Genomic DNA, 55,228 nt, shown 5'->3' with positions numbered 1-55,228 from the left:
GGACCTGCGCGTGCTGCGCAAGCTCGTGGAGACGGCGCTGCAGATGGGCGAGGCGGCAGCGAGCGAACCCGAGGTCAAGGACGGCGGGCTGCTGGGTGCGCACGAGTCGGTGGTCAAGCTGCGCCAGCTGATCGAGCGCCTCGCGCGAAGCCAGGCGCCGGTGCACATCCACGGCGAATCCGGAACCGGCAAGGAACTGGTGGCGCGCCTGATCCACGACCAGTCGCCGCGCGCAGCAGCCCCGTTCGTGCCGGTCAATTGCGGAGCGATTCCGTCCGAACTGATGGAGAGTGAGTTCTTCGGGCATCTGAAAGGCTCGTTCACCGGCGCGATGCGTGACAAGGGCGGCTTGTTCCAGGCCGCGGAAGGAGGAACGCTGTTCCTCGACGAGATCGCGGATCTGCCGCTGCACATGCAGGTCAAGCTGCTGCGCGCGATCCAGGAGCGCGCGATCCGGCCGGTGGGCGCCGAGGCCGAGATCCACGTCAACGTGCGATTGATTTCGGCCACGCACAAGAATCTCGTCGATCTGGTCGCCAGGGGCGCGTTCCGCCAGGACCTCTATTACCGGGTCAATGTCATCGAGGTGCGTACGCCGCCGCTGCGCTCGCGCGGCGCGGACATCCCGATGCTCGCCGACCACATGCTGGTGCGCCTGTGCAAGGCCACCGGTGTCGCCAAGGTGCCCAAGCTCGATGAAGGCGCGCAGCGCCTGCTGCTGAGCTACGAATTTCCGGGCAACGTGCGCGAGCTGGAGAACATGCTCGAGCGTGCGCTGACGTTGTGCGACGGCGAGGTGATCTCGGCCGACGATCTGCAACTTCGAAACATCGCGCCGGTCTCTGACGCGCACGCTGCAGTTTCAGATCCGCACGCGGCCACGCCGGCGCCCTCCGCGGCGGTGAACACCGCTTCGGGTCTGGACGATCGCGTCGAGGAGCTGGAGCGGCAGGCGATCCGGGATGCGCTGGAAAAGACGCGCTACAACAAGACGAAGGCGGCGGCCCTGCTGGGGCTGACGTTCCGCCAGCTACGGTACAAGGTGAAGAAGCTCAACCTGGAGTAGGAATGGCGCCTGACGCCTTCAAATCGGTGCGTGGCGCCGGCCATATTTGTGCGGCCGTTCTGTTGGTGGTCCTCGCAGCCTGCGGGGAACCCGCCACGCAATCGGGCGCTCCGGTGGCGAGCCCTGCGACCCACGCTGCGACGGCGCAGCCCGCATCCGCCCGCCCGTTGCGGGAGCTGATGGACCAGACCTGGCAGCGCCGGCTGGCGCGCAGTCCGATCCTGGCGACCTACCTGGGGGACGCGCGGTACAACGACCGCTGGGACGATCTGAGCCCCAAGGCGATCGAGACGGACGAGGCGGAGGATCGGGCGGCGCTGACGCGGCTTGTCGCCATCGATCGCGCGCAGCTGTCGGCGGCCGAGCAGCTCGACTACGACCTGTTCAAGCGCGATCTGGAGGACCGGATCGAGGGCCAGGCCTTCAAGTCCGACCTGATGCCGATCAACCAGCTCGACGGCGTCCAGCTCATCGCGCAGATCATCGAATTCACGCCGTTCGAATCGATGAAGGATTACGAGAACTGGCTGTCGCGGCTGCAGAGCTTCGACACGCTGGTGGACCAGACGATCTCGCTGATGCGCGAGGGCATGACGCAGAAGCGCATGTGGCCGCGCATCGTCATGGAGCGCGTGCCGCCGCAGATCGCGCCGCAGTTGGTGACCAAGGCCGAGGACAGTCCGTTCTACGCGCCGTTCAAGACCTACCCGGCTTCGGTGGCGCAGGAGGTGCGCACGCAGCTCGACCTCGGCGCGCAGTCGGCGGTTCTCGAGACGGTCGTGCCGGCGCTGCGCAGGCTCAACGACTTTCTGGTCAAGGAATACATTCCGGCCTGCCCGGACCGGGACATGGGCCTCTCGGCGCAGCCGCAGGGCGCCGAGTTCTATGCCTGGCTGGTGCGACACCACACCGGCAGCGCGCTGACGCCGGACCAGATCCACGATTTGGGCCTGGCCGAGGTCGCACGCATCCAGGCGGAGATGACGGCGGTGATGCGCGCCGCCGGGCACACGGGCAGCGCGGCGCGATTCAAGGAGAAGCTGTCCTGGAATCCGCGCTACCAGTACCGCGATCGGGCGGTGCTGCTGGATGCCTATCGCGCGCTGGCCAAGCGGATCGATCCGGAGCTGCCCAAGCTGTTCGGCAAGCTGCCGCGCACGCCCTATGGGGTGCGCGCGGTGCCCGACCTGTCGGCCGCCGCGGCTCCCGCCGCGTACTACTACCCACCGTCGGCCGACGGGTCGCGGGCCGGCTATTTCTACGCCAACACCTGGAAGCCCGAAGCGCGGGCGGGCTGGGAGATGGAGGCGCTGACCGCGCACGAGTCGGTGCCCGGCCACCACCTGCAGATGGCGCTGGCCAACGAACTCGCCGACGTGCCGGATTACCGGAAGTACGGGCTCGAGCTGACCGCGTTCGTCGAAGGCTGGGGCCTGTACGCCGAATCGCTGGGCGGCGAACTGGGGCTCTACCAGGACGCGGGCTCGCGATTCGGGCGGCTCAATTTCGAGATGCGCCGTGCGGTGCGCCTGGTGGTCGACACCGGCCTGCATGCGAAGGGTTGGACCCGCAAGAAGGCGCGCGAGTACTTCGCGGCCAACGCTCAGATGTCGGACGAGGAGATCGCGGTCGAGGTGGATCGCTATATCGCGATGCCGGCGCAGGCCTTGGCCTACAAGATCGGCGAGCTCAAGATCCAGGAACTGCGCAAGCGCGCGCAGGACAAGCTCCGCAAGCGCTTCGACATCCGGGGGTTCCACGACACGGTGCTGGGCAGCGGGCCGCTGCCGCTGGACCTGCTCGAGCGCAACGTGGACGCCTGGATCGCGAGCCAGCCCGCGCCGTAGCCCGGACGAAGTCCGGGAGCTTTTTCGGTGCTTTGCGAGGCGGGATCCCGGACTTCGTCCGGGCTACGGTGATGAGTGAGCCGCGAGTTGATCGCGGCCCAGGCCCCGATCAGCTCGGGTTGTACACCAGGATGGAACGGCCCTGGCTGGCGATCATTCCGTCCTCTTCGAGCTTCTTGAGCACGCGCCCGGCCATCTCGCGGGAGCAGCCCACGATGCGCGCCAGCTCCTGGCGGCTGGTCTTGATCACGGTGCCTTTCGGGTTCAGCGTCGCGTCGGGCTTGCGGCACAGCTCGAGCAGTTCGTGCGCCAGCCGGCCGGCGACGTCGAGGAAGGCGAGGTCACGCAGGCGGCGGCTGGTGTCGCGCAGGCGCGCGGCGAGCTGTCCGGCGACCTCGAGCATGATGTCCGGCTGCTTGCGGACGAACTCGCGGAACGTGCTCAGCTCCATCTCGGCAACCAGGATCGGCGTACGCGAACGCACGATGGCGGTGCGGGTGCGCTGCTCGGGGAACAAGCACATCTCGCCGAAGAATTCGCCCGGATTCAGGTAGGCCAATACCATTTCACGTTCGCCTTCCTTGGTCAGCACGCTGACCGAACCTTCCACGATCAGGTACAGCGAGCGCGGTTCGTCGCCAGCATTCAGAATATTGTGCTTGGGGCCGAAGCTTCGCTTGCGCGAAAAATCGACGAACTCCTTTACGGCCGGCTTGTGAAACATCCCCACCCCCGTAGCCTGCAGCTTGTGCCTTGATTTCACTGAAACTAGCACAATTGTCCGGCGATCAAGAAAACCCTTCGGAACGAAAATCATGCAGGCGCGTATCAAGTGGGTCGAAAACGCAGCGTTCGTCGGCGAAACCGGTAGCAGCCACGCGGTGGTCATCGACGGGCCAGCCGAAATCGGCGGCCGCAACCTGGGTGCGCGGCCCATGGAACTGATGCTGCTCTCGGTGGGCTCCTGCTCGGCGGTGGACGTGATCCACATCCTGAAGAAAGCCCGGCAGCCGGTGAAGGACTGCTACGTCGAGGTCGAAGGGACGCGCGCCGACACGGAACCCAAGGTGTTCACCGACATCCATCTCAAGTTCGTCATCAGCGGGGACGGGCTGAGCGAGAACCAGGTCAAGCGGGCTGTGGACCTGTCGGCGGACAAGTACTGCTCGGCTTCGATCATGCTCAAAAGGGGCGGTGTGAACGTGACGCACTCGTTCGAGATCCGTCCGGTGGCGTGATCCCGCTGGGCATTGCGCACGAACGTCACGAACCTCGTCCATAATTCGGCGTTGAAACGCCCCGGACGCACGGGGCGTGCTGCGCTTTAGTCGACGCCGGAGACCCGATTGGCCAAACCCACCAGCAATCCCAAGCTCAAGCTGCTCGGGTTCAACAACCTGACGAAGTCGTTGTCGTTCAACATCTACGACATCTGCTACGCCCGCAGCGCGGAGCACACCCGCGAGTACATCGAGTACATCGACGAGGCGTACAACGCCGAGCGACTGACCGCGATCCTGACGGAGGTGGCCGACATCATCGGCGCCAACATCCTGAACGTCGCGCGCCAGGACTACGATCCGCAGGGTGCGAGCGTCACGATGCTGATCTCGGAAGGCCATCTCGATGGCCTGCCGACGCCGAGCGCGAAGAAGAAATCGGTGGTGTCGCACCTGGACAAGAGCCACATCACGGTCCACACCTATCCGGAAACCCATCCGGACTCGGGCATCAGCACCTTCCGCGCAGACATCGACGTGTCCACCTGCGGCAAGATTTCGCCGTTGAAAGCGCTGAACTACCTGATCAAGAGCTTCGAGAGCGACATCGTGGTGATGGACTACCGCGTGCGCGGCTTCACCCGCAACGTGCGCGGCATGAAGCACTTCATCGACCACCAGATCGACTCGATCCAGAACTTCATCTCGCGTGGCATCCGCGACCGCTACGACATGGTCGACGTGAACGTCTACCAGGAGAGCATTTTCCATACGAAGATGCGGCTCAAGGAACTGGACCTCGACACGTACCTGTTCGGTGAGGGCGTCTCCGAACTGCCTCCGCGCGAAGCCAAGCGCATCCGCGATCGCGTCAACCACGAGATCATGGAAGTCTTCTACGGGCGGAACATCCAGCGCTGAGGGCGGCGGCGGTGTGACCTGCTGCGCGATGGCCGGTCGCGCAGACGCAGGGGTTTTCCTATGATCGGGCTTGCCGTCGGGGAGGATGGATGAGCAAGTTCCTTCGTGTGCTTCAAAAAGCGGGGCTGGTCGAAGCCGATGCCGCTGTCGACGTGCCCGCCAGCCTCGAATCCGAAGTGCTGGCCGAAGTGCCCTTGGAGGGATCGGCACCCGAGCCTTCGGTGCCCTCTACGGCCGTGCTCTCGGAGTCCGAGAGCCGGATCGAGGAAAGCCGCTCCTTCGAGGTCCTCTACGCCGAGCGTGGCGTTCCTTCGTCGCCGTTCCCCGCCGAGAAGCTGCTCAAGCTGCTGGACGGCCTGCGGGCGATGGACCCGCCGGTGCGCAAGGCGGCCGTGCTGGCGATGGACGCCGCCGACGACAACTGGACCATCGACGACGCGGCGCTGGACGCCAGCCGCAAGATCAAGGCGCTGAACGACACCAAGGCGCTGCTGGTGCAGCAGGCGGCGAGCCAGGCGGCGCATGCGCAGGAGCGTCTGAAGGCGCGCGAGCAGCGGCAGGCCGACGCACTGGCCGCGATCCGCCAGCAGATCGGCGATCTCGAGGCCCTGATGCAGCGCGAAGTCGAGAAGGCGACCGCCGAGAAGGCGGCGCTGGGCGCCGAGGTGAAATCGGCGCAGGAGGCCTCGATGCGCGAGTCCGCCCGCCTCGACACCGAGATCGTGCGTCTTCAGGAAGTTCTCGACACCTTCGTTGCGCCGGCCGCAGCTCCGGCCGCGCCCCGTTCTTCTTAAATCCCGCCGTACCCCGAGGATTCGACCATGGCACGCCTGACTCCCCTCGCTAAAGGGCTCATCACGATCACGATCCTGGGCGGGGCCGCCGCGGCGGTCTGGCATCTCGGGTTGAAGGACATGCTGGCCGGCCAGCAGGGCGGGGCACCCATCGAGGAAAAGGCATCGAAGTGGCCCTCCTTCGGCGGCGGCAACTCCGATTCGGACAAGGCCAGCGAGTCGGCGACCGCGGCACCGGAGCGCAAGTCGGGCAAGGTGTCCGGGCCTCTGGGCTCCGAGGGCAATCCGCTGAAGGTGAGCATCGTCAGCTTCCACGGTTATGCGCCGGCGATCGTCGCCAACGGCAAATCGCTCAAGACCCAGTCGGGTTCGATCTACGACAAGGAAGGGCTCAATCTCGAACTGATCGTCCAGGACGACATCCCCACGCTGACGACGATCTTCGAATCCGGCACCGCGCACTGCGCGTGGCGCACCTCGGATTTCTGGGCGCAGGAACAGCCGAACCTGCGCAACGCCGGCCATGACGGCCGCGCCGTGATGATCGTCGACAACACGCAGGGCGGCGACGCGATCATCGCGCGCGATCCGTCGATCCAGCGCGTCGAGGATCTCGCCGGCAAGAGCGTGGCGCTGCTGCAGTACACGCCCAGCGACGGCATGACGATCGACGCTGTCGACAATTCCTCGCTGACCGCGCGCAAGAAGGCGACGGTCAAGTACGTCTACATCAACGCCGAGGAAGGCACGGCTGGCGTACGCGCTGCGCTGGAGAGCGGCAACGTCGACGCGGCCGCGCTGTGGGATCCGGATCTCGCGCTGGCGCTGAAGAAGATTCCGGGTGCGCACGTCGTCTACTCGACCAAGACTGCCACCAACCTGATCTATGACGTGATGGTCTGCGACCAGCGCGCACTGTCCAAGACCGAGAACGTGCCGGCATTCCAGGCTTTCGTCGGTGGCTGGATGAAGGGCGTCGAAGCCTCGCGGGCCAACCCGGACGATGCGGTCGATGCACTGGTCAAGACCGAGGAGTTCTTCTCGCTGCTGGCCAAGGACGAAGGAAAGCCGTTCGTGAAATCGCTGTTCTCGAACGTGGTGTGGACGGGCCTGGACGACAACGCCCGCATCCTGGGCCTGGCTGGCGCCACCAATCACTACGAGCGCGTGTACCGCCGCTTCGACGGCATCTACCGTGCCGCGGGCGCGCTGGCGAATCCCGCTTCGCCGGTGATCAACCCGCAGGACTCGTTCGACTACCGCTTCATCAAGAGCCTGCTCTCGCAGAACCAGGCCGCGCAGAAGGCGGCCGAGAAGCCGGAGTTCACGTTCACCGAGACCCAGCGTGAAGCGGCCGCGCAGACCGCGCCGCAGGTGACCAAGCCGGTCACCGTCGGCTTCCCGACCGGTGCGGCGTCGCTGAACAAGCGCGCCGAGAAGACCATCGACGAAGAGATGGTGCCCTTCATCGAGAACAACGGGTCGGCTTATTTCGAGGTCTCCGGCAACACCGATTCGACCGGCGCACACGACAACAACATGCGCCTGTCGCAGGCGCGCGCGCAGGCCGTCGTCGACTACCTGGTCAAGCAGTGGGACTTCCCGGCCGAGCGCTTCAAGGTCGTGGGCCACGGGCCGGATCGCCCGATCTGCGACGAGCGCAATCCGGGTGGCGAGAACCTGACGCTCGAGGATTGCCGCGCGACGAACCGCACGACGCGCGTCGCCGTGTTCACGCGCTGAAGACCTGGCTCCGATGTCGGACGATCGCAGTCTCTGGAATCCGTACACGCCGCTGAGCCCTGGCCTGCGCCGCGGGCTCGGAATCGGCAGCGTGCTGCTGGTCCTGGGCATCTGGGCCGTGGCGGCCGCGCTCGCGCTGGTCGGGCCCAACAAGCTGCCGGCGCCGTGGAAAGTGGCCGAGGCTTTCGTCTATTTGGCCTGGGATGCCGAGAATCAGCGCAGCCTGCTGCTGACCGCGACGATGTGGTCGGTCGGCCGCATCCTGTCGGCGTTCGTGCTGACCCTGCTGATCGGCATTCCGATCGGCGTGATCATGGGGGCCAGTCCGCGCATCAACGCCGTGCTGTCGCCGCTGATCGATCCGTTCCGGTCGGCGCCGGTGGTCGCGCTGCTGCCGATCATGGTGATGTGGTTCGGCATCGGCGAGTCGATGAAGGTCGTGTTCCTGTTCATCGGCGCGGTGGTGTACCTGATTCCGATGGTGCGCGACGCGATGCAGGCGGTGCCGCAATCGCACTGGATCGCCGCGCGCGATCTCGGCGCCACGCCCTGGGAATCGGTGCGCCTCGCGGTGCTGCCGATGGCGATGCCGCGCATCGCCGACGGCGTGATCGTCGCGACCTCCGTGATGTGGACCTATATCACCGTGGCCGAATACGTGAATGCGCGCGAAGGCCTGGGCCAGCTCATCCAGAACGCGCGGCGCTTCTCGGCGATGGACCAGGTGTTCGCCGGCATCATCGTGATCATCGCGCTGGCGCTGATCACCTATCAGCTGATGCAGATGATCAAGCGCAAGCTGTTCCCCTGGGAGACGCAGCAGTGATCGCGCGTACGACCCTCTTCACCGGACGCGATCACGCATGAGCATCTCGGTCGAGATCAAGGACATCGTCCAGGAATATCCGAAGCCGGACGGCAAGGGCGTCACGCGCGTCTGCGACAAGATCAGCCTGGCGTTCGACGAGCCCGGGATCAACATGCTGCTCGGGCCGTCGGGCTGCGGAAAATCCACGATTCTTCGAATGATGGGTGGCGTGCGCCCGATCGGTGTACCGACGCCCACGTCCGGCACGGTGCTGATCGACGGCAAGCCCTGCGACGGCGCGCACGACGATGCGGCGATGGTGTTCCAGCGCTACTCGAACCGGCCGGACCTGACGGTACGCGAGAACGTGGCCTTCCCCTTCCGCATGAAGCTGTGGAAGAAGAAGGTCCCCAAGGCCGAGTCGGAAAAGCGCATCACTGACATCCTTGCGGCCGTAGGACTGGCGGACAAGCATGACCTGCTGCCGGCACAGCTCTCGGGCGGTCAGAACCAGCGCGTGGCGCTGGCGCGCGCGCTGGTTCTGCGTCCGCGGATCCTGCTGATGGACGAGCCGTTCTCCGCGCTCGATGCGCAGATCCGCCAGGAGATGCAGGCCCTGCTGGTGAAGCTCTACGAGATGCAGCCCTGCCTGATTGTGTTCGTCACGCACGACGTGACCGAGGCGCTGACGCTGGGCGACCGCGTGATCACGCTGTCGACGCAGCCTGCGCGTGTAGCGGACGACTTTCGCATCACCGAGCCGCGTCCGCGTTCGGCCATCTGGGCCCGCTCGACCGAGGCGGTGAAGATGGAAGAGCGCATCCTCAACATCCTGCACGCGGCAAACCCGGGTCGCGGCGAGCTGACCGTCACGGTGTGATGTCGGACGAGCCCAAAACCTGGCATCGCGGTCTGGACGAGGACAAGCCCTCGTACGTCGGCGAGATGCTCAAGACGCAGACCAACGTCACGGCGGGCCTCGCGGCGCTCGCGACGGCTGCCGTCGCGGCGATTCCACTGGGGCTGGCGGGCGCTGCGATTCCGCTGGTGCTGTTCGGTGCGGGCGAAGCCATCGCATCGATGTTCGTGCCCTCGTCGCAGACCTTCCGCAATCTGATCGACCGTCGCATCCGCGCGAAGAAGCGCGCTGCCTTCGTCGAGCATCTGCGCAAGCAGATCGAACGGCTGGCGATGCGTGACGACGACAACTGGGGCGTCTACCAGCGGATGCTCGATCGCGTGGCCTCTATCCAGGATCTGCGCAAGCATCGCAAGGACGTGATCACGGAGCGCGACCTCGAGCGTCTCGAAGACGCGGCGATGGATTATCTCTCGCTGTGGCTCACGCAACTGTCGATCAGCGACCGCCTCGATTCGCTAGGCAGCAAGGGTCTGAACAAGCAGCACTACCAGACCGAGGAACGTCTGAAGAAGAATCCGGACGACGTGACCTTGCGCAAGGCCAAGGCCGACCTCGACGAACTGGTCAAGCGTGCCGAGCGCCTGGCGCGGCGCAAGACCGTGGTCGATGCCGCGATGATCGGGTTGCCGGACGCGGTGGAAGAGATCTACACCGCGGCCATCACGTCGCCGACGGCGGGCGATGTGGCCTCGCGTTTGCAAGAGGCGGTGGATCGCCTTCACATCGACGCGGAGCTGGACTCCAAGCTCGATGCCGAAATGGGCGACATTCCGCTGCGACTCGCGTCGCGGCCGGCAACTGCCACGAAGCACTGACGAGGCCGCGCCACCATGACCGTCAACGTCGCCACCGCGATCACCATCGAAGAACTCAAGGGACTTTCCAGTTTCGACGCCGCCGAAGCGCGCGTGCGCGAGGCGCTGACCTCGTCGCTGCGTGACCCCGAAGGTTTCGTACGTTTTTTTGGCCGCTATACGAGCTGGAACGGCTTCTTCGGCTCCGCGGTCGCGACGCTGGCCGGCAAGCTGGGCCGCTGCCGCGGCCTGTTCCTCGACCCGCAGCAGCCGGTCCAGCAACTGGCGGATCGCAGCGTCTATGTCGCCAGCTTCTTCTTCGACGCCGCGCGCGACGAGTTCGACGATCGCGACACCGTGCATCGGGACACGCATCGCTGCCTGGCGCAGTCCACGCTCAAGGGACTGATCGACTGGTACGCCGGCCGAGGCGTCGATGCGTTCAAGGACACGAACGCGCTGAACGAATTGCTGCGCGAGCCGATGTGGCTGCGCACGCTCAATGCGCAGGTTGCGCACGGATATGGTGCGGGTACGCCGGATGATCTTCCGGCTGCGTTCCGCAGCATGGGCTACCACCTGGGATCCGAGCTGCTGGCCGATCAGGAATTTTCGCTGATCGACCAGACGATGCGCGAAGGCGCGCCGGAGATGACCGAGTTCCTGCGTCAGCACAAGGTCAACATCGCCGGCCAGGATCACGTCGCCTACCAGTGGGTGTCGATCCATTCGGGACACGGCGGTGGCGCGGAGGCGGATCATTTCAAGTGGGCCACGCGCGGCGCGCGCCTCGCATTCCGCTACGTGGTACCCGAGCTGCACGACGAGCTGCGTCGCGAGATCCACAAGGGCTTCCGCGCATTCGCGGCGGACCATGAGGAATTCTTCACGCGCGTGAACCAGCCCACCTGAGCCGAGCCACCGGAACGATCGCCCCGTGAGCAAGTACCTCGTGCTGTTCGCGATCGGCTACGCCGCAACGATCGGCCTTTGCGCCCTGCTCGCGCGCATCGTGCCGATAGGTTCGTTCGGGTCGGTCGTGGCTCTGATCGGAGGCGCCTTCGTCGCGATGGGCTGGTTCCTCAGCGACCGGCAGCGACGTCCGACGCGGCAGGAGATGACGGTGCTGGTCGCAGGCTCGCTCGTCGCGAGCCTGCTCGTATCGGCCGTCATGGTGTCGCTGTTCCTGTGGGTCTTCAGCGAACCCGAGCAGACCGCGTTCATGCTCGACGCCTTGCGCGCCACTTCGCTGATGATCTGGGCGCTGGGACTGCTCGTGGTCTGCGCGGTCTCGCTGCTGCTTCTGTATCTGTCGTATGCCGGATACGCAAAGATGTGGGCGCGGCGCCGCACCGCGGCCGCCTGACATCGCCGCGTGCATGATTTGACCGCTTTCAACGAACGACGCTGAGGGACATCGAAATGGCCGACATCAACCTGTTTTCCCGACTGGGCAATCTCTGGAAGGGTTTCATCTCGCTGTGGATCTCGGACGTCGAGAAGAATCATCCCGAGATCGCGTACGAGAACTCGATCATGGGTCTGACGGCCAAGTACGAGAAGCTCAAGTACGCCACCGCCGCGATCATCCGCCGGCGTGACGACATCAGCGGCCGCGTCGACATCGCCTCCAAGGCGCTCGCGCAGGTCACCAGTGATCTGAATGCCGCGATGGCCACCGGCCAGGACGATCTGGCGCTGGTGCTGATCCAGAAGAAGAACGCGCTGGACGCCGAACTCGCCGATCTCACGGGCGAGGCCGGGCAGGCCACTGCCGATGCCGACGATGCCAAGGGTTCGCTGATGGCGGTCAAGAGCGAGATCGGCAAGCTCAAGGCCGAGAAGGACCGCATGCTCGCCAAGATGCAGTCGGCCCAGGCGCGCATCCAGATCCAGAACCAGCTCGAGGGTCTGTCGGTCGATGCCGACGTGCAGGCCCTCGACAAGGTGCGCGAGCACATCAAGACGACGGTCGCGCAGGCCAGTCTGGGCAAGGAACTGCACGAATCGGATCTGGACGTGCGCTTGAAGAAGCTGCAGTCGCAGAGCGGTTCGGTCACCGCCAAGGCGCAGCTCGAGGAAATGAAGCGACAGCGTGCGGCCGCTACGGCGCAGGCTGGTGGCACCAAGCAGATGTGACGCGCGCGCACGCCCCGTGAACGGCAAGACGGTGTCGGTCGCCAAGGACAAGCCGGCGCTGCCCAAGTGGGCCGAGGCCGTGCGGCGCAAGTACCTCGGCGGCGAAGCCTCGATGTTCCTGCTGCACCGGAACGTCTTCGACCGCGTGCTCTACGACGGCAAGTTCTGGGCGCTCGAGGAATTCCTGGCGCGCGTGCTGTTGTGGGACAACAAGGCGCGCATCCTCACCTACGATCCGGCGAGCAAGGTTCGCTTCGTCAAGGGCGGCAGCGAGAAGTCCGAAGAACTGCTCGCCGCGCTCGGCAACGAAGATCCGCTCGCCTATCTCGAAGGTCAGCTTCACGGAAGCGAGCCGACCGCGGTGATCCTGTCGTATGCCGGCAGCATCGTGCCTCCCGGCGACGAGCATTTCCTCTCGCAGGGCGATCGCGTGAACGTGGTGCGCCTGCATCGTTGGTCGCTGTCGGATGCGCTGGCCGAGAAGGACAGCGTCGTGTTCCTGCTGTCCGAATCGCTGGCCGAGGTGCATCCCAAGCTCGTGTCGAATCCGCGGGTCGGTGCGGTGGAAATCCCGCTGCCCGATCGCGAGGCGCGTGCCGCGGTCATCCGGCATGCCGACAAGAACATCGACGACAAGCAGCTCTCGCGTCTGGCCGAGCACACCTCGGGCCTGCGCGCCGTCCAGATCGCGCAGTTCCTGACGCCGAAGGACAGCGGCGGCCTGGGCGATGCGGAGCGCACCGCGCTGATCGTCAGCCTGCTCGGAAACACGGCGGATTCGTCCGCGCGTGCGGCGAAGCTCGCCGGTATCACGCGTGGCATGGACGTCGACGAGATCCGGCACCTGATCAATCCGGATCAGCCGCTGCCCGAGACCGCTGCGCAGGATCCCTACGCCGAGGTGCTGGAGCTGGTGCATCGTCGCAAGCGCGAGATCATCGAGAAGGAATGCGCGGGCCTGATCGAATTCTTCGATTCGAGCCACGGGCTGGACGCGGTGGGCGGGAACGAGGCGATCAAGGCCGAGCTGATGCAGGTGGCCGACGCGGTGAAGTCCGGCGAACGCACCCGCTGTCCGATGGGCATGCTGTTCGTCGGTGCGATGGGCACCGGCAAGACGTTCGTCGCGAAGGCTTTCGTGCACACCTCGGGCCTGTCGGCCGTGACGTTGAAGAACTTCCGCTCGAAGTGGGTCGGTTCCACCGAATCCAACCTCGAGAAGGTGCTCGGCATGGTCAAGGCACTCGGGCCGATCGTGCTGGTCATCGACGAGGGCGACCGCAGTTTCGGCAGTGCGGGCGAGGACGGCGGCGACGACGGCACCTCGTCGCGCGTGATCGCGCGCCTCAAGGAGTTCATGAGCGACACCGACAACCGCGGTGTCGTGCTGTTCGTGCTGATGACCAACCGGCCGGACAAGCTGGACATCGACATCAAGCGCGCCGGGCGTCTGGATCGCAAGATTCCGTTCTTCTACGCGCAGACCGCCGACGAAGTCGAGTTGATCCTGGCGTCGCTGTTCAAGCGCCACAAGCTGGGCACGATCGACTGGCCGACGGCGCGCGAGAAGACCAGCGCGAAGCTCGTCGGATATTCGAACGCCGACCTCGAGGCCGTCACGCTGTTGGCCCTGAATCTTTCGCGCGAGCAGAACCGAGCGGTCGATGCCGATGTCTTTGCACAGGCCATGAGCGACTACATGCCGACGCGCGATCTCGCGATGATCGAGTACATGGATCTGCAGGCCGTGTTCGAGGCCTCGCGTCGCAGCATGCTGCCGGTGAAGTACCAGAACCTTTCGCTGCAAGACCTCCAGGCGCGCCTGCGCGAGCTGAAGGCTGAACTCCGCATCCGCTGATGCGTCACGCATACAGGACGAAGAAACCATGAGCACCGAAGCGACCGAACTCGGCATCAACCACATCCAGGTCATCGTGCGCGCCATGCACGAGGTGGCGAAGCTGGACGGCGTGCACGACGCGGAGGCGGTGATGCTTCGGGAGTTCTACGGCGCCTGCCAGCGTGACACCGGCGCGCTGACCAGCTTCGAGGAACTGGGTCGCGGTCCGTTCGACCTCGACGAGGCCAAGCGCATCCTCGGCACCCCGGACCGCAAGGCCGCCCTGCTGCGCTCCTGCCTGCTGCTGGCCTATGCAGACGGACGTTATTCGACGAACGAGCGCGAGAAGATCCGCGGTTTCGCCGACGCGCTCGGCGTGCCGGCGGCCGCGACGCTGTCGATGGAAGAGTCCGTCGCCGACCAGCTCATGCAGAACATCGCACGCATCAGCAACATCGACGCGTTGCGTGAAGTGGCCGCCGAGACCGCGCGAAAGTAGGAATCGCGCGGCAGTTGGCGCGGATGCTCAGGCATCCGCGCCGAGCTTGAGACCGACCATCCCGGCCAGGATCAGGCTCAGGCTCGTCACCCGCAGGACCGATGCGGCTTCCCCGAACAGCAGGATGCCCGCCACGACGGTGCCCACGGCACCAATACCGGTCCAGATCGCGTAGGCCGCACTGACCGGAATCGAGCGCATCGCGAGCGCGAGCAGCGTCAGGCTGCACAGCATCGCGATTCCTGCGAGCACGGCCATCGGCAAGTGGGAGAGGCCGCGGCTCTGTTTGAGCGCAACGGCGAATACGACTTCCAGCAGGCCGGCCAGGCCCAGGATGATCCAGCTCGTCATGACGACACCTCGCGTTTGGCGCGGGGTCGTCCCCTGGAGTCACTGCGGAATCGGCGCCGGGTCGTCCCGGTGCGCGACGAATTCTAGTTCCGCGATCCGCCGGGTCAAGGCGCGAGGTGCGCGACAGGACGAACGGTGGCGACGGCCGGCAGCGAGATCTCGTCGAGCCGCTCCACCTGGCCCTGATCGCCGAGGAAGCGAACCATCGACTCGACGGTGACCACGGAGTAGCGGCCGGACAGTCGTTCGCCGAGCGGGTGATCGAGGAACGCGACGTTGGCCTTGAACAGGCTCGCGCCGACTCGCTCGAGCGGGCCGACGTCGATGCGGTCCGGGCGATAGCCCCGCGACCGCAGATGCTCCTGCGCCGCGCGACGGCCGAGCGCGAGCCCGTCGGATTCCGCAGCCGCGAGGAATTCGAGCAGCCATCCGTTGGAGTTCTGATAGTCGAGTGCGAACGGGTAGGCGAGCACGCTGTACTTCGGCTGATGCACCGACAGTCCCCGATCGCGAGCGACCTGCGTCAGCAACTGCGCCTGGACGCCGGGCTTCGGGATCACGAGCAGCGCGCGGTACTCGTAGGGATCGTCGAGGAAGAAGTTCGCCAGCCCCTGCGAGTAGAGGTCCGCGGTGTCCTTGCCGCAATGGTTGAGCTTGTGCAGCACCGTCCAGGTGCCGCTGTCCGGATCGCGGAACACGAGCGCCGCGTGGGTGTAGCGCAAGCCGTACTTCGACACGTCCGATCCTGCGCGCGCCACGAGCGCGGCCTGGACGTCATGTCGATCCAGAGCCGCTTGCACCTCCGATCCCAGTTCGAGCGCGCTCTGCATTCCTTGCGCGGTGGTCTGGCTCTCGGTGCAGGGTTGGCCGGCCAGGACAGGGCCGGCCAAGCCCAGCGCGAAGATCGCAATCAGCAGCACGCGGCTCATCGACTGCTCACCGGTTCGGAGAACAGCAGCGCGCGGCCCACTTCGTTGGGAATGAACGCGATGACCTCGCCAGCTTTCGTGAGCAACCAGCCGGCGCCGTGCGCCGTGATCTGCACGGTCTGGCCGACGGCCAGCGAGACGCCGCCCGCGGCTTTCACCGGAAGCAGGATGACGACACGACCGACCTTGGCCGATCCCTTGAGCACGCAGCGTCCGCCCTCGGCGACCCACTGGATGCTCTCGACGACCAGTTCGCTGGTCCCGACGACGGCCGTGACGCTGCCGGCGACGATGCTGGCGGAACCCACCGCGGACAACTCGCTGGCTTCCGACAACGTGCCGCCTGCTTCGGCCTGGCTCACCGGAATGACCAGGCTCAGAGAGAGACCCGCGGCGACTGCGATTGCTTTGTTGAGGACCATGTGATGCTCCTGTGATTTCAAATGTACGTCGTTCATAATTGAGTCAAGACTTCAGCGAAGCGATGACGCGAGCCGATGGGCCGGCGCAACCTGCACACCCGCGAGCAGCAGACCGAGATGGCGATTGCGGCCACCGAACTCATCCTCGTGCGCGAAGGCATGCAAGGTCTGACCATGCGCAAGGTCGCCGACGCCATCGGCTACACCGTCGGCAATCTCTACCTGCTGTTCCAGAATCAGGATCAGCTGTTGCTCGCGGTCAACGAGCGCACGGCCGACGCCATCTACGTCGCGTTGCGCGACAGCGTCGAAGGCATCGCCGAGCCGCGCGCCCAGACCAAGGCGATGTCCGCGGCTTATATCGAGTTCGGTCTTCGGCACGCCTCGCGCTGGCGCCTGATGTTCGAACACAGTCTCCCGGTCGGCGCCGCGCGGCCCCGCGCCATCGAGCTGCGGATCCGCCGCATGTTCGAGCTGGTCGAGAACGGCCTGAGGCCGCAAATGCCGGGCGCGCCCGAAGAGCGGCTGCGCCTCACGGCAACGACGCTCTGGAGCGGAGTGCACGGCATCTGCGTACTGGCGGTCACCGGCAAGCTGCGCTGGAGCGGCACCGACAATTTTCGTGATCTGAGTGATCACTTGGTCGATACCTTCCTGCTGGGTCTGGGGAATGAGCGAGGCACGGGCATCAAGCGAGGAACCGCCCGCGCAAGTGCGGCGGAGTGAGCGGGCACGCGGCGATGGGCCGGGCGAAGAGGGCGTGCCGGTTCCGGCCGATCGCGTCGTAGGCGCGGTCCCGCCAGGTTCGCGGAACGAGCCGCAAGGCTGCACCTGCGATGCGCCACAGGCCGCCCAGACGCTCGAGCACGTGGATGGCGGCGTCGGAACGCGACGCTACGCGCCCATCAGCCGTGAGCACGAGGAAAGAGTCTGGTAGTCGCGCGCGCACCGGGGCCGGTAGCGCATGTTCGAATGCCGTTCCCTGGAGCGGCGCGAGACGGAAGACGGCGTGGGCATCCTCCGCGAGCACGAATCGCACGACGCGGTGGCACAGGCCGCACTGCCCGTCGTAGAAGATCGTCTCGACCGCGGTGGGCGCGCTGCCGCGGATCCAGGCGGGATCGAACGTCAGCAGGTGCACCAGCAGCATCGCGCAGGTGAGGTCGGCGAAATCCAGCAGCAGCGCGAAGCCGAACTGCACGATCAGCATCGCCGTCCACGCCGCAATGCGAAGCGGCCTCCACAGCACCAGCAGCGCGAACAGCAGCTCGATCCACAGGATCGCGTGTGTGACGGCCGCCTGTAGTGCTGCTGGGAGCGCGAGGAAGGCGGTGCGCGGCAGGCCATCGCGCGCGAGCGGGTTCTGCAGCACGAAGCCCAGCATGTGCCCATCGGTCCACGACTCGCTGAACGTCTTGGTCCAGCCGCTGTAGCTGTAGGAGAGTGCGAGCACCGCCCACGCGGCGAAGAAGATCGCGGCGGGCAGGCGCCACCCGCTGGCGGGATCGAGGCGGCCCCGCGCGGCCCAGGAGCCGTAGGGTGCAGAGGGTAGGCAGACGTGTGCGAGCAGCATCCATCCGACGTAGGGAAGGCTCGGGTTCTGGATCATCGGATTGCGCCCGAACAGGCAGGCCAGCACGTACCAGAGCCACAGCGCGGCGAGGCGGTCGTGAGAGCCGACGGCGAAGGCCAGCGACGCCACCGCCGCGGATACGAGGAACAGCGAGACGAAAGCGGGCGTGTCGAGGACGCCCAGGACATTGGGGAACACGCCGATCAGTGGGCTCGCGTGCGCGTCCGCCACCATGCCCGCGGACGAGAACACTTCGGCGCCCCACGGCAGCAGCATCGTGAAGTGCACGAAGAGGTATGAGCCGAACAGCGCGCGAAAGACGCTGTACTGGCCACCGGTCCATCCGTTACGCATGGCTGCACATCTCGAAGACGAGGGGCTGCGGTCGTGACTCGCCCGCGACAGGGACGCGCGGCTCGATGCGCAAGACCGGGGCGGGTCCACGCGGATCAGGGTCCAGTCCCATCTCCCGCAGCAGCGGTGCGTCGCCGCACAGCGCATAGCTGGATACCGATTCGTACAGCGCGCGGGTCATCGGATTCGCACGCAGCATCGGCGCGCCGGCGACGGCGGCGCCGAAGGTGTTGCGCCGGTTGTACGGTCCGCGCAGGTGGCCGTAGTTCTCTGGCGTCAACGCGGTCGTGACGCGGCGACCGCTGCGATCGGTCCACTCCACGAAGAAGCGTGCCGAGAACGTCTCCACGTCGCCCTGGCGCGTGAAGACCTTGGGCGCGGGCGACGCGGCGGTCGCCGCACCGAGCGCCCGAAGGGCCGTGCTGCCGAACAGGTCGCCGGCCATCTGCAGGGTGCCGACGAGGATCAGCAGGGCCGCGACCAGAATGCGCGTGTTCATCGCGGCGTCCTCGTCACGTCGACGCCACGCAGCAGGTCGGAGACGCGAAGTTCGTTGAGTTGGCCCAGTCCGCAGGGTTCCGTGAAGCGATGCGGGTTCTCGAGCGTGCCGAACAGCGCGTCCCACAGCGGCAGGTCGGAGAAATTGTTGCGATGCCTGCCTTCCTGGTGATGCACGCAATGGCTTTCGGGTCGCTGCACGAAGAAGCCCAACCAGCGCGGTGTGCGGATGTTCCAGTGGTAGAAGAGCTCCGCGAGCCCTGTGATCAGCGTCACCAACGCGCCCGTCGCGGGATCCAGGCCGAGCAGGTGGAAGAGGATCGCGCTCGACAGCACCGAATTCGCGAGCATCTCGGCGGGATGCTTGTAGAAACTGGTGAGGATCTCGATGCGGCTGGCGCTGTGGTGAAACTGGTGCAGGTGCCGCCACAGCCACGGGATCTCGTGCCGGGCCCGGTGCCACCAGTAGTAGACGAAGGTGATCGTGAAGTAGCCGATCGCGGCGCCGGCGGCGATCCCACCCGCGCCTGCCTCGAACAGGGCCCTGCCCTGCATCCAGCGATCCCAGCTCAGGCCGGCGACGAGGACGACACCGGCCTGGACCGCGTTGGCTGCCAGCGCGCGTGGCCACCAGCTCCGGATCGCCGGCCAGCGGCGACCCGGAGCGATCCATTCGACGAGCATCATCGCGAGGGCGACTGCGGCGACCAGGAGCGGTGTGCTCATGACGTGCTCTCTCAGCCCGGGTGCACGTTGTATTCCTTCAGCAGCTTCTCGGTGCGCGCCTGGGCCAGCTTGTTGATCAGCTTGCTGCCTTCGAACTGGTCACGCAGTGTCTTCGAGAGCGTGAACGTAGAACCCGTGAGGAACAGCGTGCCGAGGATCATGTAGCCGCGCATCCAGATCTCGACCGGCATCACGATGACGCCGAAGATCATGCCGCCGAGTGCGCAGGCGAAGCTTGCCTTGACGAAGAAGATCCACGAAGGGGTGTCGAGACGGGTGGATTCGAACTGGGTGTCCATCAGAAGAGTGCTCCGGTTTGGGAAGAGAAAGTTCAGGATTCGAGGAAGAGGACGCGAAAGACGCCGATCACCGTGTCGAGGCTGTCAGGCATGCCGCAGGCGACCGCGAACGCAGCGGTCAGCAGCGCGAGCCGGACGAGGCGAGCAACGGACATGGACGATTGCATGAATATGGTCATCGTTCATTTTATGGGAAAGATCAAACCGCTGACCCATTGATGCGGGCCGCGATGCGCGCCTTGAGGGCGACCATCGCGTCGTTCACCGCGTTTTCCTTGTCGACGCGCGCGATCTCCGAGTCCAGCTTCTCCTGCTCGCCGAGCAGTTCCGACGCGGCCTCGGCCTGGCAATCGAACGTCGCCGACTTGCGGGTGAGCTGATCGAGACGTCGTGCGCGATCCATCGCACGGCTGTAGTGATCGCCGAAGCGCGTGGCCGCGCCGAGTGCTTCGGCGGCCTGCTGGTTGGCGGCGATCTGGGCACAGCGCAGGCGCGCCTGCTCCCACTCCGCCTTCAGGCGGGCAGTCTGATCACGCAGGCGTTGCACACCTTTTCGAGCCGTTTCCAGCGGTATTGCCTGCTCGGCAGCGCGTGCCTCGGCCGCCACCGCACGCTCGAGCGCGGACCGCGCCAGGGCTTCTCCACTGCTGACCAGCATGCGCTCGGCGCGCGACTGCCATTCCGCGGCTTCAGCGCGTGCCTGCTGCTGCTGACGGAGCAAGTGCTTCTCCGCGCCCAGCGCCGTGACCAGCGCGTGATTGGCACGCGCAAGATCGTCGCCCAGTTCACGCAGCATCTGCTGCGACATGACTTCGGGGTTCTCGATTTCGTCGAGGGCATGGTGAGAGTGGGCGCTCACCATTTCCCGGATGCGGACCAGCAGTGACATCGTTTTCTCCGTTTCGCGTTCAATATGAACAACGCTCATTAAAACTATCGGAGGCCCCGGAGAGCGTCAAGCGATGGAGTGATTCTTCCTGTACGGTCATTCCTCTGGAGCGCACGCTGCACCGCAGCAATCCGGCGCGGCGATTGCCGACGGGAACCCGCGGTGTCGTGTCGCTGTCCGCTCTGTTCTTCCTTTCTTGATCCTCCGTTTGCGCAAGACGTACTCGATGTTCCGCGCAGCAGCCGCACGCTCGGTTATCGCCGTGGCGAGCGCCCTGCTGCTGGTCGTCAGCGTGGCGAGCGCCCAGGTGCCGGACGACGCATCGCGCGAACTCAAGCATCAGCGCCCCGCGGCCGAGAAGCCGACGAAGAAGAAGCGATCCAAGACCGACACGGCGAAACCGGCCGAGGCGACGCGCAAGCCCGTGGTCTGCACGCCGATCGAAGGCAGCCCGGGTCTCGAGCCGATGTCGGTCTGGCGCGACTGCGCCGACACGCCGGAGATGGTCACGATGCCCGGCGGTTCATTCCTGATGGGTGAACTCGGAGAGACGGGCTTGTTGTACGAACGTCCGATTCGCGAGGTGCAGATCAAGCCGTTCGCGATGGGCCGCTACGAAGTCACGTTCATCGAATGGGACGACTGCCACGCCGCCGGCTTCTGCATGACGCGGCCGGACGACAAGGGATGGGGCCGTGGATTCCACCCGGTCATCAACGTGACCTGGGTGGACGCCCAGCAATACGTGGCCTGGTTGAGCCGCAAGACGGGACAGTCGTATCGACTCCCCACCGAGGCCGAGTGGGAATACGCCGCGCGGGCCGGCACCACGTCGAGCTTTCCCTGGGGCGAGTCGCTGGCCGCGACCTGCGACTACGCGAACGCGTTCGACATCTCCGGCCACAACGAACGGCCGAACTGGTTCTGGAGCGTGTTCTGCGTCGACGGCTATGCCTACACCGCGCCGGTCGGAAGCTTCCCGCCGAATCCCTGGGGCCTTTACGACATGCAGGGCAATGTCTGGGAGTGGACGCAGGACTGCTGGCACAGCGACTACACCGGTGCGCCGACGGATGGCTCGGCGTGGATCTCGGGCGGAGAATGCGAGAAGCGCGTGAATCGGGGCGGAGGATGGGGCAACCATCCGCGCACGCTGCGCGTGGCCAAGCGCGACGCGGATTCCGCGACCGGGTACGGCGATGCCTTTGGATTTCGTGTCGTGCGCGATCTGCCGGCGCCGCCTGATCGGCCACCCGGCGAGCGTCCCGCAACGACCGAACCGGACCTGTCGCCGCCAGCGACAACATCGACGAGCGAGTCGTCGCCGGTGCAGGACGTGCTGGATACTCCCCCCGCCGCGGGGCCGTGAATACCTTGTTTGTCGGCGTGCCGTACGGCCGACCTGTTATCCCTAACCCGATGGCCAACAGGAGTGCCGAGATGCGAGTTCGATCGATGCTGGGAGCCGCCCTGCTGGGGATGACCATGACCGCGTCTGCCGCGCCGAACCTTGCGGAGATCCTGGCCGGGCCGCAGCGCTCCGCCGAGAACCGTGCGCGCGACGTTTACCGCCATCCGGCCGAGACGCTCGCGTTCTTCGGCTTGAAGCCCGGTCAGCACGTCGTAGAGGTCTGGCCCGGTGCGGGCTGGTATGCGGAAATCCTCGCCCCTTATCTACGCGAGTCGGGCCAGTACACGGCCGCTGCGTTCGTCGTCAAAGGATCGGATGTCCCGCAATGGCGGATCGATTCCGTCGCCGGCCTGCGTGCGCGATTCGAGGCTGAACCTGCCGTGTTCGGCAATCCCGAGATCACCGAGGTCGGGCTGCCCGAAGCGTGGACTGCGGCGCAGCCGGGCAGCGCCGATCTCGTGCTGACGTTCCGCAACGTCCACAACTGGTTGAAAGGCGACTTCGAGCGCCGGATGTTCAAGGCGTTCTACAAGGCGCTCAAGCCGGGTGGTGTGCTCGGCGTGGTCGAGCACCGGGCCAGGCCCGGTACCTCGCTCGAGAAGATGATCTCCTCCGGCTACGTCACCGAGGCATTGGTGATCGAGCGGGCCGAGTCCGCCGGCTTCAAGCTCGAAGCGCGTTCCGAGATCAACGCCAATGCGAAGGACAGCACCGATCATCCGGAAGGCGTGTGGACCTTGCCGCCCACGCTGCGGCTCGGCGATCAGGATCGCGCCAAGTACGTCGCGATCGGCGAGTCCGATCGCATGACCTTGCGCTTCGTGAAGCCCGCGCGCTGATCGCGCTCGTCAATTCCGGACGCGATACCCGCGCCGTAGCGGTGACGTGACGGTCTGGGTGTCGGGCGCACTCAGATCGAAGCTGACGAGGAAGTCCAGGCCCGTGCGCGCTGCGCCGCCGATCGTCACCGGCAGGATCGTGTCGAGCGTGGGGAAACCGCCGCAGGCCTCGCCGTCGTCGCAGATGAAGCCGTCGTCGTCGCTGTCGGTGCCGGAGATCAGCAGGTAGTCGCCATTGGGAGCGGCGAGGGTGAAGCGATACCGCCCGTCCGCAACGACGACTTCATCGGTATCCACGGCGTCCAGGCTGTCCGGGTCCACCAGCAGCACGTACTGCTTGCCGGCGTTGACGGTGCCGACGACGGCACCGATCGTCATCAGCACCGGGACGGTGACCGTGTTGACGGCCGACACGAACGTGACCGTCGCCGAGTACGTGCCGCTCGCAAGACCACTGCGGTCGACCGTGACCAGGTAGCGGCCCTGGCCGCTGGCGTTCACGGCTTGCGCGCTCACCGTCAACCACGGCGCGTCGTCGCTGACCGACGTGATCGTGAGAGCACCGGTGCCCGCGTTGCGCGCATCGAGCGTCGCGGTGGTCAGCGTGTTGCCCAGGCTCAGCGAGTCCGGTTGCACGCCCAGCCGCGGGTTGTCGGGCGGGGCGTTGCCGTTGGCCAGTCGAATCGCTTCGCGCACCGCCTTGTTCGCATCGATCAGGCCGTAGCCGAAGGAGTTGTCGCGCCCGGCGGCGCCCAGGTCTTCGGTGATGGCGCCGCTGGCGAGCAGCGTATTGAACTGCGCCGGTGTCAGGTTCGGGTTGACCGCCTTCATCAGCGCGACGACGCCGGCCACGTGCGGCGTGGCCATCGAGGTGCCCTGCAGGTAGCCGAGTCCGTCCTGGATCGGACCGCTGCCGTCGCTCGACAGCGTGCTCAGCACGCCGTCGGCGCCTGCGCGCGATTGATCGCCACCCGGAGCGGCCACGTCGACCGCGCTGTTGAACTGGGAATACGGCGCGCGCTGCTTCTGGCGCCCGACGGCCGCCACTGACACCACGCCCGGATACGAGGCGGGGTAACTCACGCGACTGTCGCCGCTGTTGCCGGCGGCCGCGACGACGATGACGCCGGCGGCGATCGCATCCGCGTAGGCCTGCTGTTCGGTCGCCGAGGAATTCTCGCTGCCCAGGCTCAGGTTGATGACGCTGGCCTTGACCGGCGGCAGCACGCCCGAGGCGTTGGGCAGGCGCGCCGCGTAGAGCACGGCGTTGGTGATGTCGAACGCGCTGCCTGCGCCACCTTCACCGAGGACGCGCAGCGGCATGATGCGGGTATCCCAACCGACGCCGGCGACGCCGATGCCGTTGTTCGTCGCCGCCGCGATCGTGCCCGCCACGTGGGTGCCGTGGAAGCTGCTGCCGCCGACCACGCCGCCGTCGCCCGGATCATCGGCGTTGCCATCGCGACCGTTGCCGTCGAGCGAGCGGCGCGTATCGTTGACGAAGTCGAAGCCGTCCGGATCCGCCGGATCGAACTTGCCGACGAGGTCCGGATGACTCAGACGCACGCCGGTGTCGGCCACCGCGACGATGACGCTGCCGGAGCCGTGCGTCAGGTCCCAGGCCGGCGGCAGGTTGATCAGGTTGTAGTGCCATTGCTGCGAGACGAACTCGTCGTTGGGCAAGGCCGAGGCGTGTCGCAGCAGATTGGGCTCGGCGAACTTCACGGCAGGCTGCGCCTGCAACGCCTTGATGGCCAGCAGCGTTCGCGCCTTCGCTTCGAGAGCGGGATCGGCGTAATGGAATTCTCCGCTGCGCATCGTCCCGAGCGTCTTGGTGCTGCTCGAAAGATCCAGCAGGTCGACGCTTCCCGGAATGTGGCCCAGGCTCTGCGCGCCCAGCGCCTTGGCTTCGATGGCGCCAGCATCATCGCGATACGCGACGAGCGCCTGGTCGGGCAGGAACTCCGCCTGCGTGCTCATCGCGTTCAAGGGCTGCGTCGTCGCGGTCTGCCCTTGCTGCGTGATCGACAGCACGTAGTTGGAGCTGCCGGCGAAGGCGCTGACCTGCACGATGTAGCTCGCGGTGCCGTTGCCCGGCACGACGATCGTTTCGAGCTTGCCGGTCCCCAGCGACGAGGCCAGCACGTTGCCGCCCAGATCGCCGATCAGCAGATCGAGGTCGTTGGCTTCGCCGTCTTCGGCGACGAACAGATTGAGTTGCTGTCCGCCGGCCAGATCGATGCGATAGACATCGAATTCATCGGTCGCCTCGTTCGCATAGCCGCCGACGCTGACCGGGTTGCGCAGCCGCTGCGCGGTCGCCAGCGAGCCGTTCGAGGTTCGCGGCACCGAAGCGTCCGCGGTGTCGCCATCGATGGCCGAGTCCGCGCCGGCCGTGATCGTGCCGGCGATCGAATAGGTCGTGCTGCCACTTCCTGCTCCCCCGGAATCGCCACCGCCACCTCCGCCGCAACCGGCGACGACCGCAACAAGCGACCCGATGACCCACAGACGAATACGCATGGCGTGGCTCCCCGACCTGCCGGCGAAATCGCGCAAAGCCTAACGCAAGCCGCGACCCCTCGATGCAGTGGGTGGCATGCGGTCGATCGACGGAGCGCCTACGGAGAGTCGCCGCGAAGGATCTTCACCTGGGCTTCGAGCTCGGGCGCCTTGAGCGTGGAGCCGTCCATCGGCGGGCCGGCGATCAATTCGATGCGCGCACGGAAGCGGCGCGGCAGTCGCGAACGGCCCATCGTGGTATCCCGGCGCGACCACATGCTCAGCCACAGTCCGCGCACTGCCATCGGGATCACCGGCACCGGCTTGTTCGCGAGCATCTTCTCGATGCCCGGCTTGAATGCCTGGAGCGTTCCGTCGGGGGTCAGGCCGCCCTCCGGGAAGATGCCGATCAGCTCGCCGTCGTTCAGCGCCTTCTCGATCTCGGCGAACGCCTTCTCCAGCAGTGCTGCGTCCTCGCGCGCCGGCGCGATCGGAATCGTGCGCGCCGTGCGGAAGATGAAGTTGAGCACCGGGATGCGGAAAATCTTGTGATACATCACGAAGCGGATCGGACGGCGCACGGTGCCGCCGATGATCAGCGCGTCGACGAAGCTCACGTGGTTGGGCGCGATGATCGCGGCGCCCTCGTCCGGAATGTTCTCGAGTCCCTTGGTGCGGATGCGATAGAGCAGGCTGATCAGCAGCCAGACCATGAAGCGCATCAGGAATTCGGGCAGCAGCGAGTAGATGAAGATCGCCACCGCCGCATTCATGATCGCCACCGTCAGCAGCAGTTGCGGGATCGTCAGGCCGGCCTGCAGCAGCAGCACCGAGACGATCGCCGACACCACCATGAACAGCGCGTTGAGGATGTTGTTGCCCGCGATGATGCGCGAGCGGTGCGTCGGCGCCGATCGCGTCTGGATCACCGCGTACAGCGGCACGATGTAGAAGCCGCCGAACAGGCCGATCAGCACCAGGTCCCACAGCACGCGATGGTTGGCGGCCTCTTTCAGGAAGGCCATGGCGCCGAGGTTCGTGACCTGCGCGGCGACCGGCGCGGCGAAATACAGGTCGATGCCGAACAGCGTCAGGCCGATCGATCCCAGCGGAACCAGGCCCATCTCCACCTTGTGGCCGGACAGGCGTTCGCACAGCAGCGAGCCGATGCCGATGCCCAGCGAGAACACCGTCAGCAGCAAGGTGACCACCTGCTCGTTCCCGCCCAGGTACACCTTGGTGTAGTTGGGCAACTGCGACAGGAACGTGGCGCCGTACAGCCAGAACCAGGAGATGCCGAGCACGGACAGGAACACCGTGCGATTCGTGCGCATGAACTGGAAGTTGCGCCAGGTCTCGGTGAACGGATTCCAGTTGATCTGCAGGTCGGGCGCTGCGGCCGGCGCCTGCGGAATCCTGCGCGCCGCGAAATACCCGAGCAGGGCGATGGCCAGCACTGCGATGCTCACGCCGGTGGAGCCGTCGTGTTGCGCGATCAGCCAGCCACCGAGCAGCGTGCCGAGCAGGATCGCGAGGAACGTCGCGGCTTCCACCAGCGCGTTGCCGCCGACCAGTTCGTCCTCGCGCAGCGACTGCGGCAGGATCGAATACTTCACAGGGCCGAACACGGCGGCCTGCGCTCCGAGCAGGAACAGCACGCCCAGCAGCAGCTTCACGCTGCCGATGCACAGACCCACGGCGGCGAGCGCCATGATCAGGATTTCGGCCAGCTTGATCCATCGGATCAACTGCGACTTCTCGTACTTCTCCGCGATCTGCCCGGCCGTGGCGGAGAACAGGAAGAACGGCAGGATGAACAGGCCGGCCGCGAGATTGACGTAGGCGTTGACCTGGTCGGCCGACAGTCCCGCGATGCCGAACGTCACCAGGATGACCAGCGCGTTCTTGAAGACGTTGTCGTTGAAGGCGCCGAGCGTCTGCGTAGCGAAGAACGGTCCGAAGCGACGTTCGGTCAGCAGGCGGAACTGGCTGTGCTCGCTCATGGGGGACTCTTGCGCTGGCGCGTCGTGACCATCGACAACGGTGGAACGTCAGGGCCGCATCAGCGGCGTGGAGGCGCCTGCTGCTTGCGCGCCCGCTCGGCCTTGTCGGCGGCCAGGCGTTCGGCATAAATCCGCCGGGTGGCATCGGGCTGGCAGTAGCGATCGCTCTCGGCCTTGATCTCCGCGAGCATCAGCCGCTGCTGCGTGGGCGACAGCGGGTAGACGTTGCCGCTCGGATCGCGCCCGTAGATCTGCGGTGCGGTGCGGTAATTGGCCAGCCGCTCGCGGGCGTTCGTGCAGCGCTGCTCGACCTCGGCGCTGAAATTTCCGGGAATCGCGCCGACCCATTCGGGCTCTTCGGCAATCTTGCGATCCTCGAGGTACTCGCGCGTCATCTTGTTGCCGCCCGACGAGGTGTCGTCGTAGTGCACGAGGCCGTTCTTGTCGACCCAGCGGTAGACGCTCGACGCGCCGGCGCCGGAGGACGACGCCGCGAAGGCGCACGCGAGGAGCAGGCGCACGCCGAACATGCGCGCAACGGGACTCATGCCGGGGGTCACTCCGCAGGCGCGTCGCCGCACTGCGACTCCAGGTCCGCCTGGACCTTGGCCACCAGTTGCTCGCGCTCGGCCACGGTGTACTCGCGTTCACGACCCAGGCTGTCGCGCTCGACCAGCCGGCTGGCGTTCTTGTAGGTGTTGAGCTGCGCGCGCTTGTTGATGCAGTCCGTCTCGCTGACCGTCTTCTGCGGCGGGCGGTCCTGCGCCGGTTCCGCAGCGGCCGTGGTGCCGACCCTGCGATCGAAGTTGCGGATGTCCTGCGCGCCCGACGGCGGCTGGTCGCCGAACTGGACCTTGCCGTCGGGAGTCGTCCACCGGTAGATGCGCTCGCCCGCGGCGGATGCACCGTCCGCGATCAGTAGAGAGCACAAGGTCAGGAGGACAGCGCGCATGGTGATTCGTCCGTTCGACGCGACGTCGGCAGTCTAGAGCAGTTCCCGTTTGCCGAGCGCGGGCCCGTGGCCATCACGGGGACAGCCGGTCGAAGCGACGGTATGGGCGGGCCACGGCCGTGAGACCTGCTCCTACAATCCCCTCATGAAACTCGGCACCCTTGTCTGGCGCGGCTTCCTGATCCTGGTGGTATTGGCTGGCCTGGGACAGTACTGGCTGGTGCAGCGCACCCAGGAAGAAGCAGCGAGGTTCATCGCGCGGCTGATCCCTCACGGAGACCTCCATTACGAGCGGCTCTGGCCGTTTCCCTGGGGCGCGGGTCGCGTCTGGGGATTGTCGTTCCGCCCGGAGGGTGGCCTGCAGATGGCGCTGCAGACGCCGATGGGAATGCTCATCGAGGCGCGCGAACTGCGGATCCGCGAGCTGCGTCTCGACGACGCGGGTCACCTCGCCCGTGTGCGTGGCACCCTGCTGGGCGTTCGCATTCCGATAGCCGAACGTCGAGCCCCGAAGTCGGAGTCGCCGGATCCTGCGCGGATCCCGCCGCCGACGCTGTTCGATCTCGGCTACACCGAGTTTCGCGGCGACGTCGAGTTCGACATCCAGTACGTCGCCTCGGCGGGATTGGCGACCCTGTCGTTCGATATCGGCGCCCCGCAGATCGGTCGCGCCCTGCTGACGACGCAGCTTGAGGGTTCGCCGGAGGTCTTCGATCGCGCGCCGGACCAGATCATGGTGCGCAAGCTCGCGCTGGAGTTCTCCGACCAGGGCCTGCTGACGCGCTACAAGGACGTCTCGGCCGGGCGCGCGCGCCTGAGCCGTGCGGCCTGGGAATCGGCAATGATCGCGGCGCTGAACGCGCGCGCGCTGAAGGAAGGCTGGAAGTGGAGCGACGAGACGGCTGCAGCGTCGCGCAAGGTCATCCGCGAGTCCGGCTATTTCCACGCGGCGATCGACCCGCCCGGCGACATCGCCCTGCGCAACATCCGGCTCTACCCGATGGCGGACTGGCCGCCGCTGCTGGGCTTCGGGCTGTCGACAACGCCCGACGACCCGCCTCTGGCGCCGCCCGCCGCGAATCCCTGAGGCGCGTCAGGGACGTCCCGCCGACGTCCCGACTGCTCCGCTATCCCGAGCGCCTCACCACGGCATTTCGTGGCGAGGCGTATCGAGTCAGGGATCAGAGGTCGTAGCCGCGCTCGTTGTGCTCCGCGGTATCCAGGCCGGTGGACTCGGCTTCCGCGCTGACACGCAGCCCCAGCATCGCGCCCACGAGCTTGAGCAGTGCGTAGCTGACGACGGCGGTATACGTACCCACCGCGACGACGCCGAGCGCCTGTACACCGATCTGCTTGCCCATGTTCATGCCTTCCGCGTAGCCCTGGCCGCTGAACGCACCCAGTGCGCTCGACGCGAACACACCCGCCAGCAGCGTGCCCAGAATGCCGCCGACGCCGTGCACCGGGAACACGTCGAGCGAATCGTCGACACCCAGGCGGCGCTTCAGGAAGTTGGTCGCGTTGAAGCACACGAAGCCGGCGACCAGACCGATCAGCAGCGCGCCACCCGGCCCCACGTAGCCGGATGCCGGCGTGATCGTGCCCAGGCCCGCGACCATGCCGGTGACCGTACCCAGCGCCGAGGGCTTGCCGTAGCGCACCCACTCCATCACCGCCCAGGCGATCGCGCCGGCCGCGGCCGACATGTGCGTGACCAGGATCGCCATCGCGGCGTTGCCGTTGGCGGCCAGCGCCGAGCCGCCGTTGAAACCGAACCAGCCCACCCAGAGCATCGCGGCGCCGGTGACCGTCATCGTCATGTTGTGCGGCAGCATCGCGGTGGTCGGAAAGCCCTGGCGCTTGCCGAGCACGATGGCCGCCACCAGCGCCGCGACACCGGCGGTGATGTGGACGACCGTGCCGCCGGCGAAGTCGAGCAGTCCCATCTTGTAGAGCCAGCCGTCCGAGGCCCAGACCCAGTGGCACACCGGCGCGTACACCAGCGTCGACCACAGCGCCGAGAACAGCAGCATCGAGGAGAACTTCATGCGTTCGGCAAAACCGCCGACGACCAGCGCGGGCGTGATGATGGCGAACGTGAGCTGGAACATCGAAAAGGCGGTCTCCGGAATCGCGCCGTTGACCGAGCCTTCCTCGACGCCCGCGAAGAAGGCCTTGCCCAGGCCTCCCACCAGCGGGCCGCCCGAATCGAAGGCGAGGCTGTAGAGATAGATCAGCCAGAGCACCGAGACCATGCAGGTGATCGCGAAGCACTGCATCAGCACAGACAGCACGTTCTTGGTGCGAACCAGGCCGCCATAGAAGAGTGCGAGGCCCGGGAGGGTCATGAACAGGACCAGGGCGGTCGAGGTCAGGATCCAGGCGCTGTCGCCGCTGTTGATCTCTTGCGCGGAGGCCGCGAACGGAAGTGCGGCCACGGCCGCGCCGATCCAGCGTTTCATTCCGGTACTCCTCCTGTGACCGGTCAGCGTTGACCAGTTCTTGAACATTCTTGTTGTGTTGCGGGCTTCCTTGCCCGCGGTTACCGCCGCGGTCCTCTTCGGGACCGCGTCCTCAGAAATTTTTCGCGAGACGCCTAGACGGCGTCGACGCCCGATTCGCCGGTGCGGATGCGCACGGTCTGGTCGAGGTCGTAGACGAAGATCTTGCCGTCGCCGATCTGGCCGGTCTTGGCGCTCTTCTGGATCGCCTCGACGGCGCGGTCGACCATGTCCGGCGCCAGCGCCACTTCCAGCTTGATCTTGGGCAGCAGGTCCACCGTGTACTCGGCGCCGCGGTACAGCTCGGTGTGGCCCTTCTGGCGCCCGAAACCGCGCACTTCCGTCACCGTCATGCCCTGCACACCGATGTCGGCGAGCGCTTCGCGGACGGCGTCGAGCTTGAACGGCTTGATGACGGCGATGAGCATTTTCATGGTGATCTCGGGAGCAGGGGTCGCAGGATTGCCAGTCTAACCAAGTCAGGTCCGTGCAAAAACTGGTCCGGCGCGTGCGCCAGTTCACATGGGCGCACCAGAAGGATGTCCGCCGCGGACCGCGAATCTCGTGTTTACCGAAAAGGCCGACGACGGCCAGAGGGAGCATCGCGGTGAAGATTCGGGGCTCGAGAGCCATGACCGGCAGGCACGATGGGGCCACGCGCGCGCGATTCGCGCTGCTGCTCGGGTCGCTGCTGGCCTTGGTCCCACTGCGCCTGTCCGCGGCCGAACTGGATAGCCCGGCGACGACCTGCATGGGTGCCGAGCGCGCTGGCAGCGACGCGGGCGTGGCCGCCTATACCGGCCGGTACCTGGGAACCTGGCCGGGTCAGACGCACCCCTATGGCTACGAACCCGGACCGTACGCGGCGGAGGCGCCGCTGTTCGAGGTCAATGCCGGGAACCAGGCCCAGCATGCGGACGCGCTGACGGCGGGGCAGAAAGCGTTGTTGCGGCAATACCCGGCCGCATTCCGCATGAAGGTCTATCCGAGCCATCGCGACTTCCGCTTCGCGGACTGGGTCTGCGAGGCCGTGAAGCACAACGCCACGGAAGCCCGCGTGATCAACGACGGTCGTGGTATCGCGGGTGTCAGTGGCGCCATCCCGTTTCCATTTCCGAAGGACGGCCTGCAGGCGATCTGGAACGCGATCAACCCGCACCGCGGCTGGACCGAATCGGTGGTGACCGACATCGCGGACGTCTATGCCGACGGCGCCATCGCCTGGGGCAAGCAGCGCTTCAAGACGCTCGATCCGGGCAAGGACCCGACGCGGCGGGGGTCCTACCAGGACACGGTGGGTGCGTACTTCATGGCGCACTACCTGTTGCCCGCTCGCGATCGCGGCCTGGTCGCCGTCGGTTATCAGCCCAACGATTTTTCGCGCCAGTCGACGCAGAGCACCTGGCTCTACCAGCCGTGGATCCGTCGCGTGCGTCAGTCCGCGCCGGTCGGGTTCGACTATCCGGTGCCGCCGGCAGGTCTTCGCACCGTCGACGAGGACTACGGCTACAACGGCTCGCCCGAGCGCTACGAATGGAAGCTGGTGGGCCGCCGCGAGATGCTGGTGCCGTACCACAACTTCCGCGTCAACGATCCCGCGGTGCGCTACGCGGACCTCGTCAAACCCTCCACGCTCAATCCCGAGTACCTGCGCTACGAGCGGCATCGTGTCTGGGTCATCGAGGGCCGCCTCAAGCCGGGCATGCGCCACATCTACTCGCGCCGCGAGTTCTACGTCGACGAAGACTCCTGGCTGGTGCTGTGGGCGGACAACTACGACGCACGCGGCAGCCTCTGGCGCACCAGCTTCATCACGTATTTCTATTCGCAGGAATCCAGCACGTTTCACCGCGGCGTGTCGGTCTATCACGACCTTCAGCAGCACGCCTACGAGGCCACGTATCTGGTCAACGAGGCGGGCGAGGGCTGGTGGCGTCTCAACCAGCCGCTGACACCGGAGATGTTCTCGGCCGAGGCTGCCGCGCGCGCCGGGCGCTGAGTTCAGCATCCGTAGCCCGGGTGAAACCCGGGGTCTCTTCGATGAGCCGGGACCCCGGGCTGCGCCCGGGCTACGCTGAGTGGGACGCGATCAGCCGAGCGGCAGCACGTCGCTGCGGTGGTACTCGAGGATGCGACGGTACGCGTCCGGATCCTTCACGTGCACCAGGCCACCGGCGCGCGGATGCACCCAGTCCTGCAGGCGCGAAAGGTAGAAGCGCAGCGCCGCGGCGCGCAGCACCAGGCGCCAGGCCTGCGCCTCGGCCGCGGTGGGCTGACGTTCCGCGATGTAGGCGGCGATCATCGCGTCCGAGCGCGCACGGTTGAGCTGCCCATGCGTGTCGAAGCACCAGTCGTTGACGGTGATCGCGAGGTCGTAGAGCAGGCTGTCGCGGCAGGCGTAGTAGAAATCGATGACGCCGGTCAGGCGGTCGTCGACGAACAGCACGTTGTCGCGAAACAGGTCGGCGTGGACGATGCCCTGCGGCAATGCATCGAGCGCCAGCGCCTTCTGCGCGTCCAGCTCCGAGGCGATCAGCGCGCGCGCATCTTCCGCAAGGTGAGGCATCAGCTCCTGCGCGGTCTGCAGGCGCCAGGCGGTTCCGCGCGCGTTGTCGGCGCCACCCTTGAACGTGGCGGCCACGCGATGGAGCTGGCCCAGCACGCCGCCGGTGGCACGCGCCTGCTCGAGATTCGGAAAGAGCACGCTCTGTCCGACGAGGCGTCGCACCATCGCGGCAGGCTTGCCATTGAGCGTGACGAGGTTCTTGCCGTCATTCGTGTGCAGCGGCGCGGCACTGGGAAATCCGTGCGCGGCCAGGTGCTCCATCAGGCCCAGGAAGAACGGCAGGTCGTCGTAGTTCAGGCGCTCGAACAGCGTGAGCACCCAGCGGCCGTCATCGGTGTCGACGAAGTAATTGGTGTTCTCGACACCTTCCCCGATGCCCTGGAAGCCGATCACTTCGCCAACCGGGTATTGCTGAAGGAAGTCCAGGAGTTCGGGATGCGAGACTTTCGTGAAGACGCTCATGCGCAGCAGTTTCCAGTTTCGATGTTCCAGTTTCCACTACGTCCCGAGCTTTCCGGAAGCCGAAGCCGGACGTCGGGACCTGCGTCTCAGCGACGCCAGAAGCCGGGTGTGAAGACGATCAGCAACGTGAAGATCTCGAGCCGGCCGAGCAGCATCGCAAAGATCATGAGCCATTTGCCGAAGGCGTTGACGTGGGCCATCGACGCGGCCACCGGTCCCAGGCCCGGGCCCGAATTGTTGATGGTGGCAGCGATCGCCGAGAACGCGATGACCGGGTCGAGGCCGGTCAGCATCATCAGGAAGCTCAGCACGATCGTGCAGCCGATATAGACCGAGAAGAACGCGCCGACGGCGTAGACGACCTCGTCGGGCAGTGTCTTGCCGCCGAGCTTGATGCCCATTTCCGCGCTCGGATGCAGCAGCTTCTGAATTTCGCGCATTGCCTGCTTCACGAACAGCATCAGTCGGACCACCTTGACGCCGCCGGCGGTCGATCCCGCGCAGCCCACCATGAACATGCTGAGCATCAGCAGCAGCGGCGCAGGGCTGGGCCAGTGCGTCGGATCGTCGGTGGCAAATCCTGTCGTGCTGCCGTACGAGACGACATGGAAGATCGCCTTGTGCAGCGCCAGCAGCGGGCTCGAGTAGGTGTGATGGATGACGAACAGCAGCCAGATCATCACGGTGTAGAGCAGTATGATGGCGATGCACACCCGCAGTTCGGTGTCGCGCCAGTAGAACCGCAGATTGCGGCCGCGCCAGACAGCGAAATGCGTGGCGAAATTGATCGTGCCCAGCATCATGAACAGCATGGCCACGTATTCGACGTTGATCGATTTGAAGTAACCGATGCTGGCGTCGTGCGTGGAGAAACCACCGGTCGCCAAGGTCGAGAAGGCGTGACACAACGCGTCGAACGGCGGCATGCCGACCGCCCAGAACGACAGGCCGCAGGCGATCGTCAGGCTCAGATAGACCAGCCACAGCACGCGTGCCGTTTCGGTGATGCGGGGCGTCAGTTTCGAATTCTTCAGCGGCCCCGGCGTCTCGGCGCGATAGAGCTGCATGCCGCCGACGCCGAGCATCGGCAGCACCGCGACGGCCAGCACGATGATGCCCATGCCGCCCAGCCAGTGGAGTTGCGCGCGGTAATAGTTGAGCGCAGGCGGCAACTCGTCGAGTCCGCTGGCGACGCTCGTGGCGCCGGTCGTGGTCAGGCCCGACACCGCTTCGAACACGGCGTCGGTGTAGCTGTGCCAGGCCTCGTCGGCGAAGAACAGCGGGATCGCGCCGAAGGCTCCGAGCACGGCCCAGAACAGGACCGTGATCAGGAAGCCGTCACGCGTCTTGAGTTCCGCGTGCTCCTTGCGCGCCGGCCACCAGACCAGGGCACCGGTGAGGAACGTGATCCACAGGCCCATCAGGAAGGGACCGGTGGTGGTGGCCTCGGTGAGCTGGTCCACGATGATTGGAGGAACCATCGTGAAGCTGAACAGCATCAGCAGCATGCCGGTGATTCTCTGCACCGCGACGAAGCGGTGCATGCGCGAACTCGGATGGAGGGTCCAGAAGGCCAAGAGTCGGCAGGGCTAGATGAAGCTGAAGCCGACCTGGAAGAGTTTCTCCACGTCCTTGGTCTGCTTGCGATCCACGATGAACAGGATCACGTGATCCTCGGCCTCGACCACGGTGTCGTGGTGCGCGATCAGCACCTTGTCCTCGCGCACGATCGCGCCGATCGTCGTGCCCTTGGGCAGCTTGATCTCGTCGAGGCGGCGTCCGACGACCTTGCTGCTCTTCTTGTCCCCGTGCGCGACGGCCTCGATCGCCTCGGCCGCACCGCGCCGCAGCGAATGCACGCGCACCATGTCGCCGCGACGCACATGTGCGAGCAGCGCCGACACGGTGGATTGCTGCGGCGAGATCGCGATGTCGATGGCGCCGCCTTCGACCAGGTCCACGTACGACAGGCGATTGATCAGCGACAGCGCCTTGCGCGCGCCCAGACGCTTGGCCAGCATCGCGGACAGGATATTGGCTTCGTCGTCGTTGGTGACGGCGCAGAAGGCATCGCAGTCCTCGATGTTCTCCTCGACCAGCAGTTCCTCGTTGGCGGCGTCACCCCACAGCACGGTGGCGCGCGTGAGCTGCTCGGACAGGAAGCGCGCGCGTTCGCGCGAGCGCTCGATGACCTTGACCTGCACCTCGCCTTCGAGCGCGCGCGCCAGGCGCAGGCCGATGTTGCCGCCGCCCGCCAGCATCACGCGCTTGACCGGGCGGTCCATGCGGCGCAGCTCGGACATCATCTTGGGCACGTGCTCGGCCGCGGCGATGAAGAACACCTCGTCCTCGGCCTCGATGATGGTGTCGCCCTCGGGCAGGATCGGGCGGCCACGGCGATAGATCGCCGCCACGCGCGCATCGATGCCGGGCAGGTGCTGCGGCAGTTCCTTGAGCTGGCGCGAGACCAGCGGGCCGCCGTAGTAGGCCTTCAGGCCGACCAGGCGCACGCGGCCGTCGGCGAAATCGACCACCTGCAGCGCACCCGGGTATTCGATCAAGCGATGGATGTAGTCGGTGACCAGCTGCTCGGGCGAGATGTGCAGGTCCACCGACAGCGCGTCCTGCCCGAACAGCTTCTCCTCGGAGAGGTATTCGGCGGAACGCACGCGCGCGATCTTCGTCGGCGTCTGGAACAGCGTGTAGGCGACCTTGCAGGCGAGCATGTTGGTCTCGTCCGACTCGGTCACCGCGATGATCATGTCGGCGTCGTCCGCGCCGGCGCGGCGCAGCACTTCCGGGTGCGAGGCGAAGCCCTGCACGGTGCCGATGTCGAAACGTTCCTGGAGGTCGCCGAGCAAGGTGGCATCGGCGTCGACGACGGTGACGTCGTTGTTTTCGCTGGCGAGGTTCTCGGCCAGTGTTGCGCCGACCTGGCCTGCGCCGAGGATGATGATTTTCACGTCGTGGTGTCTGCGTGCCCCGCGGCGAGCGGCACCTTACGCCCGGGCATGTTGCGGTGCAAGAACGCGCGTTTCAGGGTCGCGCCCGCGGCTTGCGCCGCACGACGGTCAACGGTGACCAGGCCGGGAACGCAGGCTCCCCCAGCAACTGGCCGTTCTGGTAGCGCGCGGCGATGCGGTATGGCTGGCGTGCGGCGCTGTTGTCGTAGACGGTCGCCTCGTCGCAGAGCTGGATCGCTTCCTCGACATTGGTCCACAGGCGGCGATAGCGCTCGCGCACCTTCTGCTCGGGTACCGAGTGACCACCCTGTTCGGCGCGCAGCCGCGTACGGAACACGGTCAGCTCTTCCGGAACCAGCATCACGTGCAGGAACACCAGGTAGCCGGCATCGCGCGCCCGGCGGATCAGGTCGATCTTGGAGGGGTGCGAGAACACGGTTTCGGCGATGAACGACCGCTTCTTGACGATGGCGGCGTTGCGCGCCTTTTCGGCCAGCGCCGCGGCATCGTGACCGTGGGCTTCCTCGTCGCCGGGCCATTGCCGGCGCGCGATGAGATCGGCGTTGATGAACGGCAGATGCGTGGCCGGCCCCAGCACCTGCTCGAAGAACGTCGTCTTGCCGGCCCCATTGGACCCGACCAGCAGGTGCAGGGCGGGCATCGCCCAGGACCTAGCGCTTGCGCGCCGTCTTGCGGATCGCGGTGACCTTCGTGGGGGCGGCCTTGGGTTCCGCGGCAGCCTTGCGCGCCGCCGGCTCGCGTACGATTACGTCGCCGTTCTGGTCGAGTTCGGCATAACGGTGACCGGTTTCGCGAAAGGTCTTGTCCAGCCGCAGACCGGTGCGCAGGGAATCGATGCGTCCGCTCCAGACCGCGCGCACGACCGCCTGCTCCTTGGTGGAGAGCGTGTCGTAATCGCCGCCACCGTCGAGGACCCGGCGGATCTGGTCGGCCGACACTTCGGGCGAGCGCTCGAGCTCTCGGCCGATGCGCGCCCAGTGGCTGACCTGCTGGGCCACGCTGCGGCTCATGCGCGTGGCTTCGCCGCGCGCGGCATCGGTGATTTCAGCTTCCAGGCGGACGGGGGCGAGGGCGGTACCCATGGGCGTTCCTTGCGAGGACATCTGGATCAAACGTAGCAGATTGCTACGTTCATTTTCCAGTTTCGGCGCGCCTTCTCGATGCTTTCCCTACGCGGCCGCTCGCCCGGTCTTGCGCAGGCAGGCGTAATAGAAACCGTCGAAATCCGCGCCCGGCGCGATGCGGCGACCGAACTTGCGCGCCTCGCCCCAGGGCGCGTCGATCGCCTCGTGCTTGGCGTCGGCCTGCAGCAGGAAGAATTTGCGGATCACGTCCTCGCCCTCGGCGGCGAGCACCGAGCAGGTCGCGTAGACCAGCCGCCCGCCGGGCGCGAGCAGCGGCCATAGCCCGCTCAGCAGGCGCAGCTGTTCGGCCGCCATGCGCGGAATGTCGTCGTGACGGCGCAGCCACTTGATGTCCGGATGGCGGCGGATCACACCGGTACCCGAGCACGGCGCGTCGAGCAGGATGCGGTCGAAGGTTCCGCCGTCCCAGCGGTCGCGCAGCAAGCCCGCGTCCCACGCCAGCATCTGCGCCGACAGCTGCAGGCGCGACAGGTTTTCCTGCACGCGGCCCAGGCGTTCGACGTCGCGATCCAGTGCCAGCATCTTCAGGTTCGCGCGCTCCAGCGCATGCGCCGTCTTGCCGCCGGGTGCACAGCAGGCGTCGAGCATGCTCTGGCCGTCTTCGAGCTGCAGCAGGTCAGCGGCCAACTGCGCCGAAGCGTCCTGCACGGACACCTCGCCCTCGGCGAAACCGGGCAGCCGTTCCACCGGCACCGCGCTCTCCAGGACCAGCGCGTCGGGTGCGAATTCCAGCGCGCGCGCGTTCAGTCCAACGGCGCGCAGCTTGGCCGTGTAGTCGTCGCGGGAAATGCGGCGTCCGTTCACGCGCAGGGTCAGCGGCCCCTGCTCGTTGCCGCCGGTGAGCACGCGCTCCCAGGTTTCGGGCCAGTCGCAGCGGATCGAGTCGATCATCCACGTGGGATGCGACCAGCGCCGCGCGGCGTCGTCTGCCGCCGCCAGCTCCAGCGCCCGCTGCTCGCGCTGGAAGCGGCGCAGCAGCGCATTCACCAGCGCACGGCGCCCGGGTACGCCGAGAATCTCGCAGGCATCGACCGTTTCGCTGACCGCCGCGTGCGGCGACACGCGCATCGAACGCAGCTGGTAGAGCCCGACTTCGATCAGCGCCGCGATCAGCGGTTCGTCGGTGAGCGGGCTCTTGAGCATCTTGGCCATGATCGCGGCCAGGAAGCCGTGCTCGCGCAGCACGCCGTAGGTCAGTGCACGCAGCAGGCTGCGATCGCCGGGCGACAGCGCCACGTCGTGCTGGGGAAGGACATCGTCGAGGCTGCGGCCGGACAGGACGGCGGCGACCGCGACAGCGGCCGCGGAGCGCGGAGAAGGATTCATTCCCGATTATCGCGCAGCGGCGGGCAGCGTGATCTCGAAACAAGTCCCGCGAGGCACCGGCATCAACGCGATGCGCCCGTCATGGGCCTGCAGCAGCGAGCGCACGATCGACAGTCCCAGCCCGGTATTGCCGGCGCCGCGCGCGGTCGTGAAGAAGGGTTCGAAGATGCGCGCCGCGTGGTTGGCGGAGATGCCGGCGCCGTCGTCGGCGACCTGCAGGTCGACCTCGTCGCCGCGCATCTGCGCGCGCAGCACGGCGTGCGCCGCGGCGCCTGCGTGCTGGCGCACGTTGTCGAGCAGGCTCGCCAGGATCGAGTCGACGGTGTCCGCGTGGAGCCGTACGAACAGCGGCGTCGCCGGCGCTTCGACCGCCACATCCAGCCCGCGCTCGCGATAGCGGTTCGCCAGCGCCTCGAGCACCGGCCGCAGTTCGGTGCGCGTGCCGGCCGTGTCGCCGCCGGCCATGTCGGCGCGCGCCAGCTCGAGCAGGCGCTTGACTAGGCGTTCGAGCCGCTCGGCATCGGATTCGAGCAGGGACAGGAAACGCTCGCGCTCGCCCGTCTCCATGTCCTCGCCGTGATCTCGCATCAGTTCGACGGTGCCGCGGATCGCGGTCAGCGGCGTCTTGAACTCATGCGAGACGTGAGCCGCGAAATCGCGGATGTAGCGCGCGCGCTCTTCCAAGGTGCGCGCCATCGCGGCGACCGTCTCGGACAGCTCCGCGATCTCGCGCGTGCCGGCATGGCGCAGCGGGGTGACGGCATTGGGCTCGCCGCGCGCCGCGCGCCGCGCCTGTTCGATCAGCGCGCGCACCGGCCGGCCGATCGTCACCGCGGTGAACAGCGACAGCGACATCACGATCGCCAGCAGGCCGGCGCCGCCCCAGATGAGCTGGCGGCGCTTGCCGCGGATGGCCTGCTGGATGTTGGCCGGCGTGCGCAGCAAGGTCACCGCGCCGAGCACGCGGCCGTGATGCAGGATCGGCACGGCCACGGCGACGCGGATGCGCGCGCCGCGCGAGATCGAATCCAGCGGGGGCGGCGGCGCCTGGCTGCTGCGCCGTCGCATCAGGCTGACGTATTCGCCGGCCAGCGCGCGCTGCGCCTCCTCGTGATTGAGCAGCGACTGGCCGACGTCGCCGCCCGTGGTCGCCACGATGACGCCGCGATAGTCGACGACGCGCATGCCGGCCAGCGTCGTGACCTGCGCATCGCGCAGCACCGGCTCGAGTTCGCGCCCGACGGCGGCGGCAATCGGATCGGCCGGCTGGTCGGTGGGCTCCGATCCCGGCGGGACCGGCAGCACCGGGTCCTGCGCGAGATCCAGGCGCACCAGCTGCGGCCGCCAGGGACCCGTGGAGGGATTGGCTCTGGGCTCGATGTGGGTCGGCGTCACGCCGTAGTCGTCCAGCGAGGTCAGCGCGAGCGGATTCGCAGGCGCCTTGCCGCGCGCGGGGCGGATCGTGCGATCGAACAGCGTGCGGTAAGCGGCGCTGACGAAGACGCCCTGCGCGATCAGTTCGGATTCGGTCTGGCGGATCAGCGCGCTTTCGTACACGCGCAGCACCGCGATGCCGCCCAGCGGCAGCGCCAGGATCACCAGGTTGATCAGGATCAGCACCGTGCTCAGGCGCGGACGCCACGACCGGCGCGAGCCGGCGCCGATGTCCGGCGAAGGGCCTGGTTTCACTGCGCGTGTCTCAGGTGCAGGGCCCGAGCTTGTAGCCGATGCCGTGCATCGTCTCGATCGGATCCACGCCCAGCGCGGCGAACTTGGCGCGCACGCGCCGCACGTGGCTGTCGATCGTGCGATCCGACACGACCTTGTGCAGCTCGTAGGCGTGGTCCATCAAGTGCTCGCGCCGGCACACCTTGCCGGGTCGCGCGAGCAAGGTCTTGAGGATGCCGAACTCGGTCAGCGTCAGGACCAGTTCCTGGTCGTCCCAGAACGCCTTGTACTGATCACCGTCGAGCGCCAGGCGACCGTGGCGCAGGCGCGCGGGTGCCGTGGCGGGTTCGCCAGCGGGGGGGCCACTGCGGCGCAGGATCGCGCGCACGCGCGCCACGAGTTCGCGCGGCGAGAACGGCTTGGAGAGGTAGTCGTCGCCGCCCAGTTCGAGGCCGACGATACGATCCACCTCATCGTCCTTGGAACTGAGGAAGACGATGGGCGTGCTGCGGCCGGTTTCGCTGGCGCGGATGCGGCGGCAGACCTCGGTGCCTTCGAGTTCCGGCATCAGGATGTCCAGCACGATCAGCGCGGGACGCTCGGCGGCGAACTTCTCCAGCGCCTGCGCGCCGTCTTCGGCCGCCACCGTGTTGTAGCCGGCCTTGCGCAGCGCGAAGCAGACGACTTCGCGGATGCCGGCATCGTCGTCGACCACCAGGATGGTTTGCATGATGCGGCGAGCTTAGCAACGGCCGCCGCTGCAAAACCGGCCTGCACTGCGTTTGCACGAAGTTTCGCGGCGCTTGCACGGCGTCGTCGCGGGTTCGCGCAGGGCGCCACCCGACACTGGCCGCACCCATCCAGCGGAACGCGCCATGAACTTCACCGACCTCTGCATCACTGCCGTCTTTGCCTTGTTGCTGACCGCCCTCGACGAGGGCGGCACCGCCCTGACGTGGTTCTGAGGATCCCGCCATGACCACCACGGATATTCCCTCGCGCATGGGCCAGCTGATGAACAAGCCGGGCCCGCGCCTCGCCGGGATCGGCCTGCTGATCCTGCTGTTGCTGATCCCGCTCGGCATGATCGAATCGAAAGTCAGCGAGCGCGGCCAGCGGCGCGACGAAGCGGCCGCCGACGTCGCGCGTTCCTGGGGCAGGGCGCAGTCGCTGGCGGGGCCGATCCTGCGCCTGCCGTACACGATCCGCTGGCGTGAAAAGGACGAGGAGCGCAACCGCACCGGCTGGCTGGTGCTGCCTCCGCAGAAGCTCGATGTGGTGGCCCGGCTGGACACCGAGGTGCGCAAGCGCGGCATCTTCGAAGTGCCGGTCTATCGCGCGAACCTCAAGTTGCGCGGACAGTTCAAGCTGCCCGAGCCCTCTGACCTTGGCGTGGTGTTCGGCGACATCGATTTCGGTCGTGCGGAAGTCATGATCGGCATCGCCGAGCCCGGCGCGCTGTCGGCCGACAGCCGCGTGCAGGTGGACGGCCAGGTGCTGGTGCTCGAGCCGTCCGCGCAGTCGCTGGGTACGCAGGGCGTGCACGTGCTGATGCGCCAGGGCGTCGCTGCGGAAAAACTCGCGCAGGGTGTCGCGTTCGAAGTGGACCTGAACCTCAACGGTTCGAGCGCGTTCCACCTCGCGCCGGTGGCGCGCGAGACGACCTTGTCGATCGCCAGCAACTGGCCGCATCCGAGCTTCGGCGGCAACGGTCTGCCGCGGGAGAGCGAGATCTCCGGCGAGGGTTTCAAGGCGGCGTGGTCGGTGTCGCACCTGGGCCGCGGCTATCCGCCGGTGTGGCTCGACACCGAGGTGACGCGCGAGCAGATCGACGCAGCCGCGTTCGGCGTGGAACTGTGCGTGCCGGTCGATCCGTATCGCATGGCCGAGCGCATCGCCAAGTACGGCGTGCTGGTGTTGCTGCTGAGCTTCGCCGCGATTTGGGTCATGGAACTGCTGGGCGGGCGGCCGCTGCATCCGGTGCAGTACCTGCTGCTGGGCGGATCGCTGTGCCTGTTCGGACTGCTGCAGCTGTCGCTGGCCGAACACCTGGGCTTTGCGGTGGCGTTCGTGCTCGCCGCGGGAGCGGTCGTGCTGCAGGCGTCCTGGTACGCACGCGTGGCCACCCGCAGTACGCGCCGCGCCTTCGCACTTGGAGCCTTGCTCAGTGCCTGGTTCGGCTACCTCTACGTCGTGCTGCAGGCCGAGGACATGGCCTTCCTGCTCGGGGCACTCGCGCTGTTCGCGGTCCTCACGGCCGTGATGTGGGCCACGCGAAAGGTGAACTGGTCTTCGAGCGGCAACTGGGACGTCGCCGACGCGACGCTCGAATGAACGCGGATTCGAATCGATCCTGAAGGAGACCAGACATGAAGAGCGTCGATGTGATCGTCGTGGGCGGAAGTTTTGCGGGCCTGAGCTTTGCGCGGCGGGCGGCCGCGCAGGGGCTGGACGTGGTGGTGATCGATCGCAAACCGGAGCCGGGCGAGCAGGTGCACACCACCGGCCTGCTGGTGCAGGAGGTCGTCGAGAAGCTCGATCCGCCGCGTTCGCTGCTGCGGCGTATCGAGACCCTGCGGCTGTACGCGCCGAATCTGCGCCACGTGGACCTCACGGCGCCCGGTTACGGATTTCATGCGACCGATACGGCCGGCCTGATGCGCTGGATGGCGGACCGGGCCAGCCATGCTGGCGCCGAACTGCGCTGGGGCACGCCGTTCCGCCACGCACATCGCGCCGACGGATGGATCGTGCTGCCGGAGCAGGGTTGTCGTGCGCGCTGGCTGATCGGCGCCGACGGTCCGCGCTCACGCGTGGCCAGCAGTTTCGGGCTCGATGCGAACACCGAATTCCTGCTCGGCGTCGAGATGGAATGCTGCGGACTGGCGCCGGACGTGGATCGGCTTCACTGCTTCGTCGATGCGGATCTCGCGCCGGGTTACTTCGGATGGCTGTTCACGGGTGTCGGCGGCGTCGCGCAGCTCGGTATCGCCGGGCGTCTGCCGCACCAGCCGGATCTCGACGCCCTGATCGGGAAGCTGCGCAAGCGATTCGACTTCCGGCTGGCCACGCGCATGGCCCGTCGCGGCGGCTTGATCCCGGTCGGCGGTCCGCTGCGGCGCTGGCACGCGCCGGGTGTGGTCCTGATCGGCGACGCGGCGGGGCTGGTGTCGCCGCTCACCGCCGGCGGCATCCACACCGCGATCGAGAGTGGTGAGCAGGCGGCCGACGCGCTGGGCGGCGCGTTGCGAAATCCGCGGCACGACCCGATCGCCGAGATGGTGGCGCTGCGCCCGTCGTTCGCCCGCAAGAAATTCATGCGCAGGGCGTTCGAATCGTGCTCGACCAACCGGCTGCTCGACGCCGCGATGTGGGGGCCGCTGCCGGGTGCTCTCGCGCGGCACGCGGCGTTTCATCGTGCGCCGCCGCAGCGGGAATCGGCGGTCGGGTCGGTGGTGGCCCGGACGTAGGTTGGGGCGATGAGAACTCCCTGACTTCGTCCGGGCTACGGGTTGCGCGCTGCTGCTTCCTTCTGCGCGTCGAGATGCCGCGCGAGGATCTCCTCGACCTGCTGTTCCCACTTCTGCACTTCCTCGAAGTAGCCGTCGAGGACGCAGGTGGCGCAGCCGCCGGCACAGCAGTCCGGCCGCTCGGGTCGGGGTGGCAGTTCGGGTTCCGGCAAGACGTGGGGACCGGCGGTCGTCATCGGCCGACGAGCGTAGTACCGACGTGCCGCAGGGTCGAGTTCGAAGCCTCTCGTCGGTCCATCAGGAACGCTGGGCCTGCGGTGAGACCCGAGCCCGGAGAGCCTGCCTAGGATGATTGGCATGCAAGCCCGACCCCCTTCCAGGACGCTCGTCGAATTCCTGTTCCGTTTCGCCGCGCTGGCGATCCTGACCATCGCGGTTCTCGCCAGCGTTGCAGTCCGCGCGTCCCGCGACGAGCCGGCGGCCGAGCCCGCGGCCTCGAAGCAGTACGTGCCGGACACGGCCGAAGCGGTCAACGATCGTCGTTACCCGATGGTCTACGCTGACGCCGCTGCCCGACGCTGAGTCGCTTTCTTCAGGTCAGCCGCTGATCCAGCGGGGGCCGTTGGCCGTACGCGGCCATCGGGCTGGAAGGCCTGCCTCCCGGCCGCTGCATCTCGATGATGCGCAGGACGCCCTGCGACGTGGCGACACTCAGGCCGCGCTCGTCGGCGGCGAGTACCGAGCCCGGTTCCGAGCTTCCGGTATCGCGCCCCGTTTCGAGCGCGGCCCGCAGCAACTTGATGCGCTCGCCGTTCCATTCGCACCAGGCGCCCGGCATCGGGTTGTAGCCGTGAACGCGGCGCAGCAGTTCGGCCGCCGGCAGCGACCAGTCCAGGCGCGCCTCTTCCTTGGTCAGCTTGCTCGCGTACGTGGCGCCTTCGGCCGGCTGCACCTGCGCCGGCAACGCGTTGCGCTCGATCCCGTCCAGGGCCTGGACGATCAGCCGGGCTCCCAGCCGCGCGAGCGCGTCGTGGATGTCGCCGGAGGTCGCATCGGCGGGAATCGGCAGCGCCTCGAGCAGCAGCATCGGCCCGGTATCCAGGCCTGCGTCCATCTGCATGATCGTCACGCCGGTCTGCGGGTCACCCGCCAGCACTGCACGCTGGATGGGCGCCGCGCCGCGCCAACGCGGCAGCAGCGAGGCATGGATGTTCAGGCAGCCGCGACGCGGAATGTCGAGCACGGCCTGCGGCAGGATCAGGCCGTAGGCGACCACGACCATGCATTCCGCATCCAGGGCGCGCATTTCATCGAGCGCCGCGTCGTTGCCCCGCAGCTTGGCCGGTTTGAAGGTGGGCAGGCCGAGCGTGGCGGCGCGCTGGGCGACCGGCGAGGCGCTGAGCTTCTGACCGCGGCCCGCCGGGCGATCGGGCTGCGTGTACACCGCCACGATCTCGTGGCCGGCTTCGACCAGTGCGTCGAGGGCCATCACGGAGAACGCCGGCGTGCCGGCGAAGATCAATCTCAAGCGGGCGACCTCAAACGAGGCGGCTCAAGCGACCTGCCGCTGTTTGCGCAGCTTCTTGTTGATGCGCTCGCGCTTCAGGCTGGACAGATAGTCGATGTACAGCTTGCCGTCGAGATGGTCGATCTCGTGCTGGATGGCCTGGGCCAGCAGGCCCTCGGCGTCGATCTCGAAGGATTTTCCCTGGCGGTCGAGCGCGCGCATCTTCAGCCGGTTGAAACGCGGCACCTTTTCATTGGTGTCGGGCACGGAGAGGCAGCCTTCTTCCATCTCCATGCGATCGGAAGATTCCACGATTTCCGGGTTGATCAGCACCACCGGTTCCGGAGGCCCTTCCTTGGGGGCGCAGTCCATGACGGCCAGCCGCAGCATCACGCCGACCTGGGTGGCAGCCAGACCCACGCCGGGCGCGGCGTACATGGTCTCGAACATGTCTTCGATCAGTTTCTGCAGGGCCGCGTCGAACGCGGTGACCGGCGTGGCTTTCTGGCGAAGCCGCGGATCGGGATGCTCCAGGATGGGAAGTAGCGCCATGGAAAGAGTTGCGAAGCTACTGCTAGAGTTGACGCCAAGCCGGTGTCGCGATTCGGGTTTGTGCCAGAATCATGCGGGGAACCAAGGGAAGCGCCGTCATGGGAAATTATAGTCGGTCTGGGTGGGGCTTGGATCGTCTGATGCGCGTCGTGGCGGGGGCCGGCACGGCCGCTGTCCTTGCCGCTTGCGCGACGACCACGCAGGCGCCTGAACCGGCTCCCGTGCCGCCACCCGAAGCCGTCGTCGCTGAACCGGTGGCGCCCGTCCGGCCGGCCCCGACGCCCCTCCTGGAATCCGCGCCGGTCGTGCGCGAGGACGCGCCGCTCGAATACGTCGTGAAGAAGGGTGACACGCTCTGGGGCATTGCAAATCGCTTCATGCTCGACCCCTGGCAGTGGCCCGAGGTCTGGTATGTCAACGACCAGGTCCGCAACCCGCACAAGATCTACCCCGGCGACCGGCTGAAGCTGGTCTATGTCAACGGCCGTCCACGCCTGGGCACCGACACGCGCGTCTCCGGCGTGGGGGTCGAGCGTCTTTCCCCGCAGGTTCGCGAAGAACCGCTGGATGGCGCGATTCCGATCATCCCGATCGATGCGATCCGCAATTTCCTTCGCGGACCCCGGCTGGTCACCAGCGATGAACTCAACGCCTCTCCGTACCTGCTCGCGTTCGACGACGACCACCTCGTCGGCGGGCAGGGCGTGAACATCTACGTCGAGAACCTCGAGCCGGAACAGGCCTATACCTATTCGGTCGTCCGCCGCGGCGAGATGTATCGCGATCCGGACAATGGGGACACGCTGGGTTACGAGGCGATCCCGGTGGGCGACGCGGAAGTGCTCGAGTACGGCAAGCCCAGCACCGCGCTGCTGTCGCGCAGCCTGCGCGAGGCGCTCGTCGGCGATCGGCTGCTGCCGGCGGAACCCGAAGCGTTCAGCGAGAACTTCTATCCGCGTGCACCGGCCGGGGCCATCGATGGTCGCATCATCGCGGTCACCGACGCGCTGTCGCAGATCGGCCAGTACCAGATCGTGACGCTCAATCGTGGCACCGACCACGGGCTCGAGCCGGGGCATGTGCTGGACATCCTGCAGTCCAATCGCATCGCGCAGGACCCGTACAGCATTCGCCGCGTGAAGCTACCCGATTCGTTCGTGGGCCAGCTCATCGTCTTCAAGGTCACGCCGCGCGTCAGCTTCGGCCTGGTGATGGCCATCACCGAGCCGGTGCACAAGATGGACAAGGTCGAGAAGCCGGTCGCTGGCCGGCGGTAAGCCGGTCGGGATCCTGGGATGCCGCCGGAGGAACTGCGCGGCTGGCTGAAGTTGATCCGGTGCCCGGGACTGGGCGCGGCGCAATTGATCGGCTTGGTGAAGCAATGCGGATCTGCGTCGGCGGCATCGTCGGCCAGCCGCTCCGTCTGGAGCGCCGCAGGTATTGCGCGCACCGTACGGGATGCGCTCGATTCGCTGGACACCCATCAGCACGAATCGGATGCCGCGTGGTGTGAGGAGCCTCGTCGCGGCTTGATTCCGTGGAACGACGCACGCTATCCGCAGCGTCTTCGCGAAATCGCATCCTGTCCACCGGCGCTGTTCTACCGTGGCGACCCCGATCTGCTGTTGCTGCCGCAGATCGCTGTCGTCGGATCGCGCAACGCCACCCCGCAGGGGCTGGAAACGGCGGAGGGCTTCGCGGCGGAACTCGCCCGTCGCGGCCTGACGATCACCAGTGGTCTTGCGCTGGGCGTGGATGGGGCCGCGCATCGGGGAGCGCTTTCCGTCGAGGGCAACACGATCGCGGTGTGCGCGACGGGGCTGGATCGCGTGTATCCGTCGCGGCATAAGACGCTCGCGAGTGAGATCGATCGTCGCGGCCTGCTGATATCGGAGTTCGCGCCGGGGACTGCACCGCGCCCCGAGAATTTTCCACGCCGGAACCGCCTGATCTCGGGCCTGGCGCTCGGCGTCCTGGTCGTCGAGGCCGCCAGCGAGTCGGGTTCGCTGATCACCGCCCGTCTGGCGGCCGAGCAGGGGCGGGAGGTGTTCGCGATCCCGGGGTCGATCCACAACGTGATGGCGCGCGGCTGCCATCGCCTGATCCGGCAGGGCGCGAAGCTGGTCGAAACCGTCGACGACATCCTCGAGGAGATCGGCGGGCAGGTGGGCTCCTGGCTGCGCTCGATCCCCGTCGCGGATGAAGAATCGAAGCGGGCGGAAGGGCATCGGCACCAACGGATTCTCGACGCCCTGGGCGATCAGCCCTGCGCCATCGACGCCTTGGTGGAAGCGCTGGGATTGGGTGTCGATCAACTCAGCGCAGCGCTGATCGAGCTGGAACTCGAGGGCCGCGTCGCGCCGGCCGCGGGTGGCCGGGTCATGCGCCTGAAGGGACCTGCGGCTCCGGTCGCGGACGGCGGCTCGAAGCGGTAACGGAAATGTCGTGGACAGAATCCGGGCCGCTCGCTTAATGTCAGGTTGTGCGCGCGCATGTCGTCGTGGCGCGGGCGCCGACACGAGGCGACCATGAAAGAGACCGTGCTGGACGTGCTGATGTATCTCTTCGAGAACTACCAGCACGGTGAGTTCGTCGACACGGGAAACCAGGAAAACCTGCGGGATGAACTGACCGCCGCCGGATTTCCCGTAGAAGAAGTCAATCACGCGTTTTCCTGGCTCGATGGCCTCACCGAGCAACGCCAGCAACCGCTGATCTTCGGACCGCGCGGCTCGCTGCGCATCTTCGCCAAGCAGGAACAGGAGAAGTTGTCGGTCGACTGCCGCGGCTTCCTGCTGTATCTGGAGCAGCTCGGCATCCTCGACAGCACCGCTCGCGAAGTCGTCATCGATCGCCTGATGGCATTCTCCGAGGAGATCGATCTGGAGCGCGTGAAGTGGGTCTGCCTGCTGGTGATGGTCAATCATCCGGATTCCGAGGAAGCCTTCGGGCACCTGGAAGATCTCATCTATTACCAGGGCAATTACCTGCACTGAGTGAGGGCCCTTCCGCTGCGTTGTGCCGGCGGAAGGGTCCGCTGAAGCCGCGGCTGCTTCGACGATGACGGCGCCCCATGTTCCGGACCCTGGGGTCGCGACCCGCGACGCGGACGTGCGCGCCTTCGAGGAGTTCGACCGGCTGCTGCTGGTGCAGCGCTGGCTGCGCGTGGCGCCATTGGCGATGGTCATCGTCGCCTGCACCGAGCTTGCTGCCTGGATCACGCCGGCCTTCCCGAAGGGCCCGCTCTACACGCTGGGAATGGAAGTCGCGCTGCTATGCGTGTGGCTGATCGTGCGCAAGGATCCGCCGCGCGCCGTGCTGCGCACGATCAACGTCGTTGCCGGGGCCTGTGGCGCGGCATTCGCAGGATCCGCCGCGATGCTGGAAGGCGGATTTTCATCGCTGCACGTCATGGCGATGCCCTGCCTGCTGGCGTTCATGACCGCGTTGCTGGCGATGGAGCCCGTCGAGGTCATCGCCATCGTCGTACTGTCGATGATCACCTGGCTGTGCGTCATCCTGGTCGGCGGGCCGCAGCCGCCGGCCTGGCACGACATGACCACGGCACTCATTTATATGACGGCGTTGAGCGTGATCACCGTCGGCTGGGTCGCCCACAACCGTCAGCTCCGCCAGCGGGAGTTCGTGGCGCGCCGGCGGATCGAACAGGTGCACCGTTTCGCGGTGGAGGAAGTGCTGTGCCGGCACCTGCCGCCACGCTACGTCGAAAGCGTGCTGGCGGGCGAGGAACTGCTGGACGCCCCTCCCGCGCGGCGGTGCCTGACGATCCTGTTCGCGGACATCGTCTCGTTCACGTCGTTGTCGGATGCGCTGTCGCCGGACGAACTGGGGCTGGCGATGGCCAAGTTTTACGACCGCACGGCGTCGGTTGCCTTCGAGAACGGCGCGACGATCGACAAGTTCATCGGCGACGCGGTGATGGCCATCCTTGGCGCGCCGGAGCCGCTGTCACCCGAGGAGCAGGCACGACGTGCGCTCGCGACCGCGCGCGCCTGGCAGATTGCAGTGCGCGACATCCTGCCCGGCACCCAGAGCTTGCGGCTGAGGATCGGCATTCATCAGGACGACATCGCGGTGGGCAGCTTCGGGGGCCGGCATCGCACCGATTACACGGTGCTGGGGCTGGGCGTGAACATTGCGGCGCGCCTCGAAGCGATGTGTCCTCCTGGCCTCATCCTGATGTCCGACCGCGTGTTTGCACAGCTCACGCCACCCCCCGATGCCCGTCAAATGGGGGCCTTGGAACTGCGCGGTGTGCCACGTCCGGTGACCGCTTTTGCGGTCGGCGACGGGAGCTGAATCGACCGCTCGACTACCCGTGGTCGGCTGGACAGGGGTTCACCCTGCGCTTATAAGCTTCGCCCCCGCGGGCCGTCCGGTTCGCGTCAGCCGTGATCCGATGAGCAAAAACCTGGTCATCGTCGAGTCGCCTGCAAAGGCCAAGACGATCAAGAAATATCTCGGGCCCGATTACGAGGTGCTTGCCTCGTACGGTCACGTGCGCGACCTCGTGCCCAAGGATGGCGCGGTCGATACGAAGAACGGCTTCGAGATGAAGTACCAGATCATCGAGAAGAACGAGAAGCATGTGCGCGCGATTTCCGCCGCGCTCAAGCTGGCCGACACGCTCTATCTGGCAACCGACCCTGATCGCGAGGGCGAAGCCATTTCCTGGCATCTGGTCGAGCTGCTGAAGGAAAAAGGCGCGCTGAAGGGCAAGCCCGTCAAGCGCGTCGTGTTCCACGAAATCACCAAGGCCGCCGTCAATGAGGCCATCGCCAACCCGCGCGACGTCGCCTACGACCTGGTCAATGCGCAGCAGGCGCGCCGCGCGCTGGACTACCTGGTCGGTTTCAATCTTTCGCCGCTACTGTGGCGCAAGGTGGCCCCGGGCCTGTCCGCGGGTCGCGTGCAGAGTCCGGCGCTGCGCCTGATCTGCGAGCGCGAAGAAGAGATCAAGAAGTTCGTCGCGCAGGAATACTGGACGATCGAGGCGCGGGCGCAGAAGGAGACGCAATCCTTCGCCGCACGCCTGATCGAACTCGACGGCGTGAAGGTCGAACAGTTCACGTTGACCGATGTCGGTGGATCCGAAGCCGCCAAGCAGCGCCTGCTCGATGCCGCGCGTGGCGAGCTGCTGGTCAAGAGCATCGAGAAGAAGCAGCGGCGCCGTTTCTCGAGCCCGCCGTTCACGACCTCGACGCTGCAGCAGGAAGGCAATCGCAAGCTCGGCTTCACGTCGAGTCGCACGATGCGCGCCGCGCAGCAGCTGTACGAAGGTGTCGATATCGGCGGCGAGACCGTGGGCCTGATCTCGTACATGCGTACCGACTCGGTGAATCTCGCCAACGAGGCCATCAACGAGATCCGCCACGTCATCGTCGAGCAGTTCGGTTCGAAGGGATTGCCCGACGAGCCGCGCTATTTCAAGGCCAAGTCCAAGAACGCGCAGGAAGCGCATGAGGCCATCCGCCCGACGTCGTCGGCGCGGCTTCCCAAGGACGTGGCGAAATACCTGAGTCCGGATCAGGCGCGTCTGTACGAGCTGATCTGGCGCCGCGCGGTCGCCTGCCAGATGACGCCGGCCGTGTCCGATACCGTCACCGTCGAGCTGCGCGCCGGAGAGGCGCACGCGTTTCGCGCCAATGGATCGGTCCTGATCGAACCTGGATTCCTCGCCGCCTACAACATCAAGGCCGACGATCCGAACGACAAGGACGAGGACGACGAGGACGACAAGCGCCTGCCGGCGATGGTCGAGGGCGAGCACGTCAAGCTGCTGGAAGTCATCGCGGACCAGCATTTTACCGAGCCGCCGCCGCGCTACACCGAAGCCTCGCTGGTCAAGACGCTCGAGGAATTCGACATCGGCCGCCCGTCGACCTACGCCTCGATCATCTCGACCTTGCAGAGCCGCGAGTACGTGCGCCTCGAAGGCAAGGCGTTCAATCCGACCGATGTCGGCATGATCGTCAACCGCTTCCTGACGGATCATTTCCGCCAGTACGTCGACTACGAATTCACCGCCAATCTCGAAGAAGAACTCGACGAGATTTCGCGCGGCGAGCGTGAGTGGGTGCCGGTTCTCGAGTCGTTCTGGGTCCCGTTCAAGGCGCGCGTCGACGAAAAGCAGGAACTGTCGCGCAAGGAGGCCGTCGCGGACGCCCGCGTCATCGGCGTGGATCCGGTCAGCGGCAAGCCGGTCACCGCGCGACTGGGGCGCTACGGGCCGTTCGTGCAGGTCGGCAGCAAGGAAGACGTCGACAAGCCGCGTTTTGCATCGCTGCGCGCCAACCAGCGCATCGACACGATCACCCTCGAGGCGGCGATGGACCTGTTCAAGCTGCCGCGCAAGCTCGGCGCGCTGCCCACCGGCGAGGAAGTCGAGACCAACATCGGCCGCTTCGGGCCGTACGTGCGCTACGGCAAGGCGTTCGTGTCGCTGAAGAAGGACGATGATCCGTTCACGATCGAGCTGCCGCGCGCCATCGAGCTGATCGAGCAGAAGGCTGCCGCGCTGGCGGCGGCCACGATCAAGGAATTCCCCGGCACCGGCATCCGCATCATCAAGGGGCGGTTCGGGCCGTACATCACCGACGGCGAGCGGCGCGCGAACATCCCGCGTGCCCGCGACCCGGAAGCCCTGTCGGCGCTGGATTGCGAGTTCTTCCTGCACGAAGCTGCGCAGAAACCCAAGCCGGGCGCCAAGGGCAAGGGCAAGGGTGCGAAGGCGGCGACGAAGGCTGCGGACGACAAACCAGCGACCAAAGCCGCCAAAACTCCAGCGAAGAAAAAAGCGCCGGCCAAGAAAGCGGTGAAGAAAGCAGGAAAGAAGAAGCCGTCGGCTTGACGCCCCCTGACCTCATCCCGAGAATACGCGCCCGTTTTGCGGGTCGCTTGGAGGGATACTCAAGTGGCCAACGAGGGCAGACTGTAAATCTGCTGGCTTACGCCTACGAAGGTTCGAATCCTTCTCCCTCCACCATGGCTTGCAGCACGGGATCGGTGGCAGTCGGGCGGGTGTAGTTCAGCGGTAGAACTTCAGCCTTCCGAGCAGCATGGCGTGGAGATGGTGATCCCCATCACCCGCTTGCGTCATGCGGGTGAGTAGTCGAGGCGGGTGTAGTTCAATGGTAGAACTTCAGCCTTCCAAGCTGATAGCGTGGGTTCGATTCCCATCACCCGCTCCAGTTTTTCGCTTCAGAGGCACGTTTCCCCCTGTAGAAGCATCGCCCACTTAGCTCTAGTGGTAGAGCGCACCCTTGGTAAGGGTGAGGTCACGCGTTCGAATCGCGTAGTGGGCACCAAATCAGTAGAGGTTGCGCGGCGATTCGAACGCGCGACCTTGCGGGATCAGCGGTTCGTGCGGTCGCTTGACGCGACCGCAGGCGTTCGAATCGCGGAGTGGGCACCAATTCAAGTGGGACGCCGAAAGCGGCCCACGTCTTTTCGTCAGTGACAGCAACCCAATTACCGAGAGCTAAGAGCGATGGCCAAGGAAAAATTCGAGCGCGTCAAGCCGCATGTGAATGTGGGGACGATCGGGCATGTGGATCATGGCAAGACGACGACGACGGCGGCGTTGACGAAGATTTCGTCGGACAAGTTTGGCAAGACGAAGTATGTGGCGTACGACGAAGTGGCGAAGGCGTCGGAGTCGCAGGGTCGTCGTGACAGCACGAAGATTCTGACGATTGCGACGAGCCACGTGGAGTATGAAACCGACGCGCGCCATTACGCGCATGTCGACTGCCCGGGCCACGCGGATTACGTGAAGAACATGATCACGGGTGCGGCGCAGATGGACGGCGCGATCCTGGTGGTGTCGGCGGTGGACGGCCCGATGCCGCAGACGCGCGAGCACGTGCTTCTGGCCAAGCAGGTTAACGTTCCGAAGATCGTGGTCTGGCTGAACAAGTGCGATCTGGTGGAAGACGCCGAGTTGCTCGACCTGGTCGAGATGGAAGTGCGCGATCTGCTGAGCAAGTACGGTTTTCCGGGCGACGACACCCCGGTTATTCGCGGATCGGCCACCAAGGCGATCGCGGGTGAGAAGGAGTGGGTTGCCAAGGTCGAGGAGCTGTACGCGGCGCTGGACAGCTTCATTCCGGAACCGCAGCGCGAGACGGACAAGCCGTTCCTGTTGCCGGTGGAAGACGTGTTTTCGATTTCGGGTCGCGGCACGGTGGCCACGGGCCGTATCGAGCGCGGCATCGTGAAGGTGGGCGAGAACGTCGAGATCGTGGGTATTCGTCCGACGGCGGTCAGCACGATCACGGGCGTGGAAATGTTCCGCAAGCTGCTGGATCAGGGGCAGGCGGGTGACAACGTGGGTCTTCTGCTTCGTGGTACGAAGAAGGAAGACATCGAGCGTGGTCAGGTTCTGTGCAAGCCGGGCAGCATCAAGCCGCACAGCAAGTTTGAGGGTGAGGTGTACGTGTTGACCAAGGAAGAGGGCGGTCGTCACACGCCGTTCTTCAAGGGTTATCGTCCGCAGTTTTATTTCCGTACGACCGACGTGACCGGCAATGTTCAGCTGGGCGAGGGCACGGAGATGGTGATGCCGGGCGACAACGTGAAGGTGACGGTGGAACTGATCAACCCGATCGCGATGGAGGAGCAGGTCCGCTTCGCCATCCGTGAGGGTGGCCGTACCGTCGGCGCCGGCGTCGTCACCAAGATCCT

The 55,228-nt window shown here is 66.4% G+C and carries 55 protein-coding genes and 4 tRNA genes (1 of these 59 cut by a window edge); 32 read left to right on the top strand and 27 right to left on the bottom strand.

The genetic code is table 11. From position 1 onward, the window contains the following. On the top strand, positions 1-1,066 hold the 3' portion of the coding sequence (locus DFR24_RS12525) for a sigma-54-dependent transcriptional regulator (RefSeq protein ID WP_133881756.1). It extends 338 nt beyond the left edge of the window; 1,066 of the gene's 1,404 nt are visible here — the last part of the coding sequence; its start codon lies beyond the left edge, outside the window; it ends in the stop codon at positions 1,064-1,066. A 179-nt stretch (positions 1,067-1,245) separates the two neighbouring features. Further along, the gene (locus tag DFR24_RS12520; RefSeq protein WP_162851188.1) at positions 1,246-2,913 is read left to right on the top strand and encodes a DUF885 domain-containing protein; all 1,668 of its coding nucleotides are present in this window, start codon (positions 1,246-1,248) and stop codon (positions 2,911-2,913) included. 109 nt (positions 2,914-3,022) lie between these two features. On the opposite strand, the gene DFR24_RS12515 is transcribed toward DFR24_RS12520, so the two are convergent. Next, on the bottom strand, positions 3,023-3,637 hold the full coding sequence (locus DFR24_RS12515; protein ID WP_133881754.1) for a cyclic nucleotide-binding domain-containing protein: 615 nt from the start codon (positions 3,635-3,637) through the stop codon (positions 3,023-3,025). A 91-nt stretch (positions 3,638-3,728) separates the two neighbouring features. Here DFR24_RS12515 and DFR24_RS12510 point away from each other — a divergent pair, with 91 nt between their 5' ends. The 12 genes from DFR24_RS12510 to DFR24_RS12455 all read left to right on the top strand — a co-directional run bounded on the left by DFR24_RS12510 (position 3,729) and on the right by DFR24_RS12455 (position 14,593). After that, entirely contained in the window at positions 3,729-4,151 is a 423-nt protein-coding gene (locus DFR24_RS12510; RefSeq protein WP_133881753.1) for an OsmC family protein, read from the top strand. 108 nt (positions 4,152-4,259) lie between these two features. Beyond that, positions 4,260-5,054: an adenosylmethionine decarboxylase gene (gene speD, locus DFR24_RS12505; RefSeq protein ID WP_133881752.1), complete on the top strand. Its 795-nt coding sequence runs from the start codon at positions 4,260-4,262 to the stop codon at positions 5,052-5,054. Positions 5,055-5,143: 89 nt separating this feature from the next. After that, the gene (locus DFR24_RS12500; RefSeq protein ID WP_133881751.1) at positions 5,144-5,848 is read left to right on the top strand and encodes a hypothetical protein; all 705 of its coding nucleotides are present in this window, start codon (positions 5,144-5,146) and stop codon (positions 5,846-5,848) included. A gap of 27 nt (positions 5,849-5,875) precedes the next feature. Continuing rightward, on the top strand, positions 5,876-7,591 hold the full coding sequence (locus DFR24_RS12495) for a phosphate ABC transporter substrate-binding/OmpA family protein (RefSeq protein WP_133881750.1): 1,716 nt from the start codon (positions 5,876-5,878) through the stop codon (positions 7,589-7,591). Between the two features lie 13 nt (positions 7,592-7,604). Then, a complete protein-coding gene (locus tag DFR24_RS12490) occupies positions 7,605-8,417 on the top strand; it encodes an ABC transporter permease (protein ID WP_133881749.1) in 813 nt (270 codons plus the stop codon). 37 nt (positions 8,418-8,454) lie between these two features. Beyond that, on the top strand, positions 8,455-9,279 hold the full coding sequence (locus DFR24_RS12485) for an ABC transporter ATP-binding protein (protein WP_133881748.1): 825 nt from the start codon (positions 8,455-8,457) through the stop codon (positions 9,277-9,279). Continuing rightward, positions 9,279-10,136, top strand: coding sequence for a hypothetical protein (locus tag DFR24_RS12480; RefSeq protein WP_133881747.1), 858 nt, complete (start codon positions 9,279-9,281; stop codon positions 10,134-10,136). Before DFR24_RS12485 ends, DFR24_RS12480 begins: the two co-directional genes overlap by 1 nt. Before the next feature lie 15 nt (positions 10,137-10,151). Further along, complete coding sequence (locus tag DFR24_RS12475; RefSeq protein ID WP_133881746.1) at positions 10,152-11,027, top strand: hypothetical protein; 876 nt, start codon at positions 10,152-10,154, stop codon at positions 11,025-11,027. A gap of 25 nt (positions 11,028-11,052) precedes the next feature. Then, complete coding sequence (locus DFR24_RS12470; RefSeq protein WP_133881745.1) at positions 11,053-11,481, top strand: ABZJ_00895 family protein; 429 nt, start codon at positions 11,053-11,055, stop codon at positions 11,479-11,481. 56 nt (positions 11,482-11,537) lie between these two features. Continuing rightward, positions 11,538-12,254: a PspA/IM30 family protein gene (locus DFR24_RS12465; RefSeq protein ID WP_133881744.1), complete on the top strand. Its 717-nt coding sequence runs from the start codon at positions 11,538-11,540 to the stop codon at positions 12,252-12,254. A 16-nt stretch (positions 12,255-12,270) separates the two neighbouring features. Then, on the top strand, positions 12,271-14,112 hold the full coding sequence (locus DFR24_RS12460; RefSeq protein ID WP_210772655.1) for an ATP-binding protein: 1,842 nt from the start codon (positions 12,271-12,273) through the stop codon (positions 14,110-14,112). Between the two features lie 28 nt (positions 14,113-14,140). Beyond that, a complete protein-coding gene (locus DFR24_RS12455) occupies positions 14,141-14,593 on the top strand; it encodes a TerB family tellurite resistance protein (RefSeq protein WP_133881743.1) in 453 nt (150 codons plus the stop codon). 27 nt (positions 14,594-14,620) lie between these two features. Here DFR24_RS12455 and DFR24_RS12450 read toward each other — a convergent pair whose 3' ends face one another. The 3 genes from DFR24_RS12450 to DFR24_RS12440 all read right to left on the bottom strand — a co-directional run bounded on the left by DFR24_RS12450 (position 14,621) and on the right by DFR24_RS12440 (position 16,295). Continuing rightward, positions 14,621-14,944, bottom strand: coding sequence for a DMT family transporter (locus DFR24_RS12450; RefSeq protein WP_133881742.1), 324 nt, complete (start codon positions 14,942-14,944; stop codon positions 14,621-14,623). Between the two features lie 104 nt (positions 14,945-15,048). Then, complete coding sequence (locus DFR24_RS12445; protein WP_133881741.1) at positions 15,049-15,873, bottom strand: DUF2145 domain-containing protein; 825 nt, start codon at positions 15,871-15,873, stop codon at positions 15,049-15,051. Further along, positions 15,870-16,295, bottom strand: coding sequence for a hypothetical protein (locus DFR24_RS12440; protein WP_133881740.1), 426 nt, complete (start codon positions 16,293-16,295; stop codon positions 15,870-15,872). The genes DFR24_RS12445 and DFR24_RS12440 overlap by 4 nt, the downstream gene beginning before the upstream one ends. 75 nt (positions 16,296-16,370) lie before the next feature. Between DFR24_RS12440 and DFR24_RS12435 the strand changes: the two genes are divergently transcribed. Beyond that, positions 16,371-17,021 (top strand): TetR/AcrR family transcriptional regulator, encoded by a 651-nt coding sequence (locus DFR24_RS12435; protein WP_133881739.1) that lies wholly within the window; start codon positions 16,371-16,373, stop codon positions 17,019-17,021. Here the strand turns inward: DFR24_RS12435 and DFR24_RS12430 are convergent. Genes DFR24_RS12430 through DFR24_RS12415 form a run of 6 tightly spaced genes read right to left on the bottom strand, consistent with a single transcriptional unit; the run spans position 16,984 to position 20,634 of the window. Continuing rightward, the gene (locus DFR24_RS12430; RefSeq protein ID WP_162851187.1) at positions 16,984-18,222 is read right to left on the bottom strand and encodes a DCC1-like thiol-disulfide oxidoreductase family protein; all 1,239 of its coding nucleotides are present in this window, start codon (positions 18,220-18,222) and stop codon (positions 16,984-16,986) included. The two genes, DFR24_RS12435 and DFR24_RS12430, sit on opposite strands and share 38 nt — an antisense overlap. Next, positions 18,215-18,721: a hypothetical protein gene (locus DFR24_RS24435; RefSeq protein ID WP_162851186.1), complete on the bottom strand. Its 507-nt coding sequence runs from the start codon at positions 18,719-18,721 to the stop codon at positions 18,215-18,217. The genes DFR24_RS12430 and DFR24_RS24435 overlap by 8 nt, the downstream gene beginning before the upstream one ends. Beyond that, entirely contained in the window at positions 18,718-19,446 is a 729-nt protein-coding gene (locus DFR24_RS12425; RefSeq protein ID WP_210772654.1) for a sterol desaturase family protein, read from the bottom strand. The genes DFR24_RS24435 and DFR24_RS12425 overlap by 4 nt, the downstream gene beginning before the upstream one ends. 11 nt (positions 19,447-19,457) lie before the next feature. Continuing rightward, positions 19,458-19,745 carry a YiaA/YiaB family inner membrane protein gene (locus DFR24_RS12420; RefSeq protein WP_133881737.1) on the bottom strand — a complete coding sequence of 96 codons (288 nt, stop codon included), beginning with the start codon at positions 19,743-19,745 and terminating at the stop codon, positions 19,458-19,460. Between the two features lie 32 nt (positions 19,746-19,777). Continuing rightward, complete coding sequence (locus DFR24_RS25160; protein ID WP_281280166.1) at positions 19,778-19,900, bottom strand: hypothetical protein; 123 nt, start codon at positions 19,898-19,900, stop codon at positions 19,778-19,780. A 44-nt stretch (positions 19,901-19,944) separates the two neighbouring features. Then, positions 19,945-20,634, bottom strand: coding sequence for a PspA/IM30 family protein (locus tag DFR24_RS12415; RefSeq protein ID WP_162851185.1), 690 nt, complete (start codon positions 20,632-20,634; stop codon positions 19,945-19,947). A 262-nt stretch (positions 20,635-20,896) separates the two neighbouring features. Between DFR24_RS12415 and DFR24_RS12410 the strand changes: the two genes are divergently transcribed. Together DFR24_RS12410 and DFR24_RS12405 are read left to right on the top strand one after the other, a co-directional pair. Beyond that, positions 20,897-22,003, top strand: a complete 1,107-nt coding sequence (locus DFR24_RS12410; protein WP_162851184.1) for a formylglycine-generating enzyme family protein — start codon at positions 20,897-20,899, stop codon at positions 22,001-22,003. 71 nt (positions 22,004-22,074) lie between these two features. Next, positions 22,075-22,884, top strand: coding sequence for a class I SAM-dependent methyltransferase (locus tag DFR24_RS12405; RefSeq protein ID WP_133881734.1), 810 nt, complete (start codon positions 22,075-22,077; stop codon positions 22,882-22,884). Positions 22,885-22,893: 9 nt separating this feature from the next. On the opposite strand, the gene DFR24_RS12400 is transcribed toward DFR24_RS12405, so the two are convergent. The 4 genes from DFR24_RS12400 to DFR24_RS12385 all read right to left on the bottom strand — a co-directional run bounded on the left by DFR24_RS12400 (position 22,894) and on the right by DFR24_RS12385 (position 28,341). Beyond that, positions 22,894-25,407, bottom strand: a complete 2,514-nt coding sequence (locus DFR24_RS12400) for a S8 family serine peptidase (protein ID WP_133881733.1) — start codon at positions 25,405-25,407, stop codon at positions 22,894-22,896. 98 nt (positions 25,408-25,505) lie between these two features. Further along, on the bottom strand, positions 25,506-27,389 hold the full coding sequence (locus DFR24_RS12395) for an MFS transporter (RefSeq protein WP_133881732.1): 1,884 nt from the start codon (positions 27,387-27,389) through the stop codon (positions 25,506-25,508). A 59-nt stretch (positions 27,390-27,448) separates the two neighbouring features. Then, positions 27,449-27,937, bottom strand: a complete 489-nt coding sequence (locus DFR24_RS12390; protein ID WP_133881731.1) for a DUF4124 domain-containing protein — start codon at positions 27,935-27,937, stop codon at positions 27,449-27,451. Positions 27,938-27,945: 8 nt separating this feature from the next. Then, positions 27,946-28,341 carry a DUF4124 domain-containing protein gene (locus tag DFR24_RS12385; protein WP_133881730.1) on the bottom strand — a complete coding sequence of 132 codons (396 nt, stop codon included), beginning with the start codon at positions 28,339-28,341 and terminating at the stop codon, positions 27,946-27,948. A gap of 145 nt (positions 28,342-28,486) precedes the next feature. Between DFR24_RS12385 and DFR24_RS12380 the strand changes: the two genes are divergently transcribed. After that, a complete protein-coding gene (locus DFR24_RS12380; RefSeq protein ID WP_133881729.1) occupies positions 28,487-29,428 on the top strand; it encodes a hypothetical protein in 942 nt (313 codons plus the stop codon). A 94-nt stretch (positions 29,429-29,522) separates the two neighbouring features. On the opposite strand, the gene DFR24_RS12375 is transcribed toward DFR24_RS12380, so the two are convergent. Both DFR24_RS12375 and DFR24_RS12370 read right to left on the bottom strand, forming a co-directional pair. Further along, positions 29,523-30,803 (bottom strand): ammonium transporter, encoded by a 1,281-nt coding sequence (locus DFR24_RS12375; protein ID WP_133881728.1) that lies wholly within the window; start codon positions 30,801-30,803, stop codon positions 29,523-29,525. Positions 30,804-30,937: 134 nt separating this feature from the next. Beyond that, positions 30,938-31,276, bottom strand: coding sequence for a P-II family nitrogen regulator (locus DFR24_RS12370; RefSeq protein WP_133881727.1), 339 nt, complete (start codon positions 31,274-31,276; stop codon positions 30,938-30,940). A gap of 197 nt (positions 31,277-31,473) precedes the next feature. Here DFR24_RS12370 and DFR24_RS12365 point away from each other — a divergent pair, with 197 nt between their 5' ends. Next, the gene (locus DFR24_RS12365) at positions 31,474-32,841 is read left to right on the top strand and encodes a DUF1329 domain-containing protein (RefSeq protein WP_133881726.1); all 1,368 of its coding nucleotides are present in this window, start codon (positions 31,474-31,476) and stop codon (positions 32,839-32,841) included. Between the two features lie 90 nt (positions 32,842-32,931). On the opposite strand, the gene DFR24_RS12360 is transcribed toward DFR24_RS12365, so the two are convergent. The 8 genes from DFR24_RS12360 to DFR24_RS12325 form a co-directional block, all read right to left on the bottom strand. Continuing rightward, positions 32,932-33,870 carry a homoserine kinase gene (locus DFR24_RS12360; protein ID WP_133881725.1) on the bottom strand — a complete coding sequence of 313 codons (939 nt, stop codon included), beginning with the start codon at positions 33,868-33,870 and terminating at the stop codon, positions 32,932-32,934. Between the two features lie 86 nt (positions 33,871-33,956). After that, complete coding sequence (locus DFR24_RS12355; RefSeq protein ID WP_133881724.1) at positions 33,957-35,414, bottom strand: TrkH family potassium uptake protein; 1,458 nt, start codon at positions 35,412-35,414, stop codon at positions 33,957-33,959. Between the two features lie 45 nt (positions 35,415-35,459). After that, on the bottom strand, positions 35,460-36,833 hold the full coding sequence (gene trkA, locus DFR24_RS12350) for a Trk system potassium transporter TrkA (RefSeq protein ID WP_133881723.1): 1,374 nt from the start codon (positions 36,831-36,833) through the stop codon (positions 35,460-35,462). Positions 36,834-36,906: 73 nt separating this feature from the next. Then, positions 36,907-37,494 (bottom strand): zeta toxin family protein, encoded by a 588-nt coding sequence (locus DFR24_RS12345; RefSeq protein ID WP_133881722.1) that lies wholly within the window; start codon positions 37,492-37,494, stop codon positions 36,907-36,909. Between the two features lie 10 nt (positions 37,495-37,504). After that, positions 37,505-37,936, bottom strand: a complete 432-nt coding sequence (locus DFR24_RS12340; protein WP_162851183.1) for a TA system antitoxin ParD family protein — start codon at positions 37,934-37,936, stop codon at positions 37,505-37,507. Between the two features lie 87 nt (positions 37,937-38,023). After that, positions 38,024-39,325, bottom strand: coding sequence for a 16S rRNA (cytosine(967)-C(5))-methyltransferase RsmB (gene rsmB / locus DFR24_RS12335; protein ID WP_133881720.1), 1,302 nt, complete (start codon positions 39,323-39,325; stop codon positions 38,024-38,026). Between the two features lie 6 nt (positions 39,326-39,331). Next, the gene (locus DFR24_RS12330) at positions 39,332-41,014 is read right to left on the bottom strand and encodes a sensor histidine kinase (protein ID WP_210772653.1); all 1,683 of its coding nucleotides are present in this window, start codon (positions 41,012-41,014) and stop codon (positions 39,332-39,334) included. A 10-nt stretch (positions 41,015-41,024) separates the two neighbouring features. Next, positions 41,025-41,723 (bottom strand): response regulator transcription factor, encoded by a 699-nt coding sequence (locus tag DFR24_RS12325; protein WP_133881719.1) that lies wholly within the window; start codon positions 41,721-41,723, stop codon positions 41,025-41,027. Positions 41,724-41,968: 245 nt separating this feature from the next. Between DFR24_RS12325 and creD the strand changes: the two genes are divergently transcribed. Together creD and DFR24_RS12315 are read left to right on the top strand one after the other, a co-directional pair. Then, on the top strand, positions 41,969-43,327 hold the full coding sequence (gene creD, locus DFR24_RS12320; RefSeq protein WP_133881718.1) for a cell envelope integrity protein CreD: 1,359 nt from the start codon (positions 41,969-41,971) through the stop codon (positions 43,325-43,327). Between the two features lie 35 nt (positions 43,328-43,362). Next, positions 43,363-44,463, top strand: coding sequence for an NAD(P)/FAD-dependent oxidoreductase (locus DFR24_RS12315; RefSeq protein ID WP_133881717.1), 1,101 nt, complete (start codon positions 43,363-43,365; stop codon positions 44,461-44,463). Between the two features lie 35 nt (positions 44,464-44,498). On the opposite strand, the gene DFR24_RS12310 is transcribed toward DFR24_RS12315, so the two are convergent. Then, positions 44,499-44,699, bottom strand: coding sequence for an oxidoreductase-like domain-containing protein (locus tag DFR24_RS12310; protein WP_133881716.1), 201 nt, complete (start codon positions 44,697-44,699; stop codon positions 44,499-44,501). A 121-nt stretch (positions 44,700-44,820) separates the two neighbouring features. On the opposite strand from DFR24_RS12310, the gene DFR24_RS12305 reads away from it, so the two are divergent. Then, positions 44,821-45,045 carry a hypothetical protein gene (locus DFR24_RS12305; RefSeq protein ID WP_133881715.1) on the top strand — a complete coding sequence of 75 codons (225 nt, stop codon included), beginning with the start codon at positions 44,821-44,823 and terminating at the stop codon, positions 45,043-45,045. A 10-nt stretch (positions 45,046-45,055) separates the two neighbouring features. Here the strand turns inward: DFR24_RS12305 and fmt are convergent, their stop codons facing one another. Further along, positions 45,056-45,991, bottom strand: a complete 936-nt coding sequence (gene fmt / locus DFR24_RS12300) for a methionyl-tRNA formyltransferase (RefSeq protein WP_133881714.1) — start codon at positions 45,989-45,991, stop codon at positions 45,056-45,058. 24 nt (positions 45,992-46,015) lie between these two features. Continuing rightward, entirely contained in the window at positions 46,016-46,522 is a 507-nt protein-coding gene (gene def / locus DFR24_RS12295; protein ID WP_133881713.1) for a peptide deformylase, read from the bottom strand. Positions 46,523-46,662: 140 nt separating this feature from the next. Here def and DFR24_RS12290 point away from each other — a divergent pair, with 140 nt between their 5' ends. The 10 genes from DFR24_RS12290 to tuf form a co-directional block, all read left to right on the top strand. Then, positions 46,663-47,799 (top strand): LysM peptidoglycan-binding domain-containing protein, encoded by a 1,137-nt coding sequence (locus DFR24_RS12290; protein ID WP_246051644.1) that lies wholly within the window; start codon positions 46,663-46,665, stop codon positions 47,797-47,799. An 18-nt stretch (positions 47,800-47,817) separates the two neighbouring features. Further along, positions 47,818-48,957 (top strand): DNA-processing protein DprA, encoded by a 1,140-nt coding sequence (gene dprA, locus DFR24_RS12285; RefSeq protein ID WP_133881711.1) that lies wholly within the window; start codon positions 47,818-47,820, stop codon positions 48,955-48,957. 93 nt (positions 48,958-49,050) lie between these two features. After that, positions 49,051-49,518: a DUF494 family protein gene (locus tag DFR24_RS12280; RefSeq protein WP_133881710.1), complete on the top strand. Its 468-nt coding sequence runs from the start codon at positions 49,051-49,053 to the stop codon at positions 49,516-49,518. 64 nt (positions 49,519-49,582) lie between these two features. Next, positions 49,583-50,842, top strand: coding sequence for an adenylate/guanylate cyclase domain-containing protein (locus DFR24_RS12275; RefSeq protein ID WP_133881709.1), 1,260 nt, complete (start codon positions 49,583-49,585; stop codon positions 50,840-50,842). Between the two features lie 100 nt (positions 50,843-50,942). After that, a complete protein-coding gene (locus tag DFR24_RS12270) occupies positions 50,943-53,393 on the top strand; it encodes a DNA topoisomerase I (RefSeq protein ID WP_133881708.1) in 2,451 nt (816 codons plus the stop codon). Between the two features lie 49 nt (positions 53,394-53,442). Beyond that, positions 53,443-53,528: transfer RNA gene (locus DFR24_RS12265), tRNA-Tyr, on the top strand. A gap of 31 nt (positions 53,529-53,559) precedes the next feature. Continuing rightward, a tRNA-Gly gene (locus tag DFR24_RS12260) sits at positions 53,560-53,634 on the top strand. Between the two features lie 25 nt (positions 53,635-53,659). Continuing rightward, positions 53,660-53,733: transfer RNA gene (locus DFR24_RS12255), tRNA-Gly, on the top strand. A 41-nt stretch (positions 53,734-53,774) separates the two neighbouring features. Continuing rightward, a tRNA-Thr gene (locus DFR24_RS12250) sits at positions 53,775-53,850 on the top strand. Positions 53,851-54,032: 182 nt separating this feature from the next. Continuing rightward, a partial coding sequence (gene tuf, locus DFR24_RS12245) for an elongation factor Tu (RefSeq protein ID WP_162851270.1) occupies positions 54,033-55,228 on the top strand: 1,196 nt, incomplete at its 3' end.

It is taken from the genome of Panacagrimonas perspica (assembly GCF_004364935.1).
Lineage (GTDB): Bacteria > Pseudomonadota > Gammaproteobacteria > Nevskiales > Nevskiaceae > Panacagrimonas > Panacagrimonas perspica.
Note: the sequence above shows the minus strand (reverse complement) of the source record. Positions and strands in the feature narration are given on the sequence as shown.

What these genes read in the sequence shown, in the direction of transcription:
- DFR24_RS12275 (WP_133881709.1), top strand. Translation starts at nt 49,583, where the DNA reads ATGACGGCGCCCCATGTTCCGGACCCTGGGGTCGCGACCCGCGACGCG.
- DFR24_RS12455 (WP_133881743.1), top strand. Translation starts at nt 14,141, where the DNA reads ATGAGCACCGAAGCGACCGAACTCGGCATCAACCACATCCAGGTCATC.
- DFR24_RS24435 (WP_162851186.1), bottom strand. Translation starts at nt 18,721, where the DNA reads ATGAACACGCGCATTCTGGTCGCGGCCCTGCTGATCCTCGTCGGCACC.
- DFR24_RS12360 (WP_133881725.1), bottom strand. Translation starts at nt 33,870, where the DNA reads ATGAGCGTCTTCACGAAAGTCTCGCATCCCGAACTCCTGGACTTCCTT.
- DFR24_RS12495 (WP_133881750.1), top strand. Translation starts at nt 5,876, where the DNA reads ATGGCACGCCTGACTCCCCTCGCTAAAGGGCTCATCACGATCACGATC.
- DFR24_RS12280 (WP_133881710.1), top strand. Translation starts at nt 49,051, where the DNA reads ATGAAAGAGACCGTGCTGGACGTGCTGATGTATCTCTTCGAGAACTAC.
- DFR24_RS12325 (WP_133881719.1), bottom strand. Translation starts at nt 41,723, where the DNA reads ATGCAAACCATCCTGGTGGTCGACGACGATGCCGGCATCCGCGAAGTC.
- DFR24_RS12305 (WP_133881715.1), top strand. Translation starts at nt 44,821, where the DNA reads ATGCAAGCCCGACCCCCTTCCAGGACGCTCGTCGAATTCCTGTTCCGT.
- rsmB (WP_133881720.1), bottom strand. Translation starts at nt 39,325, where the DNA reads ATGAATCCTTCTCCGCGCTCCGCGGCCGCTGTCGCGGTCGCCGCCGTC.
- DFR24_RS12315 (WP_133881717.1), top strand. Translation starts at nt 43,363, where the DNA reads ATGAAGAGCGTCGATGTGATCGTCGTGGGCGGAAGTTTTGCGGGCCTG.
- DFR24_RS12485 (WP_133881748.1), top strand. Translation starts at nt 8,455, where the DNA reads ATGAGCATCTCGGTCGAGATCAAGGACATCGTCCAGGAATATCCGAAG.
- DFR24_RS12405 (WP_133881734.1), top strand. Translation starts at nt 22,075, where the DNA reads ATGCGAGTTCGATCGATGCTGGGAGCCGCCCTGCTGGGGATGACCATG.
- DFR24_RS12440 (WP_133881740.1), bottom strand. Translation starts at nt 16,295, where the DNA reads ATGGTCCTCAACAAAGCAATCGCAGTCGCCGCGGGTCTCTCTCTGAGC.
- DFR24_RS12475 (WP_133881746.1), top strand. Translation starts at nt 10,152, where the DNA reads ATGACCGTCAACGTCGCCACCGCGATCACCATCGAAGAACTCAAGGGA.
- DFR24_RS12390 (WP_133881731.1), bottom strand. Translation starts at nt 27,937, where the DNA reads ATGAGTCCCGTTGCGCGCATGTTCGGCGTGCGCCTGCTCCTCGCGTGC.
- DFR24_RS12400 (WP_133881733.1), bottom strand. Translation starts at nt 25,407, where the DNA reads ATGCGTATTCGTCTGTGGGTCATCGGGTCGCTTGTTGCGGTCGTCGCC.
- DFR24_RS12375 (WP_133881728.1), bottom strand. Translation starts at nt 30,803, where the DNA reads ATGAAACGCTGGATCGGCGCGGCCGTGGCCGCACTTCCGTTCGCGGCC.
- DFR24_RS12310 (WP_133881716.1), bottom strand. Translation starts at nt 44,699, where the DNA reads ATGACGACCGCCGGTCCCCACGTCTTGCCGGAACCCGAACTGCCACCC.
- DFR24_RS12445 (WP_133881741.1), bottom strand. Translation starts at nt 15,873, where the DNA reads ATGAGCCGCGTGCTGCTGATTGCGATCTTCGCGCTGGGCTTGGCCGGC.
- DFR24_RS12480 (WP_133881747.1), top strand. Translation starts at nt 9,279, where the DNA reads ATGTCGGACGAGCCCAAAACCTGGCATCGCGGTCTGGACGAGGACAAG.
- DFR24_RS12415 (WP_162851185.1), bottom strand. Translation starts at nt 20,634, where the DNA reads ATGTCACTGCTGGTCCGCATCCGGGAAATGGTGAGCGCCCACTCTCAC.
- DFR24_RS12420 (WP_133881737.1), bottom strand. Translation starts at nt 19,745, where the DNA reads ATGGACACCCAGTTCGAATCCACCCGTCTCGACACCCCTTCGTGGATC.
- DFR24_RS12380 (WP_133881729.1), top strand. Translation starts at nt 28,487, where the DNA reads ATGAAACTCGGCACCCTTGTCTGGCGCGGCTTCCTGATCCTGGTGGTA.
- DFR24_RS12365 (WP_133881726.1), top strand. Translation starts at nt 31,474, where the DNA reads ATGACCGGCAGGCACGATGGGGCCACGCGCGCGCGATTCGCGCTGCTG.
- DFR24_RS12345 (WP_133881722.1), bottom strand. Translation starts at nt 37,494, where the DNA reads ATGCCCGCCCTGCACCTGCTGGTCGGGTCCAATGGGGCCGGCAAGACG.
- DFR24_RS12465 (WP_133881744.1), top strand. Translation starts at nt 11,538, where the DNA reads ATGGCCGACATCAACCTGTTTTCCCGACTGGGCAATCTCTGGAAGGGT.
- DFR24_RS12435 (WP_133881739.1), top strand. Translation starts at nt 16,371, where the DNA reads ATGGGCCGGCGCAACCTGCACACCCGCGAGCAGCAGACCGAGATGGCG.
- DFR24_RS12520 (WP_162851188.1), top strand. Translation starts at nt 1,246, where the DNA reads ATGGACCAGACCTGGCAGCGCCGGCTGGCGCGCAGTCCGATCCTGGCG.
- DFR24_RS12270 (WP_133881708.1), top strand. Translation starts at nt 50,943, where the DNA reads ATGAGCAAAAACCTGGTCATCGTCGAGTCGCCTGCAAAGGCCAAGACG.
- DFR24_RS12510 (WP_133881753.1), top strand. Translation starts at nt 3,729, where the DNA reads ATGCAGGCGCGTATCAAGTGGGTCGAAAACGCAGCGTTCGTCGGCGAA.
- DFR24_RS12385 (WP_133881730.1), bottom strand. Translation starts at nt 28,341, where the DNA reads ATGCGCGCTGTCCTCCTGACCTTGTGCTCTCTACTGATCGCGGACGGT.
- DFR24_RS12395 (WP_133881732.1), bottom strand. Translation starts at nt 27,389, where the DNA reads ATGAGCGAGCACAGCCAGTTCCGCCTGCTGACCGAACGTCGCTTCGGA.
- def (WP_133881713.1), bottom strand. Translation starts at nt 46,522, where the DNA reads ATGGCGCTACTTCCCATCCTGGAGCATCCCGATCCGCGGCTTCGCCAG.
- DFR24_RS12430 (WP_162851187.1), bottom strand. Translation starts at nt 18,222, where the DNA reads ATGCGTAACGGATGGACCGGTGGCCAGTACAGCGTCTTTCGCGCGCTG.
- DFR24_RS12290 (WP_246051644.1), top strand. Translation starts at nt 46,663, where the DNA reads ATGCGCGTCGTGGCGGGGGCCGGCACGGCCGCTGTCCTTGCCGCTTGC.
- DFR24_RS12490 (WP_133881749.1), top strand. Translation starts at nt 7,605, where the DNA reads ATGTCGGACGATCGCAGTCTCTGGAATCCGTACACGCCGCTGAGCCCT.
- DFR24_RS12500 (WP_133881751.1), top strand. Translation starts at nt 5,144, where the DNA reads ATGAGCAAGTTCCTTCGTGTGCTTCAAAAAGCGGGGCTGGTCGAAGCC.
- dprA (WP_133881711.1), top strand. Translation starts at nt 47,818, where the DNA reads ATGCCGCCGGAGGAACTGCGCGGCTGGCTGAAGTTGATCCGGTGCCCG.
- DFR24_RS12370 (WP_133881727.1), bottom strand. Translation starts at nt 31,276, where the DNA reads ATGAAAATGCTCATCGCCGTCATCAAGCCGTTCAAGCTCGACGCCGTC.
- DFR24_RS12340 (WP_162851183.1), bottom strand. Translation starts at nt 37,936, where the DNA reads ATGGGTACCGCCCTCGCCCCCGTCCGCCTGGAAGCTGAAATCACCGAT.
- DFR24_RS12450 (WP_133881742.1), bottom strand. Translation starts at nt 14,944, where the DNA reads ATGACGAGCTGGATCATCCTGGGCCTGGCCGGCCTGCTGGAAGTCGTA.
- DFR24_RS12355 (WP_133881724.1), bottom strand. Translation starts at nt 35,414, where the DNA reads ATGCACCGCTTCGTCGCGGTGCAGAGAATCACCGGCATGCTGCTGATG.
- DFR24_RS12515 (WP_133881754.1), bottom strand. Translation starts at nt 3,637, where the DNA reads ATGTTTCACAAGCCGGCCGTAAAGGAGTTCGTCGATTTTTCGCGCAAG.
- DFR24_RS12425 (WP_210772654.1), bottom strand. Translation starts at nt 19,446, where the DNA reads ATGAGCACACCGCTCCTGGTCGCCGCAGTCGCCCTCGCGATGATGCTC.
- creD (WP_133881718.1), top strand. Translation starts at nt 41,969, where the DNA reads ATGACCACCACGGATATTCCCTCGCGCATGGGCCAGCTGATGAACAAG.
- DFR24_RS25160 (WP_281280166.1), bottom strand. Translation starts at nt 19,900, where the DNA reads ATGTCCGTTGCTCGCCTCGTCCGGCTCGCGCTGCTGACCGCTGCGTTC.